59 protein-coding genes and 1 pseudogene (2 of these 60 only partly in view) are annotated in these 56,050 nt (G+C 60.5%); 23 read left to right on the top strand and 37 right to left on the bottom strand.

The window, feature by feature from the left end; genetic code table 11:
- Both QO005_RS07210 and QO005_RS07205 read right to left on the bottom strand, forming a co-directional pair.
- Positions 1-570, bottom strand: partial view of a DsbA family protein gene (locus QO005_RS07210; protein ID WP_307157315.1) — the 5' portion only. 111 nt of this gene lie to the left of the window's left edge; 570 of the gene's 681 nt are visible here — the first part of the coding sequence; it begins with the start codon at positions 568-570; the stop codon falls past the left edge of the window.
- A 131-nt stretch (positions 571-701) separates the two neighbouring features.
- Positions 702-1,199: a DUF721 domain-containing protein gene (locus QO005_RS07205; protein WP_307157314.1), complete on the bottom strand. Its 498-nt coding sequence runs from the start codon at positions 1,197-1,199 to the stop codon at positions 702-704.
- A gap of 84 nt (positions 1,200-1,283) precedes the next feature.
- Between QO005_RS07205 and mutY the strand changes: the two genes are divergently transcribed.
- Positions 1,284-2,384 carry an A/G-specific adenine glycosylase gene (gene mutY / locus QO005_RS07200; RefSeq protein ID WP_307157313.1) on the top strand — a complete coding sequence of 367 codons (1,101 nt, stop codon included), beginning with the start codon at positions 1,284-1,286 and terminating at the stop codon, positions 2,382-2,384.
- Positions 2,385-2,389: 5 nt separating this feature from the next.
- The gene (locus QO005_RS07195; RefSeq protein ID WP_307157312.1) at positions 2,390-2,998 is read left to right on the top strand and encodes an HAD family hydrolase; all 609 of its coding nucleotides are present in this window, start codon (positions 2,390-2,392) and stop codon (positions 2,996-2,998) included.
- A 58-nt stretch (positions 2,999-3,056) separates the two neighbouring features.
- On the opposite strand, the gene QO005_RS07190 is transcribed toward QO005_RS07195, so the two are convergent.
- The 10 genes from QO005_RS07190 to QO005_RS07145 form a co-directional block, all read right to left on the bottom strand.
- On the bottom strand, positions 3,057-3,947 hold the full coding sequence (locus QO005_RS07190) for an Abi family protein (RefSeq protein ID WP_307157311.1): 891 nt from the start codon (positions 3,945-3,947) through the stop codon (positions 3,057-3,059).
- Positions 3,948-4,112: 165 nt separating this feature from the next.
- Positions 4,113-4,718 carry a pyridoxamine 5'-phosphate oxidase family protein gene (locus QO005_RS07185; RefSeq protein ID WP_307157310.1) on the bottom strand — a complete coding sequence of 202 codons (606 nt, stop codon included), beginning with the start codon at positions 4,716-4,718 and terminating at the stop codon, positions 4,113-4,115.
- Between the two features lie 253 nt (positions 4,719-4,971).
- On the bottom strand, positions 4,972-5,871 hold the full coding sequence (locus QO005_RS07180) for a metal ABC transporter substrate-binding protein (RefSeq protein ID WP_307157309.1): 900 nt from the start codon (positions 5,869-5,871) through the stop codon (positions 4,972-4,974).
- A 26-nt stretch (positions 5,872-5,897) separates the two neighbouring features.
- Positions 5,898-6,770: a metal ABC transporter permease gene (locus QO005_RS07175; protein WP_307157308.1), complete on the bottom strand. Its 873-nt coding sequence runs from the start codon at positions 6,768-6,770 to the stop codon at positions 5,898-5,900.
- Positions 6,767-7,522, bottom strand: coding sequence for a metal ABC transporter ATP-binding protein (locus QO005_RS07170; RefSeq protein ID WP_307157307.1), 756 nt, complete (start codon positions 7,520-7,522; stop codon positions 6,767-6,769). The genes QO005_RS07175 and QO005_RS07170 overlap by 4 nt, the downstream gene beginning before the upstream one ends.
- Positions 7,519-7,644 (bottom strand): hypothetical protein, encoded by a 126-nt coding sequence (locus QO005_RS07165; RefSeq protein WP_307157306.1) that lies wholly within the window; start codon positions 7,642-7,644, stop codon positions 7,519-7,521. Before QO005_RS07165 ends, QO005_RS07170 begins: the two co-directional genes overlap by 4 nt.
- Positions 7,645-7,769: 125 nt before the next feature.
- Positions 7,770-8,900: a site-specific DNA-methyltransferase gene (locus QO005_RS07160; protein ID WP_307157305.1), complete on the bottom strand. Its 1,131-nt coding sequence runs from the start codon at positions 8,898-8,900 to the stop codon at positions 7,770-7,772.
- A 221-nt stretch (positions 8,901-9,121) separates the two neighbouring features.
- Positions 9,122-9,547, bottom strand: coding sequence for a DUF1284 domain-containing protein (locus tag QO005_RS07155; RefSeq protein ID WP_307157304.1), 426 nt, complete (start codon positions 9,545-9,547; stop codon positions 9,122-9,124).
- A 10-nt stretch (positions 9,548-9,557) separates the two neighbouring features.
- The gene (locus QO005_RS07150; protein WP_307157303.1) at positions 9,558-10,142 is read right to left on the bottom strand and encodes a biotin transporter BioY; all 585 of its coding nucleotides are present in this window, start codon (positions 10,140-10,142) and stop codon (positions 9,558-9,560) included.
- A gap of 124 nt (positions 10,143-10,266) precedes the next feature.
- A complete protein-coding gene (locus QO005_RS07145) occupies positions 10,267-10,938 on the bottom strand; it encodes a GntR family transcriptional regulator (RefSeq protein WP_370878013.1) in 672 nt (223 codons plus the stop codon).
- Between the two features lie 223 nt (positions 10,939-11,161).
- Here QO005_RS07145 and QO005_RS07140 point away from each other — a divergent pair, with 223 nt between their 5' ends.
- A complete protein-coding gene (locus tag QO005_RS07140) occupies positions 11,162-11,851 on the top strand; it encodes an HAD family hydrolase (RefSeq protein ID WP_307157301.1) in 690 nt (229 codons plus the stop codon).
- 60 nt (positions 11,852-11,911) lie between these two features.
- Here QO005_RS07140 and QO005_RS07135 read toward each other — a convergent pair whose 3' ends face one another.
- Both QO005_RS07135 and QO005_RS07130 read right to left on the bottom strand, forming a co-directional pair.
- Complete coding sequence (locus QO005_RS07135; protein ID WP_307157300.1) at positions 11,912-12,856, bottom strand: diacylglycerol/lipid kinase family protein; 945 nt, start codon at positions 12,854-12,856, stop codon at positions 11,912-11,914.
- Between the two features lie 33 nt (positions 12,857-12,889).
- Positions 12,890-13,489: a hypothetical protein gene (locus QO005_RS07130; protein ID WP_307157299.1), complete on the bottom strand. Its 600-nt coding sequence runs from the start codon at positions 13,487-13,489 to the stop codon at positions 12,890-12,892.
- A gap of 204 nt (positions 13,490-13,693) precedes the next feature.
- Between QO005_RS07130 and thrC the strand changes: the two genes are divergently transcribed.
- From thrC to QO005_RS07110, 4 genes are all read left to right on the top strand, one after another.
- Positions 13,694-15,091, top strand: a complete 1,398-nt coding sequence (gene thrC / locus QO005_RS07125; RefSeq protein ID WP_307157298.1) for a threonine synthase — start codon at positions 13,694-13,696, stop codon at positions 15,089-15,091.
- 68 nt (positions 15,092-15,159) lie between these two features.
- Positions 15,160-16,458, top strand: a complete 1,299-nt coding sequence (locus QO005_RS07120) for a M16 family metallopeptidase (RefSeq protein ID WP_307157297.1) — start codon at positions 15,160-15,162, stop codon at positions 16,456-16,458.
- A gap of 88 nt (positions 16,459-16,546) precedes the next feature.
- Positions 16,547-17,161 carry a GNAT family N-acetyltransferase gene (locus QO005_RS07115; protein WP_307157416.1) on the top strand — a complete coding sequence of 205 codons (615 nt, stop codon included), beginning with the start codon at positions 16,547-16,549 and terminating at the stop codon, positions 17,159-17,161.
- The gene (locus QO005_RS07110) at positions 17,158-20,064 is read left to right on the top strand and encodes an EAL domain-containing protein (protein ID WP_307157296.1); all 2,907 of its coding nucleotides are present in this window, start codon (positions 17,158-17,160) and stop codon (positions 20,062-20,064) included. The genes QO005_RS07115 and QO005_RS07110 overlap by 4 nt, the downstream gene beginning before the upstream one ends.
- Before the next feature lie 10 nt (positions 20,065-20,074).
- Here the strand turns inward: QO005_RS07110 and QO005_RS07105 are convergent, their stop codons facing one another.
- The gene (locus QO005_RS07105) at positions 20,075-20,680 is read right to left on the bottom strand and encodes a YqgE/AlgH family protein (RefSeq protein WP_307157295.1); all 606 of its coding nucleotides are present in this window, start codon (positions 20,678-20,680) and stop codon (positions 20,075-20,077) included.
- A 195-nt stretch (positions 20,681-20,875) separates the two neighbouring features.
- Between QO005_RS07105 and QO005_RS07100 the strand changes: the two genes are divergently transcribed.
- From QO005_RS07100 to QO005_RS07090, 3 genes are all read left to right on the top strand, one after another.
- Complete coding sequence (locus QO005_RS07100) at positions 20,876-21,709, top strand: protein-disulfide reductase DsbD domain-containing protein (protein WP_307157294.1); 834 nt, start codon at positions 20,876-20,878, stop codon at positions 21,707-21,709.
- Positions 21,710-21,748: 39 nt separating this feature from the next.
- Positions 21,749-22,234, top strand: coding sequence for a peroxiredoxin (locus tag QO005_RS07095; RefSeq protein ID WP_307157293.1), 486 nt, complete (start codon positions 21,749-21,751; stop codon positions 22,232-22,234).
- A 68-nt stretch (positions 22,235-22,302) separates the two neighbouring features.
- Positions 22,303-24,243: an O-linked N-acetylglucosamine transferase, SPINDLY family protein gene (locus QO005_RS07090; protein WP_307157292.1), complete on the top strand. Its 1,941-nt coding sequence runs from the start codon at positions 22,303-22,305 to the stop codon at positions 24,241-24,243.
- 77 nt (positions 24,244-24,320) lie between these two features.
- Here the strand turns inward: QO005_RS07090 and QO005_RS07085 are convergent, their stop codons facing one another.
- From QO005_RS07085 to coxB, 13 genes are all read right to left on the bottom strand, one after another.
- Positions 24,321-24,644, bottom strand: a complete 324-nt coding sequence (locus QO005_RS07085; protein WP_307157291.1) for a Dabb family protein — start codon at positions 24,642-24,644, stop codon at positions 24,321-24,323.
- 200 nt (positions 24,645-24,844) lie between these two features.
- Positions 24,845-25,294, bottom strand: a complete 450-nt coding sequence (rnhA, locus tag QO005_RS07080; RefSeq protein ID WP_307157290.1) for a ribonuclease HI — start codon at positions 25,292-25,294, stop codon at positions 24,845-24,847.
- Positions 25,291-26,256: a homoserine kinase gene (locus QO005_RS07075; RefSeq protein WP_307157289.1), complete on the bottom strand. Its 966-nt coding sequence runs from the start codon at positions 26,254-26,256 to the stop codon at positions 25,291-25,293. The genes rnhA and QO005_RS07075 overlap by 4 nt, the downstream gene beginning before the upstream one ends.
- A 107-nt stretch (positions 26,257-26,363) precedes the next feature.
- Complete coding sequence (gene ispH, locus QO005_RS07070; RefSeq protein WP_307157288.1) at positions 26,364-27,368, bottom strand: 4-hydroxy-3-methylbut-2-enyl diphosphate reductase; 1,005 nt, start codon at positions 27,366-27,368, stop codon at positions 26,364-26,366.
- A 2-nt stretch (positions 27,369-27,370) separates the two neighbouring features.
- On the bottom strand, positions 27,371-27,730 hold the full coding sequence (locus QO005_RS07065; RefSeq protein WP_307157287.1) for a DUF1304 domain-containing protein: 360 nt from the start codon (positions 27,728-27,730) through the stop codon (positions 27,371-27,373).
- A 71-nt stretch (positions 27,731-27,801) separates the two neighbouring features.
- Entirely contained in the window at positions 27,802-28,518 is a 717-nt protein-coding gene (locus QO005_RS07060; protein WP_307157285.1) for an SURF1 family protein, read from the bottom strand.
- 6 nt (positions 28,519-28,524) lie between these two features.
- Positions 28,525-28,905 carry a DUF983 domain-containing protein gene (locus QO005_RS07055; RefSeq protein ID WP_307157284.1) on the bottom strand — a complete coding sequence of 127 codons (381 nt, stop codon included), beginning with the start codon at positions 28,903-28,905 and terminating at the stop codon, positions 28,525-28,527.
- Positions 28,906-28,965: 60 nt separating this feature from the next.
- A complete protein-coding gene (locus tag QO005_RS07050; protein ID WP_307157283.1) occupies positions 28,966-29,844 on the bottom strand; it encodes a cytochrome c oxidase subunit 3 in 879 nt (292 codons plus the stop codon).
- A gap of 51 nt (positions 29,845-29,895) precedes the next feature.
- On the bottom strand, positions 29,896-30,495 hold the full coding sequence (locus tag QO005_RS07045; protein WP_307157282.1) for a cytochrome c oxidase assembly protein: 600 nt from the start codon (positions 30,493-30,495) through the stop codon (positions 29,896-29,898).
- 10 nt (positions 30,496-30,505) lie between these two features.
- Positions 30,506-30,643 (bottom strand): cytochrome c oxidase system small membrane protein, encoded by a 138-nt coding sequence (locus tag QO005_RS07040; RefSeq protein WP_503128568.1) that lies wholly within the window; start codon positions 30,641-30,643, stop codon positions 30,506-30,508.
- On the bottom strand, positions 30,643-31,590 hold the full coding sequence (locus tag QO005_RS07035) for a heme o synthase (protein WP_307157281.1): 948 nt from the start codon (positions 31,588-31,590) through the stop codon (positions 30,643-30,645). Before QO005_RS07035 ends, QO005_RS07040 begins: the two co-directional genes overlap by 1 nt.
- A gap of 98 nt (positions 31,591-31,688) precedes the next feature.
- Positions 31,689-33,353, bottom strand: coding sequence for a cytochrome c oxidase subunit I (gene ctaD / locus QO005_RS07030; RefSeq protein ID WP_307157280.1), 1,665 nt, complete (start codon positions 33,351-33,353; stop codon positions 31,689-31,691).
- Positions 33,354-33,366: 13 nt separating this feature from the next.
- Positions 33,367-34,248 carry a cytochrome c oxidase subunit II gene (coxB, locus tag QO005_RS07025; protein ID WP_307157414.1) on the bottom strand — a complete coding sequence of 294 codons (882 nt, stop codon included), beginning with the start codon at positions 34,246-34,248 and terminating at the stop codon, positions 33,367-33,369.
- Between the two features lie 423 nt (positions 34,249-34,671).
- Between coxB and QO005_RS07020 the strand changes: the two genes are divergently transcribed.
- From QO005_RS07020 to QO005_RS07005, 4 genes are all read left to right on the top strand, one after another.
- A complete protein-coding gene (locus tag QO005_RS07020) occupies positions 34,672-35,208 on the top strand; it encodes an invasion associated locus B family protein (protein WP_307157279.1) in 537 nt (178 codons plus the stop codon).
- A gap of 347 nt (positions 35,209-35,555) precedes the next feature.
- The gene (gene tldD / locus QO005_RS07015; RefSeq protein WP_307157278.1) at positions 35,556-36,971 is read left to right on the top strand and encodes a metalloprotease TldD; all 1,416 of its coding nucleotides are present in this window, start codon (positions 35,556-35,558) and stop codon (positions 36,969-36,971) included.
- A complete protein-coding gene (locus QO005_RS07010) occupies positions 36,968-37,408 on the top strand; it encodes a bleomycin resistance protein (RefSeq protein ID WP_307157277.1) in 441 nt (146 codons plus the stop codon). Before tldD ends, QO005_RS07010 begins: the two co-directional genes overlap by 4 nt.
- The gene (locus QO005_RS07005) at positions 37,398-38,084 is read left to right on the top strand and encodes an HAD family hydrolase (RefSeq protein ID WP_307157276.1); all 687 of its coding nucleotides are present in this window, start codon (positions 37,398-37,400) and stop codon (positions 38,082-38,084) included. The genes QO005_RS07010 and QO005_RS07005 overlap by 11 nt, the downstream gene beginning before the upstream one ends.
- A 115-nt stretch (positions 38,085-38,199) precedes the next feature.
- Here the strand turns inward: QO005_RS07005 and QO005_RS07000 are convergent.
- The 4 genes and pseudogenes from QO005_RS07000 to soxR all read right to left on the bottom strand — a co-directional run bounded on the left by QO005_RS07000 (position 38,200) and on the right by soxR (position 40,925).
- A pseudogene (locus tag QO005_RS07000) lies at positions 38,200-38,618 on the bottom strand (nucleoside triphosphate pyrophosphohydrolase family protein).
- Between the two features lie 172 nt (positions 38,619-38,790).
- Complete coding sequence (locus tag QO005_RS06995) at positions 38,791-40,107, bottom strand: serine hydrolase (protein ID WP_370878012.1); 1,317 nt, start codon at positions 40,105-40,107, stop codon at positions 38,791-38,793.
- Between the two features lie 135 nt (positions 40,108-40,242).
- Positions 40,243-40,392, bottom strand: coding sequence for a hypothetical protein (locus tag QO005_RS06990; protein WP_307157275.1), 150 nt, complete (start codon positions 40,390-40,392; stop codon positions 40,243-40,245).
- 77 nt (positions 40,393-40,469) lie between these two features.
- Positions 40,470-40,925: a redox-sensitive transcriptional activator SoxR gene (gene soxR, locus QO005_RS06985; protein WP_307157274.1), complete on the bottom strand. Its 456-nt coding sequence runs from the start codon at positions 40,923-40,925 to the stop codon at positions 40,470-40,472.
- Positions 40,926-41,010: 85 nt separating this feature from the next.
- On the opposite strand from soxR, the gene QO005_RS06980 reads away from it, so the two are divergent.
- Together QO005_RS06980 and QO005_RS06975 are read left to right on the top strand one after the other, a co-directional pair.
- Complete coding sequence (locus QO005_RS06980; RefSeq protein WP_307157273.1) at positions 41,011-42,549, top strand: MFS transporter; 1,539 nt, start codon at positions 41,011-41,013, stop codon at positions 42,547-42,549.
- A 248-nt stretch (positions 42,550-42,797) separates the two neighbouring features.
- Positions 42,798-43,841 (top strand): polysaccharide deacetylase family protein, encoded by a 1,044-nt coding sequence (locus QO005_RS06975; RefSeq protein ID WP_307157272.1) that lies wholly within the window; start codon positions 42,798-42,800, stop codon positions 43,839-43,841.
- 24 nt (positions 43,842-43,865) lie between these two features.
- Here QO005_RS06975 and pdxH read toward each other — a convergent pair whose 3' ends face one another.
- On the bottom strand, positions 43,866-44,486 hold the full coding sequence (pdxH, locus tag QO005_RS06970) for a pyridoxamine 5'-phosphate oxidase (protein WP_307157271.1): 621 nt from the start codon (positions 44,484-44,486) through the stop codon (positions 43,866-43,868).
- Positions 44,487-44,549: 63 nt separating this feature from the next.
- Between pdxH and QO005_RS06965 the strand changes: the two genes are divergently transcribed.
- From QO005_RS06965 to QO005_RS06950, 4 genes are all read left to right on the top strand, one after another.
- Complete coding sequence (locus QO005_RS06965) at positions 44,550-45,005, top strand: RT0821/Lpp0805 family surface protein (RefSeq protein WP_307157270.1); 456 nt, start codon at positions 44,550-44,552, stop codon at positions 45,003-45,005.
- A gap of 384 nt (positions 45,006-45,389) precedes the next feature.
- Entirely contained in the window at positions 45,390-46,637 is a 1,248-nt protein-coding gene (locus QO005_RS06960; protein WP_307157269.1) for a DnaJ C-terminal domain-containing protein, read from the top strand.
- A gap of 234 nt (positions 46,638-46,871) precedes the next feature.
- A complete protein-coding gene (gene fabI / locus QO005_RS06955) occupies positions 46,872-47,690 on the top strand; it encodes an enoyl-ACP reductase FabI (protein ID WP_307157268.1) in 819 nt (272 codons plus the stop codon).
- 20 nt (positions 47,691-47,710) lie between these two features.
- Positions 47,711-48,301, top strand: a complete 591-nt coding sequence (locus QO005_RS06950; RefSeq protein WP_307157412.1) for a histidine phosphatase family protein — start codon at positions 47,711-47,713, stop codon at positions 48,299-48,301.
- Positions 48,302-48,373: 72 nt separating this feature from the next.
- Here the strand turns inward: QO005_RS06950 and QO005_RS06945 are convergent, their stop codons facing one another.
- A complete protein-coding gene (locus QO005_RS06945) occupies positions 48,374-48,634 on the bottom strand; it encodes a DUF1344 domain-containing protein (protein ID WP_307157267.1) in 261 nt (86 codons plus the stop codon).
- A gap of 422 nt (positions 48,635-49,056) precedes the next feature.
- On the opposite strand from QO005_RS06945, the gene QO005_RS06940 reads away from it, so the two are divergent.
- The 3 genes from QO005_RS06940 to QO005_RS06930 all read left to right on the top strand — a co-directional run bounded on the left by QO005_RS06940 (position 49,057) and on the right by QO005_RS06930 (position 53,460).
- Positions 49,057-51,519 (top strand): sensor domain-containing protein, encoded by a 2,463-nt coding sequence (locus tag QO005_RS06940; protein WP_307157266.1) that lies wholly within the window; start codon positions 49,057-49,059, stop codon positions 51,517-51,519.
- Positions 51,520-51,768: 249 nt separating this feature from the next.
- Positions 51,769-52,863, top strand: a complete 1,095-nt coding sequence (aroC, locus tag QO005_RS06935; RefSeq protein ID WP_307157265.1) for a chorismate synthase — start codon at positions 51,769-51,771, stop codon at positions 52,861-52,863.
- Positions 52,864-52,887: 24 nt separating this feature from the next.
- Positions 52,888-53,460, top strand: coding sequence for a nucleoside 2-deoxyribosyltransferase (locus QO005_RS06930; protein WP_307157264.1), 573 nt, complete (start codon positions 52,888-52,890; stop codon positions 53,458-53,460).
- Positions 53,461-53,466: 6 nt separating this feature from the next.
- Here the strand turns inward: QO005_RS06930 and dxs are convergent, their stop codons facing one another.
- From dxs to QO005_RS06915, 3 genes are all read right to left on the bottom strand, one after another.
- A complete protein-coding gene (gene dxs / locus QO005_RS06925) occupies positions 53,467-55,392 on the bottom strand; it encodes a 1-deoxy-D-xylulose-5-phosphate synthase (protein ID WP_307157263.1) in 1,926 nt (641 codons plus the stop codon).
- A gap of 206 nt (positions 55,393-55,598) precedes the next feature.
- A complete protein-coding gene (locus QO005_RS06920; protein ID WP_307157262.1) occupies positions 55,599-55,847 on the bottom strand; it encodes an exodeoxyribonuclease VII small subunit in 249 nt (82 codons plus the stop codon).
- A 2-nt stretch (positions 55,848-55,849) separates the two neighbouring features.
- On the bottom strand, positions 55,850-56,050 hold the 3' end of the coding sequence (locus QO005_RS06915; RefSeq protein ID WP_307157261.1) for a histone deacetylase family protein. It continues 735 nt past the right edge of the window; 201 of the gene's 936 nt are visible here — the last part of the coding sequence; the start codon falls outside the window, past its right edge; its stop codon occupies positions 55,850-55,852.

Raw genomic sequence — 56,050 nt, 5'->3', positions numbered from 1 at the left:
ACCCCGGTCCCGAACTGCCGTCACATCAGCGGCAAGCTGGGCGTTCGTCAAGCAGGAATTGAAGCTTTCCTGTGAGAAACCGGCCATTTTCGACATTTGCAGCATGGCGCCCTTCACATCGCCATCGGCGGGCGCGGCCCAGGCGCGCTGCTGCTTCAGGAACATGGTGATGAAGGGATAATACTGATCCTTCGGCGCGCAGCGGGCCAGCATGAAGGCTGCCGTTGCGGAGGGGTCGAAGGGGAATTCGCGGAACACGAAGTAAACCTTGCCGGTATCGATGTATTTTTCCTTGATGGCATCGAAGGTGGTGGCGTGGAAATGGGCGCAATGCGGGCAAGTCATCGAGAAATATTCAACGATCTTCACCGGCGCATCCGGCTTGCCCAGCGCCTGTTCCGGCAGATTGCCGGGCTTCAGCACGGCAGTCATATCGACATCGCGCTCGGCCTTCGGCACATCCGCGGCAAGGGCAGGCCCCGCGAGGGAAACGGCCGCAGCACCCGTGGCAGCGGCGGCAATGCCCGCCAGAAGACGGCGCTTGGTCAAGGTCAGTTCGAAATTCGCCATGGATACACCCGGTCTCAGCGTTGACTTTCTTTGCCTTATAGCGGGCACACATGGCGAAACAAGGCCAGGCGAACCGCCGGTCATAACTCTTATGTGAGAAATAGGCGGTTTCGATGCAAATTAAATAATGGTCATTTGTTCTTGCGCGCCAGAACGCCGCGGCCCAGTCTTTCGATGGCGCGCTTGAGATTGTCGCTCTCGATACCCTCCGTCATCCGGGCAAGGCGCTTTTCCTCCACCGCATCCAGCCGCCGCAGCCTTGGCCGGTTGGCATGGGTATTGGACACCGGCTTCTGCACGATGCGGATCTGGCCGATCGCGGGATAGCCGAAGAAGCCGTTGATGCGGGCAATCAATTCGCCCTGGGCGTGATTGAGGAAAAGCGCCCGTGCACCCTCGCAGGCAATGGTGAGAACGCCGGGGCGGTGTCCCACCTCCTGCCCGGCATAGTCCCGCCTCGGCCAGACAATCTTTTCCGGCCGTGTGCAATCGGCAAAATCGGCGCCCGCAATCTCATCCCAGGAACTGAGGAGTGCTGTGGAAATGCCCGCACGGCGCGCAATCACCGGATCGATGATGCCATTGGCCAGTTCCGAAATCTGGCTGGCGCCTTTTCTGTAACCGGCCATCGGGAAAATCCATCCCACCCTTGCTGGAATCTTTGATTCGCTTAGATATAGCGCGGTTTACAGCGCAACGGCAAATGATCGAGTGTGAAAAAGCTTATTCAACCCAAAGATGAATCCCGTCTCGCAGGCGCGCTTCTCGTCTGGTATGACCGCCACCACCGCGATCTTCCGTGGCGCATCTCGCCGCCCATGGCGAAAAAAGGTGTGAAGCCTGATCCCTATCACATCTGGCTTTCCGAGGTGATGCTGCAGCAAACCACGGTGCAGGCGGTCAAACCCTATTTCCAGAAATTCCTCGCCCGCTGGCCGAAGGTGACGGATCTGGCCGCCGCGCCCAGCGAGGACGTGATGGCCGCCTGGGCCGGGCTTGGCTATTATGCCCGCGCCCGCAACCTGAAAAAATGCGCCGAAGCGGTGGCGACAGAGCATGGCGGTGTCTTTCCCGACAGCGAAGAGGGATTGCGCGCGCTTCCCGGCATTGGCGATTATACCGCAGCCGCTGTCGCCGCCATTGCCTTCAACCGGCAGGCGGCGGTGATGGATGGCAATGTCGAGCGGGTGATCTCCCGCCTTTATGCCATTGCCGATCCCCTGCCCGGTTCCAAACCGCAAATGAAAGCGAAGGTGGCGGCGCTCACCCCCGCCGACCGTCCCGGCGATTTTGCCCAGGCGATGATGGATCTGGGGGCGACGATCTGCACCCCGAAACGGCCCGCCTGTTCGCTCTGTCCCTTCCGCGATGATTGTCTGGCGCTCAGCGCCCATGACCCGGAGCTTTTTCCGGTCAAGGCCGCGAAAAAGGCAAAGCCGGTGCGGCTGGGGGCGGCCTTCGTGGCGGTGGACGGCATGAACCGCATTCTCCTGCGCCGCCGCCCGGACAAGGGCCTTCTGGGCGGCATGACGGAGGTGCCGACAACGGAATGGACCGCCCGCATCGATGGCGACGACACCGAAGCCAGCGCGCCTTTTACCGCAGCATGGCAGGCAAAGGGCGTGGTCACCCATGTCTTCACCCATTTCGAACTGAGGCTTTCGGTGTTCTTCGTCGAAAATGTGAAGGGCTTTGCAAACTCCCATCACGAATGGTGGGAACCCATTGCAAATCTTGAAGAACAGGCGCTTCCCACCGTGATGAAAAAAGCTATTGTCGCGGCCATTCCAGAAGCATTCACACCTGCGAGGTAATATTCATGGCCGAGATCCGGCACATCGTTTTCGATATCGGCAAGGTGCTGATCCACTACGATCCGAACCTGCCCTTCAGCCGGATCATTCCCGATGAGGCGGAACGGCAATGGTTCTTTGCCAATGTCTGTACCCATGAATGGAACCTCGAACAGGATCGCGGCCGCAGCTGGACCGATGCGGAAGCCCTGCTGATTGCGGAGCATCCCGAGCGCGAAGCGCATATCCGCGCCTTCCGGAAACATTGGCGCGAAATGGTGCCACATGCCTATGAGGGCACGGTGGAGATCTTCAAGGGCCTGATCGATGAAGGCCGCGACGTGACCATGCTCACCAATTTCGCCGCCGACACCTTTACCGAGGCCCGCGAGATCTTCCCCTTCCTCAACCTGCCGCGCGGCGTGACCGTCTCCGGCGAAATCGGCCTGATCAAGCCGGATGTGGCGATCTATGAGCGCCATGCCCGGGATTTTGATCTTTCCCCGGCACACGCCATCTTCATCGATGACAGCGTGGCGAACGTTGAGGGCGCAAAACTTGCCGGCTGGCAGGCGGTGCATTTCGAAAGCCCGGAAAAGCTGAAGCGTGATCTTCAGGCTTACGGCTTGATTTAGAGCATCGTCACGGAAGGCATTCCGCGAGATTTTGTCATCCGGGCGGGTGAGAGAGGACTCACCAGCCTGGATTTCTCTGCCAGCCTGCTGAAAAGCCAACCTCCTCCGGCGAAATCTGAGGGAAGCGGGCAAACAGAGCTTGAAGATCGGCTTTCCAGCCATTGGGAAGCCGTGTGACGGTTTGCATGTAGTTCATGACCGTCGCCGCAGCATAAAGACTGTGTGGATCATCAAACAGGAGATTGCGCTCCTTGCAATTTTGCGGCCCCGCAGCAAAGCGATGTCCCAGCAGCCGCCCATGATGGGCCACAGTGTTGCGCACGATTGTCAGACAATGCAGCCAGCTTGCAAAAACATCTGGCTGATTGACCTTGAAACGCACAGATATGGCTCTCTTATCGGTCTCATTCCGCAAAGACTTATAGGTTTTGGACCACATCGCGAAGGATACGCATTCCGCAACCGCCCAGCTCGGGGGCAGGTAGGGCTCTGAAAACTTCGTGGCATAGTTGCTGACAAAGGCCGTTGCCTTCGCACGGTCTACCTCATGCTCGATCTGGTTGATCAAGCGCCCGAGAGACCAGTCATGTGTTTGCCGGAAGAGTTCGTGCTTCAGAAACCAGTGAGGGCCATAGGTATCGCTGAGATGATTGGCCATTGTGGTCCGAACAGCCGTTTCAAGCCTTGTGATGACGGTGAAGGTCAAGGCTCGCAGTTGACGGTCAAATTCATACCGGTCCGCTATATGTTGAAATCGGTAACCAGCAGGAAAGTGCTTTGTCTCACCATCCAGAACATGAAAATAATAGCCTTTAAGGCGATACCCGCCAACAAAGGTAAGATAGGAAAGCGCAAACTGCCTGTCCTCAACCAGCAATCCCCTGCATTCAAGCTTTGCGAGAAGCTCGGCAGGCGAAAACGAATTTTTTACAAACGGAATTTTGGACACTAAAAACCCGCCTTTTGCACGGCTTCTTGCGAAGCACACTCTCCTTAGAGAGCACGTGTGGCGGGTCTTGTTACCAAAAATCTAGTATTCCGCACCCACTTTGTCAATCATGAATTGACTTGCTCTTTCCCTCCTGGATAGAGGCGATCAAAATAAAATACAACCTTAATACAATGTCGCCTGCACCCGTGCCGGCAGGTCACGGTCGTAAGCTTCGCCATCGAAGCCATGGACGATGTGCTTGAGAATCTGGCCTGGGGTTGGCAGGCTGGCGCGGTCGATTTGCGAGGACGGGTCCCAGAGTTTTGAGCGCAGGAACGCTTTGGCGCAGTGGAAATAGACCCGTTCGATCGCAATCAGGATCACCGTGACCGGCAGCTTGCCCTCCACGGCGAAGCGTTCGCGCAGGGCAAGATCGGCGGTGATCCTGGCGCGGCCATTGATGCGCAGCGTCTCACCCACGCCCGGCACCAGAAACAGCACGGAAGCGCGGCCATCGGCGAGGATATTCTTCAGATTGTCGATGCGGTTATTTCCCGGGCGGTCGGGAATGGCGATGGTTTTCTCATCCAGGATCTGCACGAAACCCGGCTGGTCGCCCTTGGGCGAGCAATCCGTGCCCTCCGGCCCGGCGGTTGCCAGAATGACAAAGGGCGAGGCGCGGACGAAGGCCGCGTAATCGGCATTCAGATGGTCGATTTCCTTGGCCAGCGATGTTTCCCGCACGGCGCCATAAAGAGCGGAAAGTTCGTCCAAAGATGTGATTGTCACGGCATTCCTCCTTACAGTCTGTTCAAGAATTGCTGCTGGCCTGGCGAAAATGGTGATTTCGAGAACCGGAACGGAGCGTACTTAACGTACGTGAGTACCGGAAGCGCAGAAATTGCCATTTGCAGACGGCCAGCGGCGATTATTGAACGGACTGTTATCATGGAAGACTATAACCGCACTGCTGATGAAGAAAAGGCTGTTGCGCGTGTAGGGAGCGCGCAACAGCCTCTATCAAGCCGATAGCGGGAACCAATCAGCTCGATTTCTGCATGGCCTTGGAAAGCTGCTCGACATTGTAGCGGAACATCTTTTCATAGGTCGGAGCCGGTCCCTTCTTGTCGGAGAGGGATTCGACGTAAAGCTCGCCGCCATCCTTGGCGCCGGTGGCCTTGGCGATCTGGCGCACCAGACGCGGATCGTTGGAATTTTCGAAGAAGTAGGTCTTCACCTTTTCCGCCTTGATCTGCTCGATCAGCTTGGCAACATCGGCGGCAGAGGCTTCGCTTTCGGTGGAAACGCCGACCGGCGACAGGAAGCTGACATTATATTCGCGCCCGAAATAGCCGAAGGCGTCATGGCTGGTCAGGATCTTGCGCTCTTCCGCCGGCACCTTGTCGAACTTGGAATGGGCGTAGGTGTTCAGCTCATCCAGCAGCTTGTTGTACTTCTCCGCATTGGCCTGAAAATCCTTGGCATCGGCCGGATCGGCGGCAGACAGCGCCTTTTCGATATTGGCGACCCAGATCTTCACATTGACCGGGCTGTTCCACACATGCGGATCGGTGATGGTCTTGCCATCCTCTTCCATGGTGCGGGTCTTGATGCCCTCGGACACGGTGACGGGCTTGTCCTTGTAGCCGGAGGCCGAGATCAGGCGATCCATCCAGCCTTCCAGACCCTCGCCCGAGACGAACACCACCTTGGCCGCCTTGAGCTTCTTGGCATCGGCCGGAGACGGCTCGAATTCATGGGGGTCGCCGTTCGGGCCGACAAGGCTTGAGACCTCGACGTGATCGCCGCCGACCTGTTTGACCACATCAGCCAGCACGGTGAACGACGCGGTAACTTTCAGCGTTTCAGCAGACGCCGGACCGGCAGCGAGGGCGAGAGCCAGCGGCAGGGCAGCGGAGAGAAGAAGGTGACGGGGCTTCATGGCAGGATCTCCAGAGGTACAGGGCTTCAGCCCTTGAGATGCGGAAGGGGTAGAAAACGCCAGGCCACACCGGCAGGCGCGAGAAAGATCGACACGACATAGACAATCGCTGCCGTGAGGATGATGGTAGGGCCGGAGGCAAGCTCCAGATGGTAGGAAGCGATCAGCCCGAAATAGCTGGAACCGACGGCAACGCCTGCGGCCACCGCCATCATGCGCGGCAGGCTGCGCGCCCAGAGCTGGGCAATGGCGGCAGGCAGCATCATCAGGCCAACCGCCATCAGAGTGCCGAGCGCCTGGAAGCTCGCGACCAGATTGAGCACCACCAGAAACAGGAAGAAGAAGTGATAGAGCGGCCCCTTGCCGCCGACGGCGCGCAGGAAGCCCGGATCGAGGCACTCCGCCACCAGTGGCCGGTAGATCAGCGCCACCGCGATCAGCGAGAAGGATGAAATGGCGCCGATCTGGTAAAGTGCGGGCGTATCGATGGCGAGAATGGTGCCGAACAGCACATGCAGCAGATCGACATTCGAGCCGCGCAGCGAGACGATCAGCACGCCCAGCGCCAGCGAGGCGAGATAGAAACTGGCAAAGCTTGCATCCTCCTGCAACAGCGTCGAGCGGCTGACGATGCCGGACAGCAGCGCCACCGAAAGCCCGGCAATCAGCCCGCCAATGCCCATGGCCGTCAGTGACAGAGAGCCCGCCACCAGATAGCCGATGGCCGCGCCCGGCAGCACCGCATGGCTCATGGCATCGCCGACGAGGCTCATGCGCCGGAGCATCAGAAACACGCCAATGGGGCCGGAACCGAGGCTGAGGCAGAGAGCCGCCACCAGCGCCCGGCGCATGAAGCCGTAATCCATGAAGGGCGCAATGAAGAGATCGTAGGCGCTCATGCCGCAGGCCTTTTACGCTCGGGCATGCAGATCTCGGCCTGCTCGTCCCAGGCCTCCGCCATGGCGCGGGCCTTCAAGAGGTTTTGCGGCGAAAGCGCCTCTTCAGTCTCACCCCAACTGATCAGTTCACGGGCGAGAAGCAGGGTTTGAGGAAAATGCGCCCGCACCTGATCGAAATCATGCAGCACGGCAATCACCGTGCGGCCATCGCCATGCCAGTGATGCACCAGCTCGATCAGGTCGCGGGTGGTGCGGGCGTCGATGGCGGTAAAGGGCTCGTCGAGCAGAATGACCTTGGCATCCTGCAGCAATAGCCGCGCAAACAGCACCCTCTGGAACTGCCCGGCAGAGAGCGTGCCGATGCTGCGCGTCTCGAAACCCTCCAGCCCCACCGTTTGAAGGGCGCGGCGCGCCTCCTGCATATCTTGCCGGGAGATGCTGCGAAAGGCTCCGCTGCGCGGCCATGCCCCCATCAAAACCGTATCGAGAACGCTGATGGGAAAGCGGCGATTGATCTCGGCGGCCTGCGGCAGATAGCCGAAATCGGCCCGTGACAGCCGGTGCTCCACCCTGCCCTCTGCCGCCCGCACCTCGCCCATGATGGCCTTGAGAAGCGTGGATTTTCCGGCACCGTTCGGCCCGGCAATCGCCGTCAGGCTGCCGCGCGCGATGGTGCCCGAGACATGATGCACCGCCGGGTGACGATCATAGGCAATGGTGAGATTGCTGAAGCGTATGAGAGGATCGCTCATGGCAGCGCCACGGCCCATTGAATGGCAAGCCAGGTCAGCCCGATCAACCCCAGCGCAAAGGCCAGCCTGACCAGCGCCGACCGCGCCAGAAGGCTGGGAAGAATGGGGTCCGGCTCCTGCATGCCAATGTCCTAACGTAATAACATTACTTGTTACGCTATAACATATGTCATTGTGTCAAAAAAAAGGCAAGCAGAGACCGTGGCTTCTTCAGCCACGGCCTTTACAAGCATAACTTAGGAAAAGGTCAGCCGAGCTTTGCCATCTGTTCGCGGATCACACCGCGCAGAGCATCGATCGGCTTCAGCTTGCCGCGCTCTTCATAATGCCAGAAGGTCCAGCCATTGCAGGCATCGAGCCCCTGCACGCGGGCGCCGACGCGGTGGATGGAGCCGCTATCGTCACCGGAAACCAGCGTGCCATCGGCGCGGATGATCGCGGTGTGGCGGCGCTTTTCCGAAATCAGCACCTGGCCGGGCTTGAGCAGCCCCGCCTCGATCAACGCGGTGAAGGCCACACGCGGTTCGGCCTTCTTGCCGGTCATGACGGTCAATTCGTTGCTGCCCAGCGGCTGCACGGCGGCAATGCGGGCAGAGGCGGCATCGATATAATCCTGCTCGCGCTCGATGCCGACGAAATTGCGGCCAAGCCGCTTGGCAACTGCACCCGTGGTGCCGGAGCCGAAGAAGGGATCGAGGATCACGTCGCCCGGCTTGCTGGCGGAGAGAATGCAGCGGGCCAGCAGCGCTTCCGGCTTCTGCGTCGGGTGAATCTTCTTGCCATCCTCGCCCTTCAGACGCTCGGCGCCGGAGCAGATGGGGAAGAGCCAGTCGGAGCGCATCTGCACATCGTCATTGGCGGCCTTCAGCGCATCGTAATTGAAGGTATAGCCCTTGCCCTTCGGATCGGGCGAGGCCCAGATCATGGTTTCATGGGCGTTCTGGAAGCGGCGGCCCTTGAAGTTCGGCATGGGATTGGTCTTGCGCCAGACGATGTCGTTCAGGATCCAGAAGTTGAGATCCTGAAGCGTGGCGCCGACGCGGAAGATATTGTGATAGGAGCCGATAACCCAGATGGTGCCCGTGGGCTTCAACACGCGCCGGCAGGCAAGCAACCAGGCGCGTGTGAAGGCATCGTACGCCTCGAAGGAGGCGAACTGGTCCCATTCGTCGTCCACGGCGTCTACTAACGACTGATCCGGCCTGTGGAGCGCCCCACCGAGCTGAAGATTGTAGGGCGGGTCGGCGAAGATCATGTCCACCGATTTATCCGGCAGAGCTTCGAGAGCAGCAACGCAATCGCCCTTGATGATGGAATTCAGCCAGGCGCGAGGGGTATTGGAGCGACGAAGGTCGGCAAGCGGAAAAACGGAAGCCATAATGGTACTCACTGATTACGCTGACGCAGCACTGATGAACAAGAACATGGTTACCGATCTTGGTTACCAAATGCTGAATGGTTGCGATAAAATGTGAGAACCGTCTCAACCGGAGACAGGCAGGAGCGGTCCTGTGTTTCGTGAAAACACCGGACCGCTCTTGCTTTTTGTTTTTACGCATTTCTGAACGAAATGCTGTCTCCGCACGTCAGGATCATGTTTCAACACGGGTGGACAAGCGCGCCGCGATAGCCCTTTCCTGCAATGTCGTCACAGAGATAGGCCCATTCGCATTCCCGGCAGGCGGCGCGGATGGAGCCTGCGACGAAGGCCTGGCGCAGGCGGGTGATCGTGGCGGCATCGGGAAGAAAGCGCACCCCCGCCTCCACGGAACGCCCGAGCAGCGCCGAGACGGCCAGGGCCGCCGCGGCATCGCGCTCGCACACACTTTCCCGGAAACAATGCGCCTCGGCGCTGTCGCAGAGCGGGCGGCAAAGGTCGTCCGGTCCTTCGACCATCTCGATCTCCTCGCCGCCCGTCAGCCTTTCGGCAATGCGGCGGTAATTGGCGATGAAGGCGGGGCTGTAGCCCTCGCCGACAAAGGTCAACATGCACAGAAGGTGATGCGCTCGCAGCCGAACCGTCACGATCTGATCCTCACTTTGGTTGGGGCATCTGCGCCATGGCGAACAATAACGCCGCCGCCAGCGCCGATTTCAGCATCGCACCGATCATGAAAGGCGCGACACCGGCAAAAAACGCTTTTTCCGCGCCGATCATCACCGCCAGCCATGCCCAGCCAGTCATCAGGCAGAGAAGATTGGCGGAAAAATGCGCGATGAAACTGGCAACAAGGCGACGGCCCGTCCAGCCCTGTTCCGCCAGCACGCCGGCAAGCACGGCGATGAGGGGGAAGGACAGGAGATAGCCTGCCGTCGGCCCGAAGAAGGGGGCAAGGCCGCTCGCCCCATTCGCCAGCACCGGCAGGCCAAGGGCTGCCTCACCCAGCCAGGCCAGCACAGTGGCCAGCGCCAGCCGCCAGCCATAAAGCACGCCCATCATGGTCAGCGCCAGGGTTTGCAGGGTGATCGGCACCGGCACCATGGGCACCGAAATCCGTGACGCCACCGCCAGAACCAGAGTACCGCCCAGCACCAGGGCGAGTTTCACCATGAAAGAGCGCCCGGAGAGCGCCAGCGGATCGAAACGCCCGGCAAAGGGCGTGGAGGGAATGGAAGACATGCCGATATCCTTTCTATCGATAAATCGCAGTCGAGCGAAAAATTATCGATAAAATTATTTTGCGCAAGCAGATGTTTTTGCCGCTACGTTAAATACGGGATTCTTCGGGGATTTTTATCGATAATCAGCCAACGATAGCAAAACGGCTGGCGGCAGCACCGGCATTCAGGGCGCTGGGCACCCGGCCAATCAGTTGCACATGCCGCTCCAGCACGGCGCAGGCATTGACGGTATCGCCGCGTCTGAGCGCCTGAAGAATGGCGCGGTGATCGTGATCGGTGCGACGCTCCCAGGTGCTTTGCCAGCCTGCCAGCAGAAAGCGGGCGCTGACGGCATGAAGGTCATCGATGGCGGCCAGCAGGCGCGGCATGTCGCAGGTGGAAATGATCAGCCGGTGAAAGCGGCGATTGGCAGCCTCCCAATCCTCGACATTCTCGGCGGCATCGCAGGCGGCGGTGGCGGCCTCCGCCTCATCCAGCAGGGCGGGCGTCAGAAAGGGCGCGGCGTGCTTGAGCGCCAGCACTTCAAGGGCCGCGCGCATTTCAGCCACTTCCCGCACCTGCTTGAGATCGAAACTGGCAACCCGCACCCCCCGGCGCGGCAGGCTCACCACAAGGCCCTGCGCCTCCAGCCGCCGGAAGGCCTCGCGCACCGAAGCCTGGCTGACATCGAACTCCTCGGCGATATGATCCTGCGCCAGCCGCGCGCCGGGCGTCATCTCGCCGCGCACGATGCGTTCGGCGAGGCTGCGGGCAATGCGGCTGGTGATGGTGTCGTCCTTGCTGCTCATCCTCATGTGATTACAGCATCGGACCGAAAAGTGGGAACCGGTTTTCAGAAAAATCCGATGCGAAAACAAACCAGCGAGACCATCGTGACGTTTCCGATGTTCGGCACGGTGCTCTTGGCCACGCAAACTGCTCTGTCGGGAGGATGAATAGCTGTCTTGCATGGACGTTGATTGTTCTAAAGCAAAACTTGCTGTAGTCAGGCGGCTTATCACTCAGAAGGATAAAAAAATGGCCGGTTTCGACCTCATTCTTTTCGATTGCGATGGCGTGCTCGTGGATTCGGAGATCATTGCCGCAAAAGTCGAATCGAAATTGCTGACCGAGGCGGGCTATCCGATTTCCGTCGAGGAAATGGGCGAACGTTTTGCCGGCATGACCTGGAAGAACATTCTGCTCGCCATTGAAAAGGAAGTGGAGATCCCGCTTTCCGCCAGCCTGATCGACAAATCGGAAAAGCTCCTGGACGACCGGCTGGCGCGCGAGGTGAAGATGATCGCCGGCGTGCCCTATGCGCTGTCACGCCTGCCCGGCCCGCGCTGCATCTGCTCCAACTCCTCTTCCGCGCGGCTGGACATGATGCTGAAGAAGGTGGGCCTGAAGGACGCCTTCGGGCCGCATGTCTATTCCGCCAAGGATCTCGGGCCTGAGCGGGTCAAGCCGAAGCCGGATATCTATCTGCATGGCGCGGCCCAGTTCAACGTGCGGCCGGAAACCTGCGTGGTGGTGGAAGACAGCGTCCATGGCGTCACCGCCGCCCGCGCCGCAGGCATGCGGGTCGTCGGCTTTACCGGCGCCTCCCACACCTACCCCTCCCATGCCGACCGCCTGACCGATGCGGGGGCCGAAACGGTGATTGCCCGCATGATGGACCTGCCCGCCGTCATCGCCGCCATGGCGGAGTGGGAAGGCGCGCTCTGACTCTTTAGTTTTTACGCATTTCCGGACGGAAAACCGGTTTCCACTTTTCCTGGAACTGCTCTATTTGAGCCATTTGCCTTTCAAGGCAGACAATCTGACGTTGAGGGCCTGCGGCAGCACCGAAAGGCGCAAGGGCGCGGACGGCATGATTTCGCCATCGGCCTCGGCGCTAGCGGCGGGTCCGGTCAGCGGCAGCAGTTCCACCACCCTGCCCTGCACCTTGATGACGCGGGAATGGCTGAGATGCGTGCCGCGATCGAAGGCAGAAAAGACCGCGAGATTGCCAGCAACATGGCTGCCCCGCGCGATGATGACATCGAGCAGACCGTCATCGGGCCGCGCATCCGGACCGGCATTGATCCCTGCGCCGAACCAGCCGCCATTGCAGACCGCCACCACCAGCATCGGCCCGCTGGCCACTTCCTCGCCATCCACCAGAATTTGCAGGGATTTTTGGGCGTAGCGCAGAATGCCATGGATGCAGTTCAGCCGATATCGCAGGGTAAACGGTAAGCTCTGCCTGAAACCGCTACGACCTGCCATGGCAGCGATGATTTCACCGGAAACACCGGCGCTGGCGATATTGACGGCATGGCTCACATGGTCCCAGCGCCCGCCTGTCCACCGCTCGACAGCGATGACATCGAGGCGGGTTTGCGGCGCATCCGCAAGGGCGGCAAGCCTGTCCGCCAGGGTCGCAGGCCAGAGGAAATTGCGGGCGAAATCCGCGCCGGTTCCGGCGGGCAGAAAGCTCAACGGTACATCGGGGCGGCTGGAACGGAGAATGCCGTCGGCAGCAGCGCTGATCGTGCCATCGCCGCCAATGGCCAGAATGTGTTCGGCACCGGCCTCGACGGCAGCCCGGGCTTGCTGCGCCGTTTGCCCGCGCCGGGTTTCCACGACCTCAAAGGCTGGAAAGACGCGGGCGAGGCCCGCTTCGATCTCGGGCCACAGGCGGACATTGCGTGCGCCGCCTGCGGCGGGATTGCGAAGGACCGTCATCATCTCGGAAGACCGGGCTCCCCGCCCCTCTCGCTCTTACTTCTTGCGGGCCTTTTTCGCCGGGGCCTTGGCCGGACCTTCATCGAAGCCGACATAGACCATGGCGTTGGGGCTGACGTCACCGGGAACGCTGATATCCTTGGAGAAGAGGAATTGCGCCGGTTGATCGACACTGGCCAGCGTCATGCTGAAGGGGGTGAGTTCGGAATAGAGCACCTTCTCACCTTCCACCACGGCAACGCGGATGGGGGCGGAAATCGTGCCGGCATGGCCCTGCGGACCCGCAACCAGACGGCCCTGAACCTGGACCTTGATGTTGAGTGCGGTATCGGAACGGGTGCAGGCGCGGGTCGTTTCGGCGAGCGACGCCTGATAGACCACATCCTGCGGATCCTTGCTGCCGCTCTTGGCATAGGTGCGATAATAGGCGGTGCCGTCGCGCAGGCTGACCTGCGGGCAGACGGACTGGACCACAGCACCGGCAGGGGCTGCCGCAGCGGCGGTCTGGCTGGCGGCAGGCTGCGCAGAGCCGGAGCCGAAAAGGCCGCTACCGCCACCGCTACCACTTGTGTTGCAGCTTGCCAGAAGTGCGGCCAGGGACAGGGCGGCCGCGCCGCGCATTACATGTTGAAACACCGGTTTCCTTCCTCTGCAAAACAAAACCACGGAACGGAAAGGGCAAAATGTGGCCTTTCCATCTCCTCAGGCGTTGGTCTATATCAGCGGCGCGGCAAAAAATCGATCAGGGGAGCGGGCTTTGTTGCAATTTTCGGCAAGGTGGAACGATCCGCCATCCGGAAGGCTTGCACCCCCATCGGCACTCGACCAGGGATAATCGGCATGGACTATATTTCAACCCGCGGCGAAGCCCCCGTTCTCGGCTTCTGCGATGCGCTTCTGGCAGGGCTTGCCCGTGATGGCGGCCTCTACCTTCCCGCCACCTGGCCGAAGATGAGCAAACGCGAGATCAAGGCGCTGCGCGGCAAGAGCTATCAGGATGTGGCCTTTGCCGTCCTCAAGCCCTTCGTGGATGGCGAGATCGAGGATGCCGCCCTGAAGGCGATGATCGATGCCGCCTATGGCACCTTTCGCCATCCGGCAGTTGCGCCGCTGGTGCAGATCGGGCCGAATGATTTCGTGCTGGAGCTTTTCCACGGCACGACGCTCGCCTTCAAGGATGTGGCGATGCAGTTGCTGGGCCGCCTGATGGACCATGTGCTGAAGGCCAAGGGCGAGCGCGCCACCATTGTCGGCGCCACCTCCGGCGATACCGGCGGGGCCGCCATCGATGCCTTTGCCGGGCTCGACAATGTCGATATCTTCATTCTCTTCCCCAAGGGCAAGGTCTCTCCGGTGCAGCAGCGGCAGATGACCACCTCGAAAGCCGCCAATGTGCATGCGCTGGCGGTGGAGGGAAATTTTGACGATTGTCAAAATCTCGTGAAGGAGATGTTCAACCACGCCGCCTTCCGCGACAAGGTGCGGCTCTCCGGCGTGAACTCCATCAACTGGGCGCGCATCATGGCGCAGGTGGTCTATTACTTCACCGCGGCCCTGTCGCTGGGCGGCCCGGACCGGAAGATGTCCTTCACCGTGCCCACCGGCAATTTCGGCGATATCTTCGCCGGATATGTTGCCCGCGAAATGGGCCTGCCGATCGACAGGCTGGTGATCGCCACCAATGACAACGACATTCTGGCCCGCACGCTGAAGACCGGCCGCTACGAGATGCGCGGCGTCAAGGCCACCACTTCGCCCTCCATGGATATCCAGATTTCCTCGAATTTCGAGCGGCTTCTGTTCGAGGCCTCGGGCCGGGATGCCGGCACGATCCGCGGCCAGATGGCAAGCCTCAAGCAATCGGGCGCCTTCGACATCGAGCCCGAGACGCTGAAGGTGATCAAGCGCGTATTCCGCGCCGGGCGCGCCACGGAAAAGGATGTAGCAAAAACCATCCGCACGACGCTGAGCGAAACCGGCTATCTGCTCGACCCCCACACGGCCTGCGGGGTCTTCGTGGCCGCGAAGAACCAGAAGCCGCAAAGCCCCATGGTGACGCTGGCCACCGCCCATCCGGCGAAATTTCCGGCGGCAGTAAAATTAGCCTCGGCTATTGACCCGGCGCTTCCGACGTGGCTTGCTGACCTGATGGACAGGGAGGAGCGTTTCGATATCCTGGCCGCCGATCTCGGCGTGGTGGAAGGCTTTATTGCCGCCCGCGCCCGCGCGGCAGGATGACAGGCGCGGCCAGACCGGCGCTGCCCGGGCCTTCCGGGCGGCCGGCCTGCAACGTGGAAAGACGGACCATGAATGTTGAGTGCACCCGGCTGGCTTCCGGCCTGACGGTCGTTACGGAAAGAATGCCCCATCTCGAAAGCGCGGCGCTGGGAGTGTGGGTGAAATCGGGAGCGCGGGACGAAACGGCGGACGAGCATGGCATTGCCCATCTGCTCGAACATATGGCCTTCAAGGGCACCGCAAGGCGCAGCGCCCGGCAGATCGCCGAGGAAATCGAGAATGTCGGCGGCGAACTCAACGCCGCAACCTCGACCGAAACCACCTCCTATTATGCCCGGGTGCTGAAGGATGACGTGCCGCTGGCCGTCGACATGCTAGCCGACATCCTGACCGAATCGGTGTTCGACGAGGAGGAGCTGTCGCGCGAGAAGCATGTGATCCTGCAGGAAATCGGCGCCGCCTGGGATACGCCCGACGACGTGGTTTTCGACCGCTTCGCCGAAACCGCCTTTCAGGGCCAGACGCTTGGCCGCTCCATCCTCGGCACGCCGGAAACGGTGGAGAGCTTTTCCAGCGACGAAATCCGCCATTATCTCGCCCGCAATTACACCACCGACCGCATGTTCGTGGTGGCAGCGGGTGCCGTGGATCATGACAGCTTCGTGCGCCAGGTGGAGCAGCGCTTTGCGGGCCTCAGAACCGCGCCTTCAGCCGCCCCCACCGCCGCAGCCGCACTTTATACCGGCGGCGACGTGCGCGAAAGCCGCGACCTGATGGATACGCAACTTCTGCTGGGTTTCGAGGGCCGCGCCTATCACATGCGCGATTTCTACTGTTCGCAGATCCTCGCCAATATTCTCGGCGGCGGCATGTCCTCCCGCCTTTTCCAGGAAGTGCGCGAGTTTCGCGGGCTTTGCTATTCCGTCTACGCCTTCCATTGGGGCTTTTCCGATACCGGCATTTTCGGCATCCATGCCGCGACCGGCGGGGAAAACCTGCCGGAACTGGTGCCGGTGATCATCGAGGAACTGCGCAAGTCTTCCGACCGCATCGAGCAGCAGGAGATCGACCGCTCCCGCACCCAGATCCGCGCGCAATTGCTGATGGGACAGGAAAGTCCGGCAGCGCGCGCCGGGCAGATCGCCCGGCAGATGATGCTCTATGGCCGCACCATCTCCAACACCGAACTGATGGAACGGCTGGAAAGCATCACCGTCGAGCGGCTGACCGATCTGGCAGGACGGCTGTTCTTCCAGGGCGCGCCGACGCTGTCTGCCATCGGCCCGCTGGACAAGCTGGCGCCGATGGACGAAATTCGCGGCGCACTGCAAATGACCGGTGACCGTCTGTTCAAGGCGGCCAGCTGATCCTTTCACCGGACCCCGGCGGGAGATGGGGAATGCCCCGCCGGCTCCGGTTTTCATGAGACAACAGGACATTGCCGGGGGATGGGGCATGACACGGTCGGTGTTTCGGTTTCTGTCGCGCCAGCCGGAGACGCCGCAGCTTTTGAGCGCGACCCATCGCCTGCGGCTGCCGCGCACCTCCGATTACGAGCAATGGTATCGGTTACGCTCGGAAAGCCGCGCCTTTCTCCAGCCCTGGGAGCCGCTGTGGCGGCCGGACGAGCTGACGGAAGCCGCCTTCCGCGCCCGGGTTTTACGAAATTCACAGGAACATGCCTGCGGGCTGGCGGTGCCGTTTTTCATCTTCCGAAAGGAGGATGACGCCTTGCTGGGCGGGCTGACTATCGGCCTCATCCGCCGCGGCGTCGCCCAGACCTGCATGATCGGATACTGGATGGGCGAGCGTTTTGCCGGAAAAGGCCACATGTTTGCCGCACTTCAATTGGCAATTCCCTTTATCTTCCGGGAACTCGAGTTGCATCGCATCGAGGCGGCCTGTATTCCTGAAAACCACAAAAGCGTCCGGCTGCTGGAAAAGGCCGGCTTCGAACGGGAAGGTCTGTTGCGCAGTTATCTGAATATCAATGGTGAGTGGCGCGACCACGCGATCTATTCGCTGATTTCGCCGGATACGTCCACCAAGCCGAAGACCTATTATTCATGACGGCGCGTCAGCCCCTGTTCAAGGCCGCGTTCGGTTATGCGGTGCGGATCGTGCTGCTGCTGACTGTGCTGCTGTCGTCGCTTGCGCCCGCCTTCGCCGCCGAGCCGGTGAAGATTTCCCGCGACGATACCGCGCTTGACCTCACGGCCACCACAGAGATCTACCTGAACCAGGGCGAAGCCTTCCAGGTATCCACCGCTGCCGGTGCCGACGGCATTCGCCGCCGCATCGAAGTGCGCGCCACCTCGCCCAAGCATCAGGGCGACTGGGCCGTCTTCGCGCTGGCCAATGTCTCGGACGAGCAGCTGGAGCGGGTGATCGTCGCGCCGCATTACCGCCTCGTCAATTCCAAGGTGTTCTGGCCCGATCTCGGTTCGCAGCGCATCATTTCCATCACGCCCAGCGAAGGCTTTGCGCTGGACCGGCTGCCGAGCGACGATGCCGATGTCTTCCGCATCACGCTGAACCCCGGCGCGGTCGTCACCTTCGTGGCGGAGCTTGCCACCCCCAACCTGCCACAGCTTTATCTCTGGGAGCCGAACGCCTACAAGGACACGATCAACGCCTTTACGCTCTATCGCGGCATCGTGCTCGGCATTGCCGGGCTTCTGGCGGTGTTTCTGACCATTCTCTTCGTGGTCAAGGGCACCTCCATGCTGCCGGCGGCGGCCGCACTGGCCTGGGCGGTGCTCGCCTATATCTGCGTGGATTTCGGCTTTCTCGGCAAGCTGATCAGCATCACCTCCGGCAATGACCAGATCTGGCGCGCCTCGGCGGAGGTGGCGCTTGCCTCCAGCCTGGTGATCTTCCTCTTCACCTATCTGAACCTCAATCGCTGGCACGTGCATCTGGGCCACGCTACCTTTGCCTGGATCCTCGGCCTTGGCCTGCTCTTTGGCGTCGCGATCTACGATCCATCGATTGCCGCGGGCATTGCCCGGTTGTCCTTCGCGCTGACGGCCACAGCCGGTATCGTGCTGATCGTCTATCTCGGCTTCAACCGCTATGACCGCGCCATTCTTCTCGTCCCCACCTGGGCGCTGATCATCGTCTGGCTGGTCGGGGGCTGGATGACGGTGACGGGCAGGCTGTCCAATGACATCATCCAGGCGGCGCATGGCGGGGCGCTGGTGCTGATCGTGCTGCTGATCGGCTTTACCGTCATGCAACACGCCTTTGCGGGCGGGGCGTTGAACCAGGGCCTGTTTTCCGATCTCGAGCGGCAATCGCTGGCGCTGACCGGCGCTGGCGATACTGTCTGGGACTGGGACGTGGCGCGCGACCGCGTGATCACCACGCCGGACATGTCGATGCGGCTCGGCCTTGCGGCAGGCTCCCTGCACGGGGCGGCGCGCAACTGGATCCCGCGCCTGCATCCCGATGACCGCGACCGGTTCCGTGCCACGCTGGATGTGCTCTTGGAACACAAGCGCGGCAAGCTTTCCCATGAATTCCGCATTCGCGCCGAGGATGGGCATTTCCACTGGCTGCAGATCCGCGCGCGCCCCGTGCTGGGCTCGAATGGCGAGATCATCCGCTGCATCGGCACCATCAGCGACGTGACCGAGGAAAAGAACACGGTGGAACGGCTGCTGCAGGATGCGATGAACGACAACCTGACCGGCCTGCCCAACCGCGAGGTTTTCCTCGACCGGCTGCAATCGCTGCTCAACATCGCCACGCAATCGGACACGATCCGCCCGACGGTGATGATCATCGACATCGACCGCTATGGCCATGTCAACGATCTGCTCGGCATTTCGGCGGGCGATAATATCCTCATTGCCCTGACGCGGCGGCTGCGGCGCTTGTTGAAGCCGCAGGATACGCTGGCGCGGCTGGCGGGCGACCAGTTCGGCCTCATCCTCGTCTCCGAACGAGATCCGGCCCGGGTGGCGGATTTCGCCGATGCGGTGAGCAAGGCAATCATGGTGCCGATCAATTTCGCCAATCGCGAGATCAATCTGACGGCCTCCATCGGGCTCGTCTCCTGGATGGACCAGCAGGAAAGTGCCGCCAGCCTGCTCGCCGACGCGGAACTTGCCATGTACCGCGCCAAGCGCGGCGGCGGCAGCAAGGTAGAACCCTTCCGCCCCGCCTTCCGTGGCACGGTCTCGGACCGGCTGCAACTGGAAGCGGACCTGTCACGCGCCATCGAGCGCGGCGAACTCTCCATGGTCTATCAACCCGTCGTGCGCCTGGAAACCGGCGATCTGGCCGGTTTCGAAGCGCTGATGCGCTGGGAACATCCGCGCCGGGGGGCAATTGCCCCCGCCGAATTCATTCCGCTGGCCGAAGCCAGCGACCTGATGACGCCGCTTGGCATGTTCGCGCTGGAGCGGGCAGCGAGCGATCTGGTGGAGTGGGAACGCCAGACGGGCGATGCGCCGGTCTTCGTCTCCGTCAACCTCTCCAGCGCGCAGCTGATCAACAACGCGCTTTACAACGATATTCGCACGCTTCTCACGCGGATCGGCGCCAATCCGGCCAAGCTGAAGCTGGAGTTAACCGAAAGCGTGGTGGTGGCAAACCCGGAACAGGCCCGGCTGGTGCTGACCAAGCTGAAGGAAGCCGGCATCAGCCTGGCGCTCGATGATTTCGGCTCCGGCTATTCCTCGCTGTCCTATCTGACGCGCTTCCCCTTCGATACGCTGAAGCTGGATCGTAGCCTGTTGTCCGGCGAGAGCGAAAAACGGGATATCCTGCTGCGCTCCGTCATTGCCATGGCCAATGAGATGGGCATGGAGGTCATCGCAGAAGGCGTCTCCACCGAGGATGAGGGCGACGATCTCGAGGCGATGGGCTGCCGCTACGGCCAAAGCTATCTCTACGGCGCCCCCATGGGCGCAGACAGCGCCCTCAGGCTGCTGAAGGACCAGATGCAGCGGGCGCGGCGCGCGTAGCTTTTCTCAATCAGGCATGCCCCGCTTCTGCCGAAAGCGTCGCGGGGCTGATGCCGATGAGGGCAAGGGCGCGTTCGTATTTTCCGTCCAGTGATCGGTCGAAGATCAGGTCTTCCGAAGCCGGGCAGTTGAGCCAGCCATTGCGGGCGATTTCCGCCTCCAGCTGACCCGGCCCCCATCCGGCATAGCCAAGCAGCATGGTGGCCTTGCGCGGCCCGCGCCCGTCGGAGATGGCGCGCACGATATCGAGCGTGGCGGTGAGCGAGATGTCGTCGCTGACGGGGATGGAACTGTCGCTCAGATAATCATCCGAATGCAGCACGAAACCGCGCCCGGTTTCCACCGGGCCGCCGCACTGGATGGGAAAATCCCGCGTTTCATGCGGCAGCATGATCGCGTCGTTCTGATCGATCAGGTTCAGATGCAGCAGGATATCGGCAAATTTCACCGGCTGTGACCGGTTGATGATGAAGCCCATGGCCCCTGCCGCGGAGTGAGCGCAGATATAGACCACGGCGCGCGAAAAATTGCCATCGCTCATGCCGGGCATGGCAATCAGAAACTGGCCATCCAGAAATCCGCGTTCACGATCAGGCTTCAGGGTCGAAAATGCCATGTTGCCTCCGTTGGGTTGGATTGCAAGGCCTGCCACTGGAAGCAGGCCGAAACATGCGACACACTCTTAAAATAACAATGTGGGGCATAGACCCACATCAATCAACCGAAAATGATGGCAGCGCCGAAAGCGTGATTGGCAGGTGGGTGCCCCCTCGCCTATATCGGCTGACGCACCTCTTTCAAACCGGTCCTCATGCATCGATTTTTTCTGGTCTGCCTTCTCAGCCTTCTTCCCGTAACGCATGTCCATGCCGCCAGTTCCAGCTGGGCGGTCAGCGAAGGCGGGCGCATGCGCCTCATCGTCCTGCCGCCGGACACAAACGGCCTTCGCCAGGCGGCCTTGCAGATCGAGCCCAATCCCGGCTGGTTCACCTACTGGCGCGAACCCGGCGATGCGGGCATTCCACCGCAGCTGACGCCCGCGCCCGGACAGCCGGTTACCATGTCCGATCTGACCTTTCCCGTGCCGAAACGCATGGATATCGGCACGGTTCGTGATGTCGGATACGATCTGCCCGTGACCTTTCCCTTCACCCTGACGGCACAAGGGGAGGCAAAAGCCTTTCGGGCCAATGCTTTTATCGGCATGTGCCGGAATATCTGCATTCCTTTTCAGGCAGACCTGACCGTGCCGCTGACCGGGGAAGACAGATCCGATCCCGGCGAGATCAGGGCGGTGGAAAAGGCAAAGAGCCGTCTGCCCGCGCCGCCGTCCGAAGATTTTACCGTTACGGGCTTTCGCATGGCTGCCGATCTTGCCAGCCTCGATGTCGATCTTCTGGTCCCGGCAGGATCGAAGCCGGAGCCTCGCCTGCTGCTGACCGGTCCGGAAGGTCATCTTTTCATGGAATACCAGCGCCTTTCCGGGGATGACCGGCATATGTCGCTCAGGATTGCCCTTGGCAAGCTGCCGAAGAACTACAGCCCCGCCGGCAAAACCTGGCGGTTGCTGGTGCTTGCGGGAAATCACCGGGCCATGGAAGCGCCGCTTGTGTTCGATCAGGCCCTGCCTATAGTGCAGCCCTGACGGTCGCGTCGCGACCTGATTTCAATGAGGAGAGCTTTCATGACCATTGCTGTCGGCGATCACCTTCCCCAGGCGAGTTTCAAGGAAAAAACGGCGGAAGGCCCCGTCGAAGTCACCACGGAGCAGCTGTTCAAGGGCAAGCGCGTCGTGGTTTTTGCCGTTCCCGGTGCCTTTACCCCCACCTGCACGCTGAACCACCTGCCCGGCTATCTGGAACATCGCGATGCGTTGCTGGCCAAGGGCGTGGACGCCATTGCCGTGATCGCCGTCAATGACTGGCACGTCATGGGCGCCTGGGCGCAGGCCAGCGGCGGTGCAGGCAAGATTCACTTCCTCGCCGATTGGGATGCAGGCTTCACCAAGGCCATCGGTCTCGACATCGATCTCTCCGCCGGTGGTCTCGGCGTGCGCTCAAAGCGCTACTCGATGCTGGTCGACGATGGCGTGGTGAAGAGCCTCGATATCGAGGAAAATCCCGGCCAGGCCACGGTTTCGTCTGCCGAAGCCATGCTGGCGCGGCTGTAATCCGCAGAGACAGGAAAGGCCGACAGCCTGGAGCAAGGCTGTCGGCCTAACCCTGCCGATGTCAAATCATGACCGGCAGGAATTTCGTGGCAGCACTTTTCAACCAGGCAAGGCAGGAATTTCTGCAAGGGGCTTATCAGCAAGCCCTCGCCACGGTTGACCGCGCCAGCGCCTGCGAAGGCGAAACGCCGGACGCCCTGATCCTCAGGGCCTCGATCCACGAACATCTCGGCGCCCATCTCGAAGCTGCCCGCTGCTATGAGGCCGCCATGGCGGCAAGACCGGACATGCGCCGCACCCTTGGCCTTCGTGCCGTTTCTCACTATTTCGAGGCCGGTGAGACGCGGCAGGCGCTGGATCTGCTCATCAGCCTCGACCGGCTGTTTCCGCGGAATATCGATATCGTTCATTCGATTTGCAGCCTCTACCGTGAGGCGGGCGATTATTCGCGTGCGCTTCCCTTTGCCTTAACGCTGGCCGAAATCGGCAAGAGCTTCGACAATTGGATGAATGCCGGCATGGTGCTGATCGGCCTCGACAGGCTGGAGGACGCCATGCCGTTGGTGGCCGCAGCCTTTGGCGCGCGCCCCGAGGACCGGTTGGTCCTGACGGAATATTTCTGGTGCGCGCTGGGTCTCTGCGACTTCCCTCTGGCGGAAGACCTGCAGGCGCGGCTTGAGGCAGCTTACGCCACCGACGGCGAAAAACTGGATATCCGCGAAACCGTATTTCGCTCGCTGCAATGGAGCGGTGACGAAGCCTATCACGTGCTGAGCGCCATCAATACTGCCCGGCAGCGGGTCGGCGCCTTCGCGGCGCGGCGCCCCTATCGGCCGAAGCCGAACCGGCGTTTGCGGATCGGCTATCTTTCCTCAGATTTTCATGAGCACGCGACACTGGCCTTGTTTGCCGGCGTGCTGGAAGCGCATGACCGAAGCCAGTTTGAGGTTTTCGGCATTTGCCACACCCGGACCAAGGACCGGAACGGGCCGCTAAACTGTTTTAACGTGTTTCCGGACGGAAAACCGGTTCCCACTTTTCCTGGAAACACTCTAAGAGATCGCTTTCTGAACGCCGTGGACCATTTCGTCGATATTCTCGACCTTGATGACGATGCCGCAGCCCGCACCATTGCAGCGCTTGATCTCGACATCCTCATCGATCTCAAGGGCTTTACCCATAATAACCGGCTGGGCATTTTCTGCCGCAGACCTGCCCCGATACAGGTCACCTATCTCGGCTTTCCGGGCAGTGTGGCGGGGGTGGGCATTGATTACGCCATCACCGACGCCACTGTAACGCCGCCCAGCGCCCAAGCCTTCTATGCGGAAAAGCTTTTTACCCTACCGCACAGCTATCAGGCCAATGATGACAAGCGGCTGGTGGTCGAGCGCGACGGTCCGCGCAGCCGCTTCGGGCTGCCGGATGAGGGCATCGTCTTCTGTTCCTTCAACCAGCCGGTCAAGATCCGTGGCGCGGTGTTTCGCACCTGGATGGACGTGCTGAAAGCCGTGCCGGGCTCCGTGCTCTGGCTGATCGACATGCCAGCCATGGCAAAGGCCAATCTCGGCCGCGCAGCCAGCCTTGCAGGCGTTCAGCCCGAACGGCTGATCTTTGCGCCGAAACTACCGCTCGACCAGCATCTGCAGCGGCTTTGCCATGCCGATCTGGCTTTGGATACCGGGCCTTACAACGGCCACACCACCACGGCGGATGCGCTGTGGGCGGCGGTGCCGGTCGTCACCTGGAAAGGCACAAGCTTTGCTGGCCGGGTTTCACAAAGCCTGTTGCAGGCTGTCGGCCTGCCGCAGCTTGTTGCCGAGGATTTACAAGGGTTTGGCCGCCTGGCGGCCGAACTGGCGCAGGATGGGAACCGCCTTTCCCACCTGCGCCAGCATCTGATTGCCGCACGGAAAACCGCGCCGCTGTTCGACACAGCGCGCTTCACCCGGGATTTCGAGGCGACGCTGAAGGCCATTGCCGCGGATGCAGCGTTACAGTCTTCATAGAGCATAATTCGACCGGCGTGAAACGAGGATCGATAAAATTATGCTTCACACATAAAATGTTAGAGCGCTGATCTGATTCAATCAGATCGGCGCTCTAATTCCAGTTCGAAAAGCAGCACGCCGGAGAGGCCGCCATCGGTAGAGGCGACAATCGTATCGCCAATCACCAGATAATCCGGATGCTTGAGAAACTGGTCACGCGCCGCGCGTGTGGCAAAGGTGATGATGAAGCCATCGCGAAAGCCGCCATCCAGCCCCTCATTCGACATATTCGGACCCGCCTTCACATCGTCCATGCCGGGAATATCGGCCTGCAAGGCTCGGACGGCATCGTAGAGCGCCTGTTTCTCCGCCTCCTGCACCGCCGCCTTGAAACGGATCAGAACCGTGTGAAGGATCATGCGATCTCCTTTGTATGAGAGCATTTCCAGAAAAAGTGGAATCCGATTTTCCGTCCGGACATGCGTAAAAACAAGCATTTACAGCGCCGTGCGCCATAAATGGCGCACAAAGGTTCGCTGCAACACTTTAAATCTACTGCATAATTTTATCCTTCAATCGATTCCGATTGAAGGATAAAATTATGCAGTAGAACAATGCTCTAGATGCGGTTGCCCTTCTTGAACGGCTCCATGCCGCGGCGCGCCAGTTCATCGGCGCGTTCGTTTTCGGGATGTCCGGCATGGCCCTTCACCCAATGCAGCGTGACCTTATGCCGGTTTCGAGCCTCTTCCAGCTGCTGCCACAGTTCGGCATTTTTCACCGGTTTCTTGTCGGCGGTTTTCCAGCCGTTTTTCTTCCAGCCGAAAATCCACTTGCTGATACCGTCTTTCACATAGGCACTGTCGGTGTAAAGATCTACCTCGCAAGCCTCCTTCAGGGCGCCCAGCGCCTGGATGGCTGCCATCAGTTCCATGCGGTTGTTGGTGGTCTCGGCCTCGCCGCCGAACAGTTCCCGCTCCTTCTCGCCGTAGCGCAGAATAGCGCCCCAGCCGCCCGGACCGGGATTGCCCGAGCAGGCGCCGTCGGTGAAAATCTCGATATGCTTCATACAAACAATCCGTAATCCGCCGCCGACTGCGCCTTGGCGTGGAAGCGCAGCTTGCGCAGATATTCCAGCGGGTCCTTCTTGACGACGAGGGCCCCGGCCGGTGTCGTCAGCCAGTCGTAAAGCCGGGTGAGGAAAAAGCGCAGCGCCGCCCCCCGCGCCAGAAGCGGCAGGGCAGCCAGTTCCTCATCCGACAGGGGCCGCACCGCGACATAGCCCTCGATCATCGCCTTGCCTTTGGTGAGGTTATAGCTGCCGTCTTTTTCAAAGCACCAGGCATTGAGGGAAATGGCGAGATCATAGGCGAGGAAATCATTGCAGGCGAAATAGAAATCGATCAGGCCTGAAAGCGCATCGCCGATAAAGAAGACATTGTCCGGGAAAAGATCGGCATGGATGACGCCAGCAGGCAAGGACTCTGGCCAGCTCCGTGCCAGGAGCTCCAGTTCGCCGGAGATCTCCTCGGAAAGCCCGGGCTGTACCTCGTCCGCGCGATCCTTCGCCTTGGCCCAGAGCGCCTGCCATCCCGGAACCGAGAGCGCATTGGGCCGGGCAAGGGCAAAACCCTCTGCCTTCAGATGCATTTCCGCGAGCGCTCGGCCCACCGCACCGCAATGATTGGCCTCGGGCTTGCGCAGCCACATGCCCTCCAGAAAGGAAATCAGCGCCGCTGGACGGCCCGACAATTCCCCCAGCAAAGCGCCGTCCCGGCGCGGCAAGGGCAGCGGGCAGTTCAGCCCGCGATCAGCCAGATGATGCATCAGGCCTAAGAAAAACGGCAGATCCGTCTTTTCCACCCGCTTTTCATAGAGCGTGAGAATAAGCGCGCCTTTGGTGGTATGCAGCAGGAAGTTGGAATTTTCCACGCCCTCGGCAATGCCTTTGAACGAGAGAAGGTCGCCCGTCTCGTACTGCGCCAGAAAGGCTTTCAGGTCCACTTCGTTGATGTCGGTATAGACTGCCACTGCTTGCGCCCGGATGCTGTTGTTTGCCAATCCGGCTGTTTTAGAGCGCTCACACCGGAAGTACCAGCCCCAGCCAAGGGCGAGGCACAGCTTTGTCGCTTGAAGCCTCAGCCGTTGACGAAGGCCATGTCCTGCTGGGTCAGTTCCACCTCGCGCAATTCCCGGTTCACCAGGAAATTCTCGTTCTCGATGGTGAATTCCGCCAGTTCGATGGTGGCATCGAAGCGGGATTTGAACGCTTCGATGATTTCATTGACCACCACCTCCGGCGCCGAGGCACCGGCGGAGAGGCCAAGCGTGCGGATCGGACCGATCTCGTCCCAATCCAGCTCCGAGGCGCGCTGCACCAGGATGGAGCGCTGCGCACCGGCCTTGAGGGCCACTTCCACCAGCCGCTTCGAATTCGAGGAATTGGGCGCCCCGACGGTCACGAAAAGATCGCAGCCGGGCGCTGCCTGCTTCACTGCTTCCTGCCGGTTGGTGGTGGCATAACAGATGCTGTCCGCCGCAGGTGCGGTGAGATTGGGAAAGCGCTCCATGAGCTTGTCGATGACGCCAGCCGTGTCATCGACCGAAAGCGTGGTCTGGGTGACATAGCCGAGGTTATCCGGATTTTCCGGCTGGTAGCGCGCCGCATCCTCCACCGTCTCGATCAGCGAAACGCTGCCTTCCGGCAATTGCCCCATCGTGCCGATCACCTCCGGATGACCGGCGTGACCGATGAGGATGACATGTCGGCCAAGCCGCTGGTGGCGCATGGCCTGCTTGTGCACTTTCGACACCAGCGGACAGGTGGCGTCGAGATAGAAAAGATTGCGGGTGCGGGCATCTTCCGGCACGGATTTCGGCACGCCATGGGCGGAAAACACCACGGGCTGGCTGCGATGCTCCGCCGGGATCTCATCGAGTTCCTCGACAAAGATCGCTCCCTTGGCCTGCAGACCTTCCACCACATAGCGATTATGCACGATTTCATGGCGCACATAGACCGGTGCGCCATAGGCCTTCAGCGCCAGCACCACGATCTGGATCGCCCGGTCCACCCCGGCGCAAAAGCCGCGTGGACCGCAAAGGCGGATCGTCAAGGGTATCTTTGCGCTGAGGCTATCCATGGTCATCCTGTCAAGAGCACGCTGAAAAGGGCAAGGGCCGCGGGCGCCGCCTGGATGAACAGGATGCGCCGCGACACGGTCTTTGCCCCATATAGGCCAGCGATGATCACTGCGCCAAGAAAAAACAGCTTGAGTTGATAGGCAAAGGCCGGATCGGGATGCAGCACCGACCAGAAAAGCCCCGCCGCGAGAAAACCGTTATAAAGGCCCTGATTGGCCGCCATGACCCGGGTTATCTCGGCCTTTTCCAGGCTCATGCGGAAGGCCTTGCGGCCCACGGGCCGGGTCCAGAGAAACATCTCCAGCACCAGAATATAGACATGCTCCAGCGCCACCAGAGCAACCAGCAGATTGGCAACCATATTTTCCCCTTTTTACGAGCCCCCATGCCCGCGCCTCAAATTAGCAGATTGAAAATGAAGTAAAATCTTTGTCAGCGTTTTCTTCTTAAAAAAGCCAATCCCGAAACAACCGCAAGCGTTGCGGCGAGCCCGTACCACGTCAAGGCGTATTGCAGGTGGTTGTTGGGCAGATCAATCTCCGTCACGCCGCCAACTGGCAGACCGCCCGGCACGGGCTCAGGCCCTGCATCCAGGAAAAACGGCAGGACCTTCTCCTGTGGCAGGCCGGTGCTGGCGGCCATGGCATCGAGATCCTTCCAATAAAAAATATTCTTGACCGGATCATTATCCGGCACCAGAGAAGACGGCCTGCCTGCCAGCCGCGCGCGGGCAAGACCGGTGATGCGCTGTTCGCCCAGCAATTGCCCCCCCATGCGGGTGGCCGGGTCTTTCTTCTCCGCAGGCACGAAACCGCGATTGACGAAGAGAAACGTCCCATCCGAAAGCTGGAGCGGCGTATAGACATGATAACCCGGCACGCCATCGCGCGTGGCCAGAAAATGCCGCTCCTTGTCGTTCAAAAACGTCCCCGTCGCGGTCATCGCCTTGTAATCGATCTCCGCGCCTGAACCGACCTCGGCGGCAATCTCCTCAGATGTTTCGGGCGGCTGGTGGCGGCGCTCCTCAATGGCGGCGAGCAGGCTTTCCTTCCAGGCGAGGCGATGCATCTGCCAGTTTCCGAGACCAATAAGCACGGCAATGGCGGCAAGCGTCAGGACGATGGTGAACGCCAGCTTGAAACGGCGCATGCGTCTCTAGCTCCGGTCAATCGTGCCGGGCCGGGCATGGTTGCGGTATTGCAGCGCAATCAGCAACGCCTTGATGGTGCGCAGCAGCCAGAGCGACAGGAGAATGGCAAGCGGGCCGAAGATAAAGAAATGCACCCAAAGACCGGGCGAATAGGTGATCTCTGTGTAAAGCGCGAGACCCACCACCACGAAATCGGCAATAAGAATGACGAAAATCGGCGCGCCATCACCCGGATCGACTGTGGTGTAATCAAGCCCGCAGACCTCGCAGGCGGGCTTCAATTCGCTCAGGCCCTTGAACAGCCTACCTCGGCCACAGCGCGGGCAGCAGGCGGACAAGGCAACCCGCTGAGGCTCCACGGGCGGATACCGGTTTTCGTCGCTCATGGCAGGCCTCCTTGCAAAAACCGGGGCGGCTGCTGACAGCCGCTCCCGGATATCCTCGGCTTATTCCACGGCGAGCGGCGCGCCCCAGCCACCCCAGATATAGATGGAGAAGAACAGGAACAGCCAGACCACGTCCACGAAGTGCCAGTACCAGGCCGCCGCCTCGAAACCAAAATGCTGCTTGGGGGTGAAATCCCCCTTCAGCGCCCTGAGCAGGCAGACGATCAGGAAGATGGTGCCGACGAGAACGTGGAAGCCGTGGAAGCCCGTGGCCATGAAGAAAGTGGCGCCGTAGATTGAGCTTTTGAACTCGAAGGGCGCATGCGCATATTCATAGCCCTGCACGAAGGAGAACAGGATGCCAAGCGCAACCGTCAGCGACAGGCCGGAAATCAGGCCCTTGCGGTCATTATGCAGCAGGGCGTGGTGCGCCCAGGTTACGCAGGTGCCGGACAGGAGCAGGATGACGGTATTGTAAAGCGGCAGGTGCCAGGGATCGAGCACTTCGACGCCCTTTGGCGGCCATTGCCCGCCAGTGAACTCCACCCGTGAGGCCTGAATGGCTTCATGCGGAAAGAGGCTGGCATCGAAGAAGGCCCAGAACCAGGCAACGAAGAACATCACCTCGGAGGCGATGAACATGATCATGCCGTAGCGCAGATGCAGCGACACAACGCGGGTGTGGGCGCCCTGATGCGCTTCCTTGATCGTATCGGCCCACCAGCCGATCATCGTGAAGAGAATGATGGCAAGCCCGATGAAGAACAGCCACGGATGCGCCAGTTCCATGCCGAACAGCTTGAACGAGCCGCCATGCAGATACCGCATGTAGCCCACGCCGCCAAAGGTGATGATGAAGGCGCCGACGGAGGCCAGGATCGGCCAGGGGCTGGGGTCGATGATGTGGTAGTCGTGTTGTTTCTGATGCGCATCTGCCATGTCAGCAATTCCCCAATTAAACCTCTCCGGAGCCCGGCATGCCGGGCCTGCTCACAATTTCGGCTTCGTCTGGCCTGCATCCTCCGGCAGGCCCGCAACCGGCTTTTCCCCGCCATGCGGATAGAAGGTGTAGGACAACGTAATCGTCCCGATATTTTTCGTCTCTTCCTGCTTCACGATGTCCGGATCTACATAGAACACCACAGGCATCTCCAGGGTTTCACCCGGCTGCAAAACGGTCTCATTGAAGCAGAAACACTGGATCTTGTTGAAGTAGACCGCTGCTTCCATGGGTGTGACGTTAAACACCGCCTGCCCCTTAGTCGGGTAGGGCGAACGGTTCGTCGCCTGATACTTGATCTCAACGGTTTCGCCGATACGCGGATTGACGGAGGCCTGCATGGGCTTGAAATCCCAGTTCAGGCCCGTCGACATATTGGCATCGAAAGTGACGTTGATCTTGCGATCCAGCACCACATCGGAGGCCTGCTCCACCCGCTGTGTCGTGCCGTTATAGCCGGTCAACTGGCAGTAGAGGCGATAGAAGGGTACGGCGGCAAAGCTCATGCCGACAGCAGCGCCGACAAAAGCCAGACAAGCCAGCGCGACCGTCCAGTCCTTCGATTTTCTCCGCTCTCCTCCCGCTGCCATGGTCTTCTCCCTAATGTCCCATGCCGCTGATCTTGACCAGGGTCATCACATAAAACAGGACGACCAGGCCGGCGAGCACAAGGCCCAGCGCGATATTGCGGCTGCGCCTCGATTTTTTCTGTGCCTCGGTGGGCTTGACGGTTTCGATCATGCCATGCCCCACAGGGTCTGGGCGTAATGATCGACCAGCAAGGCCGAGAAGATCGCGAAGAGATAAAAGATGGAATAGGCAAACAGCTTGCGCGCCGGAGCCATGCGCTCATCACCGTCGCGCATGCGCAACACCAGCACGGCATAGGCAACGAAGGCCAGACTGAAAAGCCCGGCAGCCAGACCGTACCAGAGGGATGCAAGCCCGGTGGCGGCAGGCGCGATCGAACAGAGCGCAGTAAGCGCCGCATAAACGAAAATCTGCTTCTTTGTGACCGGAATACCCGCGACATTCGGCATCATCGGCACGCCGACGGAGCCGTAATCCTGCATCTTGAACAGCGCCAGCGCCCAGAAATGCGCAGGGGTCCAGAGAAAGATGATGAGGAAGAGAATGATGCTGTCCAGCGACACTCCGCCCGTGACGCAGGCCCAGCCGATCATCGGCGGGAATGCACCCGACGCGCCGCCAATGACGATATTCTGCGGCGTCGAGCGTTTCAGCCACATGGTATAGACGACAGCATAGAAGAAAATAGTGAAGGCCAGAAAAGCGGCGGCGAACCAGTTGACCGTCAGCCCGAGAATGGCGACCGAAAACACCGAAAGCGTGATGCCGAAGGCCAGCGCCTCATCCGGCTTCACGCGCCCTGCGGGAATGGGACGCGAGGCTGTGCGCGTCATCACCGCGTCGATATCGGCGTCATACCACATGTTCAGCGCACCGGAGGCCCCTGCCCCCACGGCGATACAGAGAATGGCAATGGCGCCCAGGACCGGATTGATATGGCCGGGCGCCAGAACGAGACCGGCGAAGGCGGTAAAGACCACGAGCGACATGACACGCGGCTTGAGCAGCGCGAAGAAATCCCGCGCCCCTGCCTCGGAAAGGCCGGTACCGCCCTGAAGGCTGCCGATGGTTTCGCTGTTGTCTATGACTGCCATTTCCTGACCCTGACGGAAGCGACCCGAGCAGGGCTTGCTTCCTTTTCTTGTTGCCCCTGCCGCAGGCAGAACCTGCGGCAGGGGAAGATGTTAAAGACTTACTTGATACGCGGGAGCTGTTCCCACTGGTGGTAAGGCGGCGGCGAAGACAGCTGCCATTCCAGCGTCGTTGCACCTTCACCCCACGGATTATCGCCAGCCACCCGCTTGCGGGCAAAGGCTTCGAACACGCCGAACAGGAAGATCAGCACGCCCACTGCGGCAATGTAGGAGCCGTAGGAGGAAATGCGGTTCCAATCCGCGAAAGCGTCCGGATAATCGATGTAGCGGCGCGGCATGCCGGCGAGACCCAGGAAGTGCTGCGGGAAGAAGACCATGTTCACACCAACGAACATGACCCAGAAATGCAGCTTTCCGATGAACTCGTTATACATGTAGCCCGACATTTTCGGGAACCAGTAATACCAGCCCGCGAAGATGGCGAAGACGGCGCCGAGCGACAGCACGTAGTGGAAGTGTGCGACCACATAATAGGTGTCATGCAGCGAACGGTCGAGACCGGCATTGGCAAGCTGCACGCCCGTGACACCACCCACCGTGAACAGGAATATGAAGCCGATGGCCCAGACCATGGGCGTGCGGAAGCTGAGCGAGCCGCCCCACATGGTGGCGATCCACGAAAAGATCTTCACGCCCGTCGGAACGGCGATGACCATTGTGGCGAACACGAAGTAGCGCTGCGCGGCCAGCGACAGGCCGACCGTGTACATGTGGTGCGCCCAGACCACGAAGCCCACCGCACCGATGGCGACCATGGCATAGGCCATGCCGAGATAGCCGAAGACCGGCTTTCTGGAGAAGGTGGAAACGATGTGGCTGATGATGCCGAAGCCCGGCAGGATCAGGATGTAGACTTCCGGGTGACCGAAGAACCAGAACAGGTGCTGGTAGAGGATCGGATCACCGCCGCCTTCCGGTGCGAAGAAAGTGGTGCCGAAGTTACGGTCGGTCAGCAGCATGGTGATGCCGCCCGCCAGAACCGGCAGCGACAGCAGCAACAGGAAGGCCGTGACCAGAACAGCCCAGGCGAACAGCGGCATCTTGTGCAGCGTCATGCCGGGGGCGCGCATGTTGAGGATGGTCGTGATGAAGTTGATCGCCCCCAGAATGGAAGAGGCACCGGACACATGCAGCGCGAAGATCGCCAGATCCACGGCCGGTCCCGGCTGGCCCGAAGTGGCCAGAGGCGGATACATGGTCCAGCCGCCGCCGACACCATAAGCGCCTGCCGGACCTTCCACGAACATGGACAGCAACAGCAGCAGGAAGGCCGGCACGATCAGCCAGAAGGAGATGTTGTTGAGGCGCGGGAACGCCATGTCCGGCGCGCCGATCATGATCGGGATCATCCAGTTGGCGAAACCGCCGATCAGGGCCGGCATGACCATGAAGAAGATCATGATCAACGCATGCGCGGTGGTGAACACATTATACATGTGCTTGCCGCCATCGATGGCGGCATCACCTTCGAAACCATAGACCATGGCGGCGAGGCCGTGGAAAATCTGAATGCCCGGCTCCTGCAACTCCATGCGCATGGCCACCGACAGCGCGCCGCCGATAATGCCTGCGATGATTGCGAAGATCAGGTAGAGCGTACCGATATCCTTGTGGTTCGTGGAAAAGAACCAGCGGGAAACGAAGCTCGGCTTGTGGTCATGATGGGCGTGAGCCCCATGGGTATCTGCGACAGGTCCTGCCATTGTCCTCACTCCCTCACTTCGTCACGTTCTCTGCGAGAACGGCGCTCTTGGCCGGAGCGTCGGTCTGAGCCATCAGCGCCTTGTTGGCGGCGCCGAGATCCGCACCGGCAGCCGTCAACCAGCTGTTGTATTTGTCATCCGAAACCACCCGGATGGCGATCGGCATGAAGGCGTGGTCCTTGCCGCAAAGCTCCGAGCACTGGCCATAGAACAGGCCTTCGCGGTCGGCGCGGAACCAGGTTTCGTTGAGACGGCCCGGCACGGCATCGATCTTCACGCCGAAGGACGGCATGGCGAAGGAGTGGATGACATCGGTGGGCGCGGCAGTGACCAGCAGACGCACGGTCTTGCCGACCGGGATGACCATTTCATTGTCCACGGCCAGAAGGCGCGGATAGATCTTGTGGTCTTCCTTGCCCGCGCTGGCACGATCCTGGTCCTTCAGCAGATAGCTGTCGAAGGCCACGGGCTTCGGCGCGCCCTGATATTCGTAATTCCACTGCCATTGCGTGGCGGTGGCCTTCACCGTCAGGTCCGGCTTGTCCGGCACGACAAGCTCGTAGGTCAGCAGGTTGAAGGAGGGAATGGCAATGAAGAACAGCACCAGAACCGGCCCGACCGTCCAGACCACCTCGATCAGCGTGTTGTGACTGGTGCGCGAAGGCACCGGATTGGCGCTGGCGCGGAACCGCACCACGACGATGATCAGGAGCGCCAGCACGAACAGCGTGATCGGCACTATGAACCAAAGCGTATAATGATTGAACCAGCGCACCTGCTCCATGACCGGTGTCGCATGCGGCTGAAGATCGATCTGCCATTCGGCGGGCTGATCCGCCAGCGCGGTGGTGGCGGCGAAGAGACAGAGCGCGGCTGCGGTGATCCCTCCGGCCAGTGTCTTCCATAGTCTTTCTATCACGATTGCCTCTCCCTCCAGCGCTTGATCCAAATCAACGGACCGCGCACAATCACTGATATGATCCTAATTTAAAATCACAATTCTGCCTTCTTCGCAACAACGCGAACCCCTTCTTCCATGCGGCATTTTGCGCATCATCAATCCCTCACAGAACTTTTTTGGGCCGCCCGCAGATTTTCAGGGACTGGCACCCGGGCGAATCGAGGGGCATGAAGGCGGTCCCCTTCGTCAGTCCCAATTATGCCTCACTCCGCTGAAAAAGAGGAATGATGTTTTTACCGGTCTTGCCATGCCGCCATTTTTCTTTATGCGCCTCTCGACGGACGGCGTGATAAAGACTTTTCACCGGCGGCACCGGGCTTAACAATGGGCCGATTGATTCGAATTCCAGAGGGTTTCATGGTTTTCCAAAATGTGTTGCGCGCTGGCAGGGTGGCAGCGGGGTTGGCCGGGATCGCGGCGACGCTGATGGCCGCGCCGTCCGCTTTCGCTCAACAACAGCAGGCGGGCACCGTTCGTTCCAATCATGGTGCCTGGTCCATCATCTGCGACACGCCAGCCGGAACCGCGCAGGAACAATGCGCCCTGATGCAGAACGTGATTGCCGAGGACCGGCCTGAAGTCAGCCTGTCCGTCGTCGTGCTGAAAACGGCAGACCGCAAGGCCAAGGTGCTGCGCGTGCTGGCGCCTCTCGGCGTGCTCCTGAAGGACGGCATGGAATTCTTCGTCGACAATAATAATGTCGGGCGTGCCTATTTCACCCGCTGCTTTGCCGAGGGCTGCTATGTCGAGGTGGAAATCGACGATCAGTTGATGAAAATTCTCAGGTCCGGCAAAAGTGCGGTGTTTGCGGTGCGCGAATCCTCCGATCAGGATCGCGTCGGCATTCCGGTGGAGCTGAACGGCTTTGGCGAGGGCTATGACGCTCTGCCTTAGGGTGTGTGGACATTCGGCTTTGGGCGTGGCGAAAACGGTGATTTGCGAGACCCGGAGCTTAAGTCGTACTTAGGTACATGAGCCTAGGTAAGCGCAGGAAATTGCCGTTTGCAGCCCGCTCAAGGGCGAATGTCCACACACCCTAATACGAAGAGTTATCAAAGATGCCTCTTCGTATTTTCTTTTCGAATATCTCAAGCCTCTGACGCAGTTGAGATATTCGAAATCGTTTCAAGGCGAGGATGCGTTAGCATTTTCGAGCCTTGGCGTAAGCCGTTTCATGGTTGCTCTTGTCCCGTCCGCCTGCTCCGACTACATGGGCTAGAGTGTAGAAAGAGGATCTGCTGATGACCACCGACCTTGTGAGCCTGTTTGATTGTGACGAGCGCGCGCTGACGCAGGCGGTGGAAAAGGCGCTTTCCGGCGCGGATGACGGTGAGCTTTACATCGAGCATGCCCAGGCGGAGTCCCTGTCCTTCGACAATGGCCGCCTGAAAGGCGGCAGCTTCAACACGGATCAGGGCTTTGGGCTTCGCGCCGTTGCAGGCGAAGCGGTGGGCTATGCGCATGCCGGTGAGCTCTCGCTTGCGGCACTCACCCGTGCTGCCGATGCGGTGGGCGCGGTGACACATGGCTATTCCGGCTCCTATGCCAGCGCCCCGCAGCGCACAAATGCCAGGCTTTATGGCGACGAAAACCCGATCGGCAGCCCTACTTTCGAGGAAAAGGTCAAGCTGCTGACCGAAATCGACGCCTATCTGCGCGACAAGGACCCAAAGGTGCGGCAGGTGACGGCCTCGATTGCCGCAAGCTGGCAGGTGGTTGAAATCCTGAGGGCGGATGGGCACCGGGTGCGCGACATTCGCCCGATGACACGGCTGAATATTTCCGTGGTGGCCGGCCAGGGCGAGCGGCAGGAAAGCGGTTCCTTCGGCTTTGGGGGCCGCATGAGCTTTGCTGACTTCCTGAGCGACGACAGCTGGCACAAGGGTGCTGATGACGCCTTGCGACAGGCGCTGGTCAATCTGGAGGCCATCGAAGCCCCTGCCGGCACTATGGATGTGGTGCTGGGCAATGGCTGGCCGGGCGTCATGCTGCATGAGGCGGTGGGGCACGGTCTGGAAGGCGATTTCAACCGAAAGAAAACCTCCGCCTTTGCCGGATTGATGGGTGAAATGGTCGCCGCCCCCGGTGTTACTGTGGTGGATGACGGCACGATTGGCAACCGGCGCGGCTCGATCACCGTAGACGATGAAGGCACCCCTTCCGCCTATAATGTGCTGATCGAAAACGGGCGTCTCGTCGGCTACATGCAGGACCGGCAGAATGCCCGGCTGATGGGCATGAAGGCAACCGGCAATGGCCGCCGCCAGGGCTATGCGCACCAGCCCATGCCGCGCATGACCAATACTTACATGCTGTCTGGCGACAAGACGCCGGAAGAGATTATTTCCTCGGTGAAAAAAGGCATTTACGCCGTATCCTTCGGCGGTGGTCAGGTGGACATCACCTCGGGCAAGTTCGTGTTCGGCTGCACCGAAGCCTATATGATCGAGGATGGAAAGATCGGAGCGCCGGTCAAGGGGGCGATGCTGATTGGCAATGGCCCGGACGCCATGCAGCGCATCACCATGATCGGCAATGACTCCAAGCTCGATACGGGCATCGGCAATTGCGGCAAGGCTGGCCAGTGGGTGCCGGTGGGCGTGGGACAGCCGCATCTGCGGATGAACGAGATCACCGTGGGCGGCACCCGGACGTGAGGGCAAAAGAGTTTTCCGGCAATGCGCTCGTGCCGGAACTCGGCGTCACTGACTGGGCGGCTTCCCGCTGGTTCTATGTCGAGGTTCTGGGGTTTTCCGTGGTCTATGAGCGCCCCGAAGAAGGCTTTAGCTATCTCGCGTTTGGCGAAACGCAGTTGATGATCGACCAGATCGGTATCGGCCGCGACCTTACCGATGCGACCAGACCGCTCACCCCGCCGCTGGGCAGAGGCATGAACCTGCAGATCCGCACGGATGGGCTGGAGCCGATTTTAGCGGCATTGCAGAAATCCTCGATACCACTCTATCTGCCCGTAGAGGAAAAGTGGTACAGGCGGGATGACCACCAGATAGGCCAGAGACAATGCGTTATCGCCGATCCGGATGGCTATCTGCTGCGATTTTTTGAAGATATTGGCCGGTCTCATGATGCATAGTCTTCCCCGCCCGCCCAAGGCCGTCATTTTCGATATGGACGGGCTTATCCTCGACAGCGAGATTCTCTATCGAAAATCGGTGATATCGGCAGGGGAGGCTTCGGGGCTTCCGGTAGGCCCCAGTATTTACGAAGGCATGCTGGGGCGCCCATGGCCCGGTATCGTCACGCTTCTGAAGGATCATTTCGGTGCGGATTTCGATGCGGACGCCTTTCGGTCCGTATGGCTCGCGCATTTCGATGCGCTGATCGAACAGGAGCTCAAGCTGAAGGCGGGGGTGACGGATCTTCTGGATGTTCTGGACGCGCATGGCATTCCGCGCGCTATCTGCACCTCCTCGGCCCATGGCCAGGTCCAGCATCATCTTTCGGACTTCGGCATTCTGCCACGCTTTCACGCCATCATTGCCCAGGGCGATTACGCCCGTGGCAAGCCCGCACCGGACCCCTATCTGACCGCCGCAGCCAGGCTCGGTGTCGATCCGGCTCATTGTCTGGCGCTGGAGGATTCCCATAACGGCATTCGCTCCGCCGCCAGTGCCGGAATGATGGCGGTGATGGTGCCCGACATGCTGCCAGCCACGGATGAGATCGCCGCCCTGTGTGCGGCCGTCATCGATGACCTTCACGCCTGCTGCCGGTTTTTCCCCGGCTTTGCTCTTGAGCAGAGCCGCTGAAACCGATCTTCCGCCTTTTGCAGTGGGGTAGAGCATTGTCCCGAGAAAAGTGTCGTTGCGGTTTTCCGTCCGGAAATGCGTAAAAACAAAAGCGTAGAGCACGTCGATCAAGAGCTTACAGCCGATCATAGGTCTGTGGATCAAAATACCATTTTCGAGCGATGGCGGCCCCGAGATCGAGATCGTGGTGGCGGGCAAACAGTAGGATGTGACCGAGGAGATCTGCCGTTTCATCGGCCAGCAACTGTTTCAACTCCATCTCGCTCATGCCTTTGCTGCGGCTGCGGCCACTACAGCGCCGTGCGCCATACATGGCGCACAAAGGTTCGCTGTAGCGCTTCAAATCTGCTGCATAATTCCTTAAATCGATTCCGATTTAAGGAATTATGCAGTGAGCCTGTTGGCTACCTGCAGCACCTCCCCTGACTCCTCTGCCAGTTTCAAGAGAAACCAATCCGGATCACGGGCAATTCCATTCGCATTCGCATAAAGGGATGAGGCCTTTTCGAAGGCCTCCGTCAAATCTTGCAGCATGTCAGCGTCCTAAATGTTCATCTTTTGTTCTTGACTTGATGCCATGTTTGGCGCAGATTGTCGATCAGAAAATGAAAGCGGTCGTGGATATGCATGAGAAGAAAATTGAGGCTTCTCATGAAAAACGGGTCCCGAAGGACCCGTTTTAGGGGAAACGAGCGGTAGGAGAAGATCAACCGCGTGCGGGCATCAGCACGCAATCATAGCTGCTTTTCACAAGCTTGTCGCAGGCGCTCTGGGCATCGTCCTTGGAGGGAAAGCCGGTGAAGCGGGCGCGGTAGATGGTGGTGCCATCATGGGTAACGGCTTCTGTGTAGATGTCGCGGTCGATCAGCGGGCCACCGATCTTGTCGCGCACGGTTTGCAGCAGGCTCATCGCTTCTTCGGCACTGGGAGCGGCAGCGATCTGGATCTGCCAGGTGCCATCGCGACGCAGCGGAATGGGCTTGACCGGACGCGGACGTGCACCGGAAATCATCGCTTCGGTGGCCGCAGCGGCGCTGTTGACATTGCCTTCCGCGTAGGCGGCGCCGTAACGCGAGCCCGGGACCGGCGCAGGCGGCACTGCATTGGCGGAAATCACATCGTCCACGGTGATCTTGCGCTCGCGATCGCTGGGCGTGGGGATGGAACCGGTGGCTTCGGCGGTCAGGAGTGGCCGGCCCGGTACGGCGCTGGCGATCAGGGCATTGCCGGTGGAGGCTTTGGTGATGTTTTTGGTGATGAGCTGCGCCATGATGTTGTCGCGGCTGGCGGCAGTGCGGCCACCCATGACGACGCCGATCACGCGGCGGCTGCCATCGGAAACGGCGCTGACGAGGTTATAGCCGGAAGCATTGGTATAGCCGGTCTTGATGCCGTCCATGCCCTTGTAGCGGTACATCAGATTGTTATGACCATTGATGGTGCGGCCGCGGAAGGCGAAATTGCGGGTGGAAAACAGCTGGTATTCGCGCGGGAAATCCCGCAGCAGCGCCACGGCCAGCGCCGACATGTCACGCGCGGTGGTAATCTGGCGGTCATCCGGCAGGCCGGAGGCGTTGACGAAGGTGGTGTTGGGCATGCCGAGCTGGCGCGCCTTGGCGGTCATCATCGCCGCAAAATTTTCTTCCGTACCGCCGATCTTTTCGGCCATGGCGGTGGCGGCATCATTGGCGGAGAGAACGATCATGCCCAGAACGGCTTCGCGAACGGTGATCGAATCACCTGGCTTGACGCGCAGCTTGGTCGGCGGGCGGGCGGAGGCATATTTGGAAAATTCGACCGGGCTGTCCCAGGAGAGCTTGCCACGGCGCAGGGCGTCGAAGGTGAGATAAAGCGTCATCATCTTGGTGAGCGACGCCGGATGGTTCAACGCATCGGGGTTTTCCGATGCCAGAACCCGGCCCGTGCGGGCATCGAGAAGAAGCTGGGCACTGCCGGCAAAGGCTTCGGTTGCAGCCATGCTCATCATCATGAAACAGGACAGAGCGACCAGAATCCTGTTCATTCGGCCTCCAAACGGAATCTTACGCAATTTCAACTGACTGACCTCGAAACATCCCCCACCCGGCGCGGGCGCGACAGGTGACTAGCCTCAAAATGGGGCAACAATCGTTCAATGCCTTCATCTTGCCCAATATCATTAACGAAAGGTTGCCCAATTGTGGCAAACCTGTGGATTATCATGGACAGCACCGCTCTTCACGAAACTGTCAGGACGAGAAACGCCACCCGCCCATTCCACGCGTGCATTAGAGACCAGCGTGATCGCCTTGGCCTTGAGATACATCATTGTGCCCTCCTTTCCTTGCGCGAAAACGGCGTGGCAACTTTTCAGCGCACAACTCAAGCCCCTTGCAGCAACAGGTTTTATCCTTCCACCGGCTTCAACTCCGACCGCTCCAGCAACACCGCGCCCGGTCCTTCCGCCGCCAATGTGTCCTGCGGGTTGAACAGGGCGCAATGCTCCATGGAGAGACATCCGCAGCCAATGCAGCCATCCAGATCATCCCGCAGTTTTTGCAGTGCGGCAATGCGTTTGTCCAGACTTGAACGCCAGGTGAGGCCAATGGAGCGCCAATCCCCGCGGCTTGGCACCTGTCCGGCGGGAAGCGCCGCCAGCAGGCCACCCACTTCGGCCAGCGGAATTCCCAATTGCAGCGCCGCCCGGATGATGGCCACCCGGCGCAGCACATCACGGGCAAAGCGCCGCTGGTTCCCGTTGGTGCGGTGGGAGCGGATCAATCCCTTGCGCTCATAGAAATGCAGGGCGGAAACGGCCACACCGCTGCGGCGGGCCACCTCGCCCACGGAAAGATCAGGCATCGCATTTTTCCTCTTTACCTCAACTTAAGTTGAGGTTGTAGCGTCCCGATCATGGTTCGAACAGTCATGCGAGAGGGGAATTTTTATGGAGAAGCAGGATCTTGACCGAAGAGACGTCATCAGGGCGCTGCATCGGCGATCCGTCGCTGTGCGCAAACAGCAACGCCTTTCTTTTGGTGTGTCAGCAAGCCCGGACCGGCGGCAAAATCTGAGCGAGGCGGAAGACACAGGCGGCCTGCTGGATGTGCGCTTTCGATTGACCACGATCACACTGTGCCTTGGCGTTGCTCTTTATGCTTTCAATGCCTTTCTCGTCGGCACGGCCCTGCCCTCGGCCGTGGATGCCCTGGGCGGGGCGCGGCTTCTGCCCTGGGCCAGCACGCTTTATCTGGCCGCCTCCATCGTCACCGGTGCGGGAGCGGCTTCGCTGAAGGCCCGGCTGGGTGCCCGTCCGGCGCTCATCGCCGCATCCCTGCTGTTTGGAGGGGGCACGCTGCTGGCCGCTTCTGCCGGGACCATGGGCATGATCATCGCCGGACGCATCCTTCAAGGCGGGGGCGAAGGGGCGGTCGCGGCCCTCTGCTACATGCTGATCCCGCAAATCTACCCGCAGCGGCTGATCGCCAAAGTGTTTGCCGCCGAAGCCGCCGCCTGGGCAGTGTGCGCCTTTGCGGGACCGGCGCTCGCCGGACTGGTGACGGAGATCTGGTCCTGGCGGGCGGCCTTTCTGATCAATATGCCGGTGCTTGCCCTCTTCCTGTTGCTGGTGCTGGCTCTGCCGCTGCGGCAGGAGGGAGCAAGGCAGGCCACGGCCATCATGACGGGCTTGGCGATGGGGCGCTTTACCCTGCTGCTCTTTGCCTTCGTTCTGCTGCTGGCGGCGAATGTCACGCCGCTTGCACTGTCACGCGCAGCCATGGTGGGCCTTTCCCTTCTCTGCCTCTGGCTGTTTATCCGGATCGATGCCGTGTCGCTCGACAGCATCTTTCCGAAGAGCAGCCGGAGCCGCGAGGGCGGCGCCTTGCGTGCAGGCTTGTGGGCCGTGCTGCTGATGCCGCTCGCGCAGGCTGCCTTCTCCATCTATGGCGTCTACGCCCTGCAACATCTATGGGGTTTCAAGCCGCTTGCGGCGGGAGCGATCGGCGCGCTCTCGGCTGTCGCCTGGAGCGTGACGGCCATGACGATCTCCTCCGTGACGCCCGCTGTGAAACCTCGCTGCCTGCAGCTGGGCGTGAGCCTGGAAGTGCTGGGGCTGGGGCTCGGCATGCTGGCGCTGATCGTGCAAAACCTGCCGCTTTTTGCCGCCGCGCTGACGGTGACGGGGGCTGGTTTCGGTTTGAGCTGGGCCTTTCTCAGCGAAATCCTCATGGCGATCACCCCGCAGCAGGAACGCGACAAGACCTCCGGCCTGCTGCCCACCCTGCAATCGGCAGGCTATGCCCTGGGTGGCGCGGTAGCAGGACTGGTGGCGAATGGCAGCGGCTTCACCGATCACGCCGCGCCGGCGAAACTTGTCCATGCCCTTGGCGCCACCTTCCTGGTGAGCTTCGTGATCGCCTTGGGCGCTCTGGCCGCCATGGTGCTGCTCGTGAAAATTGTCAGCGCTGAGACACCGGAAAATTGACAGTTTTCAAGAGAAACGGCAGACGGCGGTCGGCGCCGCCTGCTTTCCGACAACATTGAAGACGGAATTTTCCCCGCCAATTCAATGGACTACTAAAATATCTCATCCTGCTGCCGGATTCATCATGTTAGCGCCTGCATATGACATTTAAGCAGGGAAGACAGGTCTTTACCGATCACGGGGGCTTGACATTGAGCCGAGCCTGAGAGTGATTGGACAGGAAGGCAAGGAGCGAGAAACGGATACTCATGCGGCTGAAGCATATGCTGATCGCACGCGCGCTGGAAACGGCATTGGCGCTGCAAAGGCTGAAGGTGATGACGGCCGCGCGCGGGCGTGGGATCATTTTCACGCTGCATCAGGTGCGTGCCTATGACACGCCGGCACCGGATCCGAACCGGCATCTGGAAATTTCACCGCGTTTTCTGGATTCGGCCCTTCGGGCGCTGTGGCGGGATGGATATCGCTTCGTGCGGCTGGAGGATGTTCCGGCCCTGCTGAGCACGCCCTCCGACGGACGGCCCTTTGCCGCCTTTACCCTCGATGACGGCTATCGCAACAGCCAGACGGTCGCGCTGCCGGTGTTCGAGCGCTTCGATGCGCCGGTGACGCTGTTCGTGTGCAAGGGCTTTACCGAGCGGACCCATACGATGTGGTGGGAAACGCTGGCGGAACTGCTGCGCAAGGTGGAGCGGCTGGAATTCCCGCTGGGCGGACGCCTGCAGACCATACCCACTGTGACACCGGCGCAGAAGGAGCGCGCGTTCCGGCAGATTGCCCGCGATCTTTCCAGCCGCCGCGAGGCAGAGGCCATCACCGCATTGAACACGCTGGCGCTTGCCCATGGTCTCGATGCAGCCAAAGCCCTCGACCGGGCGATGATGACCGCTGAGGAACTGAAGACCTTTGCCGGTCATCCGCTGGTGAGCCTCGGAGCCCATGGCGTCAGCCATCGCGGCCTGACATTTCTGGATGACGCCAGCCTCACCCAGGAACTTGCCGACAGCGCCGCCTATGTGGAAGGCCTAACCGGCAAGCGCCCGGAAAGCTTTGCCTATCCCTATGGCGATGGCCGCAGCGTCGATGCCCGCACGGCGAGACTGGTGGCAGAAGCCGGTTTCAAGCTGGCCGTGACCACCCGCCCCGGCACCTTGCAGGAAAGCCATGGCAGCAGCCTGCTGGAACTGCCGCGCGTCTCGCTCAACGGTCATTTCCAGAACCCGGCCTATGTCTCGGCGCTGGCCTCCGGCATTCCCTTTGCCCTGGCGCGCCCGATGCTTTCGGGCGCGTGAGATCAAATTCGCCTTGAAACCTTGTCAGGGATAGAGGCGCAGCTTTTCCCACGGCGCATCCGGGGTTTCGCGCATGAACTCGATGCGGTCATGCAGGCGGAATTTGCGGTCGTGCCAGAATTCGATGCTGACCGGCTTCAGCCGGAAACCCGACCAATGCGGCGGACGCGGCACATCGCCGAGCGCAAATCGGGCGGTATATTCCGCCACCGCCTTTTCCAATGCAAAGCGGCTTTCCAGCGGGCGGGACTGTTTCGAGGCCCAGGCGCCAATGCGGCTTCCCAGCGGCCGCGAGCGGTAATAGGCATCGGCCTCCTCGTCGCTGACCACTTCCACCTCGCCGCGCAACCGCACCTGACGGCGCAACGATTTCCAGTGAAAGCACATCGCCGCTTTCCTTTGCGACAGAATCTCCCTACCCTTGCGGCTCTCGAAATTCGTATAGAAGACAAAGCCGCGTTGATCGAACTCCTTCAAAAGCACCATGCGCACATTGGGAAGACCGGTCTCATCCACCGTTGCTACCGCGACTGCATTGGGATCATTGATCTCGCTGGTTGTCGCATCCTGCAGCCATGACGCAAAAAGAGCAAAAGGATCGTCGCTTTCAGAGAAGTCACCGGTTGTTAACTGATTTTCGGACATATTGAATTAAAAGCCCCCGATTAGCGTGAAGCCGACTGCGGCGCGTGGATGACAGGATTGACTTTGAGAGACATAGCAAAGCCAGCGAGAGGTCAAAAGGGACGCCATGCGGTTCGGGGGCAATTTGTCGCGCTTGGTCTTCTATCGCTGGTGCTGAATGGCTGCGTCGGGGGCGTGATGGACCTGGGCGGCAGCCCGAAGGTGGACCGCTCGATTTCCACCGCCACCATTCCCAACAGCAACGAAGCCGAACATCGCTCCGATCAGGATACGGTGCGCAACGCCGTCTCTTCCGCCGATATCGTCAAGGTGGGGCAGACCCCCCTGCCCTGGGCCAATGCCTCCACGGGCAGCGCCGGTGTCATCAGCACCATTACCGAGGATCACAGCAATGGCGTGCTGTGCCGCACCTTCGTGACCAGCCGCCACGCCTATGACGGCATTGCCAAATTCTATGGCCGCACCTGTCTGGTGGGCGACGGCCAGTGGCAATTGGTGAATTTCGACCGCCAGTCCTGAGATATGATCGCGACCGGGCGTCCGGCTGCCAAATCCTGTCATGTTTTGCGCAAGAGGCCATCATCCTCTTTCTGGTTAATGATCTGGTACGGTCATCAAGTAAAACTTTACCATAGCAGCAGACCAGCTCCCCCTCCCCTCCCGCCTGTAACCTCTGATTAGCATCTGGTTTCTAAGCTTTTCCTGTCCTGCCATGGAAGGCACTCGGCTCCTCCATGGTCTTTTTCGTGAATGATTCACGAGGGCGCGGATGGGAAAGGAAAATACTTGTCCCGCGCTGCCTCGAAACGACATACAATAGCTGTTTCTCGCGCCCTTATGTCTGCGGCACGGCTTTGTAAGAGGACATATGGTTTTATCATTATTGCCTCTGTTGGATGACCCATGCGCGATCCTTATTCTATTCTCGGCGTCCGCCGCGATGCCGGCGAGGACGAAATCAAATCAGCCTGGCGCTCCAAGGCCAAGGCTTCCCATCCGGACCAGAACCAGGATGATCCCACCGCGGGGCAACGCTTTGCGGAGATCGGCCAGGCTTATGAAGTGCTGAAGGATCCGCAAAAGCGCAGCCGCTATGATCAGAGGATGGCCAAGATGGATGCCATGAAGCGCGAACAGACCATCATGCAACAGCGGGAAGAAGCCCGCGCCGCAGCGGAACGGGCGCGCCAGGCCAAGGCCAATGCCGAACGGGTTATGGCGGAACTGGCCCGGATCGAGGCGGAAAAGGCCCGCGCCGAAAAGGCGGCGGAAACCATGATGGCAAGAGCCGAAGCAGCCCAGGCACAGGCCGAGGCCGCCCAAGCCAAGGCTGCCCAAGCCAAGACTGCCGAGACCAGGACTGCTGAAGCGAAGACCGCAGACCCCAAGGCAGCGGAGGCAAAAGCCGGTCCTGCCCGCGCCAAGACCGCTGAAAAGCCGGAAACCGAGGCGAAGCCGGACGCCTCCAGCGAGCCCGATCCGCAAACGGAAGAAGCGCTTTCCAAGATTTTCGATCGTCGCAAGGACGAGACGGACAGGAGTGCACAGGAGGGTGAAAGCCCCTCGCGCGGGTTCCTGCTGCCGGGGCTTCAGATCTTCACCTCACTGGTGCGTTTGATCCGCAAGCCGCCGCCGGTGCTGGAAAAGGCGCCGGATATTACCGTGGAAGCGACGATTGCCGTGCAGGATCTGCTGCAGCAGAACACCGTGCCGGTGCAACTGAGCGACGGCCGTGAATTGCGGGTGCCACTGGAAGCGGGCCTGACCGATGGCAGCCTGGTGCGGCTGGCTGGCAAAGGCCTCAAGCTCCAGGGCATGCAGGCCGGCGACGTGGTGGTGACGCTGCGCGTGCTGAAATCCGGCCCCTTTATGGTGGATGGCTTCGACCTGAAATGCAGCCTGCCGGTCTCGCTGGAAGATGCGGTACTGGGCTGCGAGGTGCAGTTGGAAGGTCCCTCCGGTCCATTGACGGTGACGGTGCCCGCCTGGAGCGGCTCCGACCGGGTGATCCGCATCGACGGCGAAGGCCTGCCGAGCGGCGGCGGTGAGCGCGGCGCGCTTCTGGTGGAATTGCGCGTGGTTTTGCAGGAGGCTCCGGACGACAAGATCACCGACCTGATGCGGCTGATCAAGCACGGGCTCTATCTCTGAACGCCGCCAGACGCGTTCCACTCTGCAACGTGGCGTTTGCGCATCTTTGCGCGCACGCGGCGATTGATGTTTTTCCACAGCCACTTGGGAGACAGGCGCTCTCAGCCACACCCTTTGTTACCAAGACTAACAGTATTTGTTACCTGAGCCTCAAGCTGGTGATAACCCCTAGCTTGAACCCATGTGCGCGCTATGCCATAGGCAAGGTCGATCGAAAGTCTCAAGGAGCAGAGAATGGCTCAAACATCGGGCCTTATGGCCGGCAAACGTGGCGTCATCATGGGCGTTGCCAATAACCGTTCCATCGCATGGGGCATTGCAAAAGCCTGTCGGGATGCGGGGGCGGAGATTGCGCTGACCTGGCAGGGCGACGCGCTGAAGAAGCGCGTGGAACCGCTTGCCCAGGAACTGAACGCTTTCATGGCCGGCGACTGCGACGTAACCGACCTCGCCAGCGTCGATGCGGTTTTCACCAATGTGGAAAAGCATTGGGGCAAGATCGATTTCGTGGTGCACGCCATCGCCTTCTCCGACAAGGATGAGCTGACGGGCCGCTATCTCGATACGACGCGGGACAATTTCACCCGCACCATGGACATTTCCGTCTACTCCTTCACGGCTGTGGCCAAGCGCGCCGAAGCGCTGCTCAACGATGGCGGCTCGCTGCTGACGCTGACCTATTACGGCGCCGAGAAGGTCATGCCGCATTACAACGTCATGGGGGTTGCCAAGGCCGCGCTGGAAGCCAGCGTGCGCTATCTGGCGGTGGACATGGGTGGCCGTGGCATTCGCGTCAACGCCATCTCGGCCGGTCCGATCAAGACACTGGCTGCCTCCGGCATCGGCGATTTCCGCTATATCCTCAAGTGGAACGAGTATAACTCGCCGCTGAAGCGCAACGTCACCATCGACGAGGTTGGCACCTCCGGCCTCTACCTGCTCTCCGACCTCTCCACCGGCGTCTCCGGCGAGGTGCATCATGTCGATTGCGGTTACCACACCGTTGGCATGAAGGCCGTGGATGCGCCGGATATTTCGGTGGTGAAAGAATAAGACAGAAGGCCGTGTCTGCCGTGCAAGTCTACATCATTCGCCACGGACAGACGGACTGGAATGTCGAAGGGCGTTTTCAGGGGCAGACGGATATTCCCCTGAACGCCACCGGACGCGGGCAGGCGATGCGCAATGGCGAATTGCTGGCCCATATCCTCGCAGATCGGGTGGGAGACTTCGATTTCGTCTCCTCCCCCCTTGGCCGCACCCGCGAGACCATGGAACGCATCCGTGCGGAAATGGGGCTCGATCCCAAGCTTTATGCCGTCGATGACCGGCTGAAGGAAATCTGCTTCGGCGAGTGGGAAGGCCACACCACGGCGGAGCTGAAAAAGCTCTTCCCACAGCGGGTGAAGGAACGCGCGCGCGGCAAATGGGACTTCATCGCACCGGGCGAGCATGCCGAAAGCTATGAAATTCTGTCCTGGCGGACCGGGGCCTGGATGCGCAGCCTGGAAAAGCCCACCATTGCCGTCACCCATGGCGGCGTCATCCGCAGCTTCTTCCGCCTGTTCGGCGGTCTCGACCCGAATGAGGCCTGCGCCATGGACGTGCCGCAGGACCGGGTTCTATCGGTCAATATCGCCGAAGGCGCGCTCCACTGGCTGTAAAATTGAGCTATAGCTCCGACGCATTTCCGGACGGAAAACCGCAATTGCACTTTTCCTGGAAATGCTTTGGACTTACTCAACGATCTGCAAATCGTCGACCACGCGCTTGCCATCCACCACCGTGTAATAGACGATGACCTTCTGGCCCGGCTTCAGCCCGTCGAAATTGAACTCTTCCGGCAGGGAATAATTCTTGCCGTCATCCAGCGTCAGCACCAGCTTGTCCTGGTTGATGGTCTTGATGGTCGCTTCCACATCGTCACTGACGGCAAAGGCCTGCATCGGCTGGAAGAAGCTGGCGCTCAGCATGAGCATCGCGATCAGGAAACGCATCCGTTGGGCCCTCGTCGATTGCATGAAGTTCATGGTGAGAATAGCCTTTCGAATATGGCAAAATTTGCCCGTTTCCCCGCTGAATTCACAGCAATTGTTTTTCTGTTGTCTGATGCATGCCCCAAGGAAATGCTTCAGCAAGAAGGAGCCTGCGCCATTATACCAAGGCTCGAAGATGCGTCAGCCTCCTCGCCTTGAAGAGATTTCGAATATCTCAAATGCATCAGGGGCTTGAGATATTCGAAAAGGGAATACGAAGCGTCATCCTCAATGACTCTTCGTATTAGACATCCGCAAGCTGGATGGAAACCTTTCCCCAACTATAATTGGCGATATCTGCATGAAGCCGAATAAAGCCATAAGCAGCAAGGCTAAATTAATGCGCCTTTCATAAACTGCGCCGGTTACGATGGGGGCATGGTTTGTGGCTTGAACACTTCTTTAAGAGCACCGGGGAAAAGGCTGCGGCAGAGCGCGCGCGGCCCGGTTTTCTCCTTGGGCTCGGCGTGATTTTCCTGCTGGTTCTGGCGCTGCCCTTTGCGGTGGGCACCAGCACCGCAATGGCGGGAGACGGGATCGGCACCTTGCTGGCGGTTGCTGCGGCACTGCTCTTCCTGCAATGGCAGAGAAAGACCTTCGAGCGGCAGTTCGCCGCGCAGGAGGAGCGTCATCGGGAGCTGTCGCAGCGTTTCGATCTTGCCATGGACAGTTCCAATATCGGCATCTGGGAGCTGGACCCTGCAACAGGGGCGCTTATTCACGATGGACGCGCCACCCGCCTGCATGGGCGACAGGCCGCGACCCTGGCAAGCCGGGAGGACTGGCTGGCCAGCATTCATCCGCAGGACCGGGAAAAGGCCGAGGTCTATCTGTTTCGTTGCGCCTCGATGAAGACCGGCCAGACCAGCGAGACCTATCGCGTGCAATCGCTGAACGGGGAGTTGCGCTATCTGCGCTCTGTCGGCGCGCATTCGCCTTCGAGCAACCGCATCACCGGCGTGATTTTCGACGTGACCGCCGACATCGCCATGCAGAACAACCTGCGCAGCGCCAAGGAAGTGTCCGACATCAAGAATGCCGAGCTGGAACTGGCGCTGGATGAGCTTTCTTTGCGCGAACAGGAGCTGGAGGAGCTTTCCCACCGTTTCGAACTGGCGCTCGCCTCCTATAATTGCGGGGTCTGGGAGCATGATTTCATTCGCGGCCATCGCATCTGGGACGAGCGCATGTGCCAGCTCTACGATCTGCCCCGGCTGGACGGCCATGTCAGCGATGCGCGCTGGCTGAAGAATGTGCACCGCGCCGACCGGCCACGCCTCCAGGCGGCGGCGGACCGGGCGACAGCCCAGATGGCCCGGCTGGACGATACCCATCGTGTGCAGTTTTCCGATGGATCCGTGCGCCATATCCGCATTGTCGGGCGGGTGCACAACGCCCGCGACGGGCGGTGCAAGCTGATCGGCGTTGCCTTCGATGTCACCGCCGATGTCATGTTGACGGAAGAATTGCGCAAGGCCAAGGGCGAGGCCGAGGCCCGCGCTATCGAACTGGAACTGGCCAAGAACCGTATCGAATACAATGCCCTGCATGACCCCCTGACGGGCTTGAGCAACCGCCGCCGGCTGGATCTGGAACTGGATATGCTAAGCGCGTCGGCTGACAGGACGCAGCCGGACTATACCATCCTGCATCTCGACCTCGACCGCTTCAAGGACATCAACGATACGCTCGGCCATGCCGCAGGCGATGCCATGCTGGCGCAGGCCGCGCGGGTTTTGACCCGGCATGTGGCAGCGGGCGACCTGACCGCCCGCATCGGCGGCGACGAATTCGTCATCCTCCTGAAACGGCCCGTGGACGATCAGGCGCTGGCCCTGATGGCAGGCCGGATCATCGAGGAAATCAACACGCCGATCCAGTTCGAGGGCACCCCTTGCCGTTGCGGCGTTTCCATCGGCATTGCCCGCAGCGGCACCGCCGGCACGGAGGCCCGCAAGATCCTGATCAATGCCGATCTGGCGCTTTACGAGGCCAAGCGGAAAGGCCGCAATGCCTTCGAATTCTTCAGCGATCAGTTGCAGTCCAATATCGTCAGCACCAAGCGCATGGCCGATGACCTGCTCAGTGCGCTGGAACGCGATGAACTGACCGTCTGGTACCAGCCGCAATTTTGCACCAACAGCATGCAACTGGCTGGGGCCGAGGCCCTGGTGCGCTGGAACCATCCTGAAAAGGGCATCATGGCCACCAATAGCTTCCTGAAGATCGCCGAGGACCTCAATCTGATGGGCCGGATCGACCAGATGGTGCTGGAACAGGCGCTGAAGGACAAGATGCGCTGGGCCGCCCAGGGGCTGAAGGTGCCACGCATCTCCGTCAATGTATCCTCCAAACGGCTTTATGACGAGAACCTGATCCAGACGCTGGAAAGCCTGAGCATCACACCCGGTGAAATCGCCTTCGAACTGGTGGAATCGATCTTCCTTGATGAAGCCGATGACCGGCTGGGCGGCAATATCGAACGGTTGAAAGCGCTCGGCATCGAAATCGAAGTGGATGATTTCGGCACCGGGCATACCTCGATCATCAGCCTGCTGAAGCTCAAGCCAAAACGGTTGAAGATCGACCGGCAACTGGTGCAGCCGGTGGTGACGGCCCCACGCGAACAGGCGCTGATCCGTTCAATCATCGACATTGCCCGCTCGCTCGGCGTGGAAACCGTGGCGGAGGGTGTGGAAACCCTCGATCATGCGGACATCCTCAGACAGTTGGGTTGCGATCTCCTGCAAGGCTATGCCTTTGCCAAGCCCCTCCCCTATGCCGACTTCGCCCGCTTCGTCGCGGAGCGCACCGGCGCGGCCGAAACGATGGAATTGCAGGCCTAATACGCTGAGTCATTTTCAATGACTCCTCGTATTAATGGCTTCATCCACGTTCCAGACCCGCAATTGGTCAGGCGAATGGACTTCACAGCACTGTGGCGGAAGGCTATGAGTGGCGGCCTTTACATCGTCCAAAGCATTTCCAGAAAAAGTGGAAACCGGTTTTCCGCCTGGAAATGCGCCCAAACAAAAAGGAGAGCGTTTCCATGAAACAACGAAACGCTCTTCTGTGAAACAGGTTGATTCACGATCATGTCGCATAACAGCTTCGGCCATCTCTTCCGCGTCACCACCTGGGGCGAAAGCCATGGGCCCGCTCTGGGCGCCGTTGTGGATGGCTGCCCGCCCGGCCTGCGCTTTACGCTGGAAGACCTGCAAATCTGGCTGGACAAGCGCAAACCGGGCCAATCCCGCTTCGTCACGCAGCGGCGCGAGGCTGATCTGGTCAAGGTTCTCTCCGGCGTCATGCCGCAGGAAGACGGCTCGATGATCACCACCGGCACGCCGATCTCGCTGATGATCGAAAACACCGACCAGCGTTCCAAGGATTATGGCGAGATTGCCCGGCAATATCGGCCCGGCCATGCCGATTACACCTATGATATAAAATACGGTATTCGCGACTATCGCGGCGGCGGCCGCTCCTCTGCCCGCGAAACGGCAGCGCGTGTTGCCGCCGGTGGCATTGCCCGGCTGGTGCTGCCCGATGTGAAAATCCGCGGCGCACTGGTGCAGATCGGAAAGCACAAGATCGATCGCGCCAACTGGGACTGGGCGGAAGTGGACAACAACCCCTTCTTTGCCCCGGACCCGAAGATCGTGCCGCTCTGGGAAGACTATCTGGATGAGATCCGCAAGGCGGGCTCTTCCGTCGGCGCCGTGGTGGAAGTGGTGGCCGAAGGCGTGCCCGCCGGTCTTGGCGCGCCGATCTACGGCAAGCTGGATCAGGATATTTCCGCCCTGCTGATGTCGATCAACGCCGTCAAGGGCGTGGAAATCGGCAATGGCTTCGAGGCCGCCGCAATCACCGGCGAGGAAAATGCCGATCAGATGCGCATGGGCAATGACGGCAAGCCGCTCTTTCTCTCCAACCATGCGGGCGGTATTCTCGGCGGCATTTCCACAGGTGAGCCGATCGTGGCGCGTTTTGCCATCAAGCCCACCTCCTCCATTCTGACCGAACGGCAATCCATCGATGCCGATGGCAAGAATGTCGATGTCCGCACCAAGGGCCGTCATGACCCCTGCGTCGGCATTCGCGCCGTTCCGGTGGGCGAGGCCATGGTAGCCTGCGCGCTGGCTGACCACGTCCTGCGCGACCGTGGCCAGAATGGCAAACAGCGCTGACATTTCAAATTTCTGAGACAATCCATGACCTTGAAGCTTTACCTTGCCGGTCCGGAAGTGTTTTTGCCCAATGCCCGCGAGATTCTTGATGCCAAGGCGGAACTCACCCGCTCCTATGGCTTCACGCCGATCTGCCCCGGTGACATCTCCATCGAGCCCGCGCCGACCCGGCATGAATTCGGCCTGAAGATCAGCGCCGTCGATGAGGGCATGATGAATTCCGCCGATGGCGTAATTGCCAATCTCACGCCCTTTCGCGGCATCGCCGCCGATCCCGGCACCGCCTTCGAACTTGGCTATATGTGCGCCCAGGGCAAGCTGGTGGCGGCCTATACCAATGTGGCGGAGAACCACTTCGCCCGCACCAGCGCCTTTTATCAGGGCGACGTGCGCGAATGGGAAGATGGCCGCAAGCGCGCCACGGATGGCACGGCGCTGGAAGATTTCGAGATGATCGAAAACCTGATGCTGCATGGCGGCGTGGAACGCCGGGGTGGCCCGATCATCGTGCACCCTGCCCCTGCGGATAAGCTGCTGACCGATTTGACAGGGTTCGAGCAGTGCCTGAAGGCGTTGGCGGCCATTATCGCGAAGTAGGCAGGCTTACACACCCAATACCCGCAACTGCTCCTGGCTCAGGCCCGGAAAAGCCTTGAATACCGTGGAGACGATGCCCTTAGCGTCGAGACCGGCCTTGGCATACATGGTTTCCGGCTTGGCCTGATCCATCCAGACATCGGGCAGCACCAGCGAGCGCAGTTTCAGCCCTTCATCCAGCAGGCCCTCATTGATGAGGAAATGCGCGACCTGCGAGCCGAAGCCGCCAATGGCCCCCTCCTCCACCGTGATCAGCAGCGCGTGTTCGCGGGCCAGACGGCGGATGAGGTCGTGGTCGAGAGGCTTGGCAAAGCGGGCATCGGCCACCGTGGTGGAAAGACCGGCGGCATCGAGGTCTTCAGCCGCCAGCAGACAGTCGGCGAGGCGCGTGCCGAAGGAGAGAAGCGCCACCTTCGTGCCTTCCTTCATGATCCGGCCCTTGCCGATTTCCAGGATCTCGCCGCGTTCCGGCATCTGCACGCCCACGCCCTCGCCGCGCGGGTAGCGGAAGGAAATCGGGCCTGCATCATAGGCAGCCGCCGTGCGCACCATGTGCTTGAGCTCCGCCTCATCGGCGGCGGCCATCACCACGAAGCCGGGCAGATTGGCCAGGAAGCTGGTATCGAAGGAACCGGCATGGGTCGGGCCATCGGCGCCCACAAAACCGGCGCGGTCGATGGGAAAGCGCACCGGCAGGCCCTGAATGGCCACATCATGCACCACCTGATCATAGCCGCGTTGCAGGAAGGTGGAATAAAGCGCACAGAAGGGCTTATAGCCTTCCGCAGCCAGACCCGCCGCAAAGGTTACGGCATGCTGTTCGGCAATGCCGACATCGAAGGTGCGCTCCGGAAACACGTCCTGAAGCTTGTCCAGCCCCGTGCCGGAGGGCATGGCGGCGGTAATGCCGACGATCTTATCATCATGGCGGGCTTCCTGCACCAGGGCCTCGGCGAAGACGCTGGTATAGCTCGGCGCATTCGGCTTGGCCTTGGCCTGCGCGCCGGTGATGACATCGAATTTGTTGACACCGTGATATTTGTCGGCGGCGGCTTCGGCGGGCGGATAGCCCTTGCCCTTTTGCGTCACCACATGGATCAGCACCGGACCCTGGGCATTGTCGCGCACATTGCGCAGCACCGGCAGGAGATGGTCGAAAGAATGGCCGTCAATCGGGCCGATGTGGTAGAAGCCCATTTCCTCGAACATGGTGCCGCCGGTGACATAGCCACGGGCATGTTCGACGGCGCGCGTAATGGCGCGGTCGATATTCTTGCCCAGATAGGCGGTGAGTTTCTTGCCGAACTCCCGGAAGCCCATATAGGTGCGGCCAGAGGCAAGCCGCGCCAGATAGGCGCTCATCGCCCCTGTCGGCGGGGCAATCGACATGTCGTTATCATTCAGGATGACGATGAGGCGGGCATCGAGCGCACCGGCATTGTTCAGCGCCTCATAGGCCATGCCGGCGGAGAGCGCGCCGTCGCCGATCACCGCAATCACGTTGCGCGGCGTGCCAGAGAGATCCGCCGCCACCGCCATGCCGAGACCAGCGGAAATCGAGGTGGAGGAATGCGCCGCGCCAAAGGGATCGTATTCGCTCTCCGCCCGCTTGGTGAAGCCGGAAAGCCCGTCTTCCTGCCGCAGCGTGCGAATGCGGTCGCGGCGGCCGGTCAGAATCTTGTGCGGGTAGCATTGATGGCCGACATCGAAGATCAGCCGGTCATGCGGGGTCTCGAACACCTTGTGAATAGCAATGGTCAGTTCCACGACGCCAAGGCCCGCGCCCAGATGCCCGCCGGTGACGGAAACGGCATCGATCATTTCGTCGCGCAGTTCGCGCGCCAGCTGCGGCAGATCCTTGTCCTCGATAGAGCGAAGATCGGCAGGAAGCTTTACCTGGTCGAGCAGCGGTGTATTCGGCTTGGCAGTCACGTGGGCTCCGGCCTCTTGTCATTATCATTGTCACGGAACCCCCGTTCGGCGGAGCTTGCGGGCTTTGCCGGACAAAGGGGATCAAGGATGCGCGTGTGTCTTACGCCCCTCGCGCTTATATAGGCCCGTTCAGCCCATCCGCAAAGGGGATAAGCGGGCCGGGCAGCACTCCACGGCCCTTGAAGCACGAGATTGCAGAGCCGAACTCAATCCTTGTCCAGCGGTTCCACGCCCTGTGGCTTGCCGGCGCGATCCAGGCGGATCTTTTCGATACGGTTTTCGGCGGCGTTCAGCAGGGTTTCGCAATGCTTCTTCAACAGCTCGCCGCGCTCGTAAATGGCGATGGACTCGTCCAGCGCCACATCGCCGCGTTCCAGCCGCGCTACAATGCCTTCCAGTTCCGCCACCGCCTTTTCAAAGGAATAGCTTGCGATGTCGTTGGCGCTGTCCGTCATACTCAACCCTTCATCAATCTCAAAATATGCATGCCCGCCGACTCGGCGAGACCTTCCAGATCATAGCCGCCTTCCAGCAGGCTGACGATCCTGTTCCCGCTAAAGCGATCGGCAATTTCCATCAGGCGGCCCGTTGCCCAGTCAAAATCCTCACCCACCAGATTGATCCGGGCCAGCGGATCGCGGTGATGGGCATCGAATCC

This window comes from Allorhizobium paknamense (assembly GCF_030815125.1).
Taxonomy (GTDB): Bacteria; Pseudomonadota; Alphaproteobacteria; order Rhizobiales; family Rhizobiaceae; genus Allorhizobium; species Allorhizobium paknamense.
This window is presented reverse-complemented; position numbering and strand designations above follow the sequence as displayed.

Bases quoted from the DNA above. Each gene is read 5' to 3' on its own strand.
- tldD (WP_307157278.1), top strand. From the start codon at position 35,556: ATGACCACCGACCTTGTGAGCCTGTTTGATTGTGACGAGCGCGCGCTG.
- aroC (WP_307157265.1), top strand. From the start codon at position 51,769: ATGTCGCATAACAGCTTCGGCCATCTCTTCCGCGTCACCACCTGGGGC.
- QO005_RS07005 (WP_307157276.1), top strand. From the start codon at position 37,398: ATGATGCATAGTCTTCCCCGCCCGCCCAAGGCCGTCATTTTCGATATG.
- QO005_RS07145 (WP_370878013.1), bottom strand. From the start codon at position 10,938: ATGAGGATGAGCAGCAAGGACGACACCATCACCAGCCGCATTGCCCGC.
- rnhA (WP_307157290.1), bottom strand. From the start codon at position 25,294: ATGAAGCATATCGAGATTTTCACCGACGGCGCCTGCTCGGGCAATCCC.
- QO005_RS07165 (WP_307157306.1), bottom strand. From the start codon at position 7,644: ATGCAGGAGCCGGACCCCATTCTTCCCAGCCTTCTGGCGCGGTCGGCG.
- QO005_RS06975 (WP_307157272.1), top strand. From the start codon at position 42,798: ATGCGGCTGAAGCATATGCTGATCGCACGCGCGCTGGAAACGGCATTG.
- soxR (WP_307157274.1), bottom strand. From the start codon at position 40,925: ATGCCTGATCTTTCCGTGGGCGAGGTGGCCCGCCGCAGCGGTGTGGCC.
- fabI (WP_307157268.1), top strand. From the start codon at position 46,872: ATGGCTCAAACATCGGGCCTTATGGCCGGCAAACGTGGCGTCATCATG.
- QO005_RS07055 (WP_307157284.1), bottom strand. From the start codon at position 28,905: ATGAGCGACGAAAACCGGTATCCGCCCGTGGAGCCTCAGCGGGTTGCC.
- ctaD (WP_307157280.1), bottom strand. From the start codon at position 33,353: ATGGCAGGACCTGTCGCAGATACCCATGGGGCTCACGCCCATCATGAC.
- QO005_RS06930 (WP_307157264.1), top strand. From the start codon at position 52,888: ATGACCTTGAAGCTTTACCTTGCCGGTCCGGAAGTGTTTTTGCCCAAT.
- QO005_RS06980 (WP_307157273.1), top strand. From the start codon at position 41,011: ATGGAGAAGCAGGATCTTGACCGAAGAGACGTCATCAGGGCGCTGCAT.
- QO005_RS07105 (WP_307157295.1), bottom strand. From the start codon at position 20,680: ATGGCATTTTCGACCCTGAAGCCTGATCGTGAACGCGGATTTCTGGAT.
- QO005_RS06990 (WP_307157275.1), bottom strand. From the start codon at position 40,392: ATGATGTATCTCAAGGCCAAGGCGATCACGCTGGTCTCTAATGCACGC.
- QO005_RS06920 (WP_307157262.1), bottom strand. From the start codon at position 55,847: ATGACGGACAGCGCCAACGACATCGCAAGCTATTCCTTTGAAAAGGCG.
- QO005_RS07090 (WP_307157292.1), top strand. From the start codon at position 22,303: ATGACCGGCAGGAATTTCGTGGCAGCACTTTTCAACCAGGCAAGGCAG.
- QO005_RS07160 (WP_307157305.1), bottom strand. From the start codon at position 8,900: ATGGCTTCCGTTTTTCCGCTTGCCGACCTTCGTCGCTCCAATACCCCT.
- QO005_RS07110 (WP_307157296.1), top strand. From the start codon at position 17,158: ATGACGGCGCGTCAGCCCCTGTTCAAGGCCGCGTTCGGTTATGCGGTG.
- QO005_RS07100 (WP_307157294.1), top strand. From the start codon at position 20,876: ATGCATCGATTTTTTCTGGTCTGCCTTCTCAGCCTTCTTCCCGTAACG.
- QO005_RS07175 (WP_307157308.1), bottom strand. From the start codon at position 6,770: ATGAGCGCCTACGATCTCTTCATTGCGCCCTTCATGGATTACGGCTTC.
- thrC (WP_307157298.1), top strand. From the start codon at position 13,694: ATGGACTATATTTCAACCCGCGGCGAAGCCCCCGTTCTCGGCTTCTGC.
- ispH (WP_307157288.1), bottom strand. From the start codon at position 27,368: ATGGATAGCCTCAGCGCAAAGATACCCTTGACGATCCGCCTTTGCGGT.
- QO005_RS06960 (WP_307157269.1), top strand. From the start codon at position 45,390: ATGCGCGATCCTTATTCTATTCTCGGCGTCCGCCGCGATGCCGGCGAG.
- QO005_RS07115 (WP_307157416.1), top strand. From the start codon at position 16,547: ATGACACGGTCGGTGTTTCGGTTTCTGTCGCGCCAGCCGGAGACGCCG.
- QO005_RS07150 (WP_307157303.1), bottom strand. From the start codon at position 10,142: ATGTCTTCCATTCCCTCCACGCCCTTTGCCGGGCGTTTCGATCCGCTG.
- QO005_RS07065 (WP_307157287.1), bottom strand. From the start codon at position 27,730: ATGGTTGCCAATCTGCTGGTTGCTCTGGTGGCGCTGGAGCATGTCTAT.
- QO005_RS07180 (WP_307157309.1), bottom strand. From the start codon at position 5,871: ATGAAGCCCCGTCACCTTCTTCTCTCCGCTGCCCTGCCGCTGGCTCTC.
- QO005_RS07205 (WP_307157314.1), bottom strand. From the start codon at position 1,199: ATGGCCGGTTACAGAAAAGGCGCCAGCCAGATTTCGGAACTGGCCAAT.
- QO005_RS07140 (WP_307157301.1), top strand. From the start codon at position 11,162: ATGGCCGGTTTCGACCTCATTCTTTTCGATTGCGATGGCGTGCTCGTG.
- QO005_RS07095 (WP_307157293.1), top strand. From the start codon at position 21,749: ATGACCATTGCTGTCGGCGATCACCTTCCCCAGGCGAGTTTCAAGGAA.
- QO005_RS07085 (WP_307157291.1), bottom strand. From the start codon at position 24,644: ATGATCCTTCACACGGTTCTGATCCGTTTCAAGGCGGCGGTGCAGGAG.
- QO005_RS07050 (WP_307157283.1), bottom strand. From the start codon at position 29,844: ATGGCAGATGCGCATCAGAAACAACACGACTACCACATCATCGACCCC.
- QO005_RS07120 (WP_307157297.1), top strand. From the start codon at position 15,160: ATGAATGTTGAGTGCACCCGGCTGGCTTCCGGCCTGACGGTCGTTACG.
- QO005_RS07045 (WP_307157282.1), bottom strand. From the start codon at position 30,495: ATGGCAGCGGGAGGAGAGCGGAGAAAATCGAAGGACTGGACGGTCGCG.
- QO005_RS07060 (WP_307157285.1), bottom strand. From the start codon at position 28,518: ATGCGCCGTTTCAAGCTGGCGTTCACCATCGTCCTGACGCTTGCCGCC.
- QO005_RS07195 (WP_307157312.1), top strand. From the start codon at position 2,390: ATGGCCGAGATCCGGCACATCGTTTTCGATATCGGCAAGGTGCTGATC.
- QO005_RS06995 (WP_370878012.1), bottom strand. From the start codon at position 40,107: ATGAACAGGATTCTGGTCGCTCTGTCCTGTTTCATGATGATGAGCATG.
- QO005_RS07135 (WP_307157300.1), bottom strand. From the start codon at position 12,856: ATGATGACGGTCCTTCGCAATCCCGCCGCAGGCGGCGCACGCAATGTC.
- QO005_RS07170 (WP_307157307.1), bottom strand. From the start codon at position 7,522: ATGAGCGATCCTCTCATACGCTTCAGCAATCTCACCATTGCCTATGAT.
- QO005_RS07035 (WP_307157281.1), bottom strand. From the start codon at position 31,590: ATGGCAGTCATAGACAACAGCGAAACCATCGGCAGCCTTCAGGGCGGT.
- QO005_RS07020 (WP_307157279.1), top strand. From the start codon at position 34,672: ATGGTTTTCCAAAATGTGTTGCGCGCTGGCAGGGTGGCAGCGGGGTTG.
- QO005_RS06945 (WP_307157267.1), bottom strand. From the start codon at position 48,634: ATGCGTTTCCTGATCGCGATGCTCATGCTGAGCGCCAGCTTCTTCCAG.
- pdxH (WP_307157271.1), bottom strand. From the start codon at position 44,486: ATGTCCGAAAATCAGTTAACAACCGGTGACTTCTCTGAAAGCGACGAT.